Here is a 57,671-nt window from a genome sequence, read left to right as displayed (position 1 = left end):
CCCCGAGGAAGGACGAGTGCAGCGGGTCGTAATCGCCGCCGAGGGCCATCAGATGGATGCCCCGCTGGTCGGCGAGCAGGTTGATCGCCTCCAGGAAGTTGGTGACGACCGTCAGCGGGGTGATCTCACCGAGGCGCAGCCTGCGGGCTATCTCCAGGGTGGAGGTGGAGTCGTCCAGCATGATCGCCATGCCGGGCTCTATCGACCTCAGCGCCTGCTCGGCGACGGCGGCCTTCTCCGGCCGCATGGTCTTCAGCCGGTACTGCACGTTCGACTCGAACACACCCGACGGCTGGGCCGTCACCCCGCCCCTGAACTTCCTGACGAGGCCCTGCCGTTCGAGCTCGTCGAGGTCCCGGTGGATGGTCATCAGGCTCACCCCGAACCGCTCGGCGAGCTCCGCCGCGGTCGCCGAACCGTCGGCCAGGACCTGCTCGGCCATGGCGGACTGCCGGGCCGCGGGCCCCTGCTGGTGTGCGCTGCCACCGCTGCTGCTGCTGTTGCTGCTCATCGTGTCCCGATCAGTCGTCCTGGACCCTGCGGCCCGTCGGCCTCGAACAGCAGCAGGTTCTCAGGCCGGACCGTCAGCCGTACCGGATCGTCGGGCCGCAGTCCGGTCGTGTCGGCGCGCGGGGCGACCAGCGACACATGCTGCTCGCCGAGCCGGACGGTCACCTCGACGGACCGGCCGAGCACCTCGGTGACATAGACGGTGCCGGTCAGCTCGTGTCCCGGGCCGGTCAGGAACAGATCCCGGGGGCGCACGCCGACCAGGACGTCCGTGCCGGCCCGCGCCTGCGCGCGCACCGGCAGCTCCACCTTCCCGTCGGCCGAGCGGAAGCTGCCGTCCTCCGTCACCGTCCCCGGCAGCAGATTGATCCGCGGCCGCCCGAAGGCCCGGGCCACCTCGGTGTCGTACGGCTGGTACCAGATCTCCTCCCGCGTCCCCGTCTGCACGATCCGCCCGTTCCGGATCACCCCGATCCGGTCGCCGAGCGCCAGGGCCTCGACGGAGTCATGGGTGACGTAGAGGGTGGTCGTGTGCTGCACGGCGCCGATCGCCTTCAGCTCGGCGCGCATCTGCTGGCGCAGTTTCGCGTCGAGGTGGGAGAGCGGCTCGTCGAGGAGGAAGGCACGGGCGGGGCGGACCAGGACGCGGCCGAGCGCGACGCGCTGCCGCTGCCCGTTGGACAGCTGACCCACCGGGCGGTCCAACAGACCGCTGATACCGAGGAGTTCGGCGATGGCGCCGATACGGTCGCGGGCCTCGGCGGCGGGCAGGCGGTGGCGGGGTGAGCGCAGCGGGGAGGCGAGGTTGTCGTACGCCGAACGGTGCGGGTAGAGGGCGTAGCTCTCGAAGCACATCGCCACGCCCCGGTCGTAGGGCTCCACGCCCCGCATGTCCTTGCCGTCGAGCTCGACCGTGCCGGAGTCGGGGTGTTCGAGCCCGGCGACGGTTTTCAGGGTCGTCGTCTTGCCCGCACCGGACGGACCGAGCAGACAGAAGAACTCGCCCTCCCGGACGTCCAGTTCGAGCCCGTCCAGGGCTGTGATCCTCCCGTACGTCTTCCGGATCCCGCGCAGCCCGATCACGACTTCACCGCCCCGAACGACAGCCCCCGCACCAGATACCGCTGAATGGTGAGGGCCAGCAGCAGCGGTGGTACGACCGACACCAGCGCGGCCGCGGCCGTGAGGTTGTACTTGGGCCGGTCCCCGCCGAGGAAGGACAGCGCGCCGACGGTCACGGTCTGAGCCTCGTTGGAGGTGAGGATGAGAGGGAACACGAAGTTGTTCCAGGCGAAGATGAAGGCCAGCAGTGACACCGCCGCGATGCCCGGCTTGACCAGCGGCAGAGCGACCTTGAAGAAGGCCTGCTTGCGCGTGTAGCCGTCCAGCAGGGCCGCCTGCTCCAGCTCGGGGGTCAGATCGGCGAAGTAGGACCGCATGATCCACACGATGAGCGGCAGTGTGACGAGCTGCAGCACCCAGATCATGCCGACGTAGGTGTCGAACAGCCCGAGCTTCTGGTACAGCACGAACAGCGGGATGATCACGGTCAGTTCGGGCGCGAAGCGGAACGACAGCAGTGTGAACATCAGGTTCTCGGAGCCCTTGAACCGCCAGCGCGCCGACGCGTACGCCGCCGGAAGCCCGACGACGAGGGACAGCACGACCGCCCCCACCGACACGACCAGGCTGTTCACGAAGAACCGCACGAAGGGGATGCCCTCGCTGTCACCGAGCACGGTGCGGTAGCCGTCGAGGGTCGGGGTGAAGGAGAAGTAGGTGCTGAAGAGCTCGTTCGCGGGCTTCAGGGAGAGGATCACCATCCAGGCGACCGGGAAGAGCGCGAAGAGGAAGTAGAGGATGAGGGCGAGATCCGCCAGCCATCCGAGCAGGCGTTTTCTGACGGTCATTTCGCCTCGGCCGCCTTTCGCTGGATCTTGCCGAGATGGCGTACGAGCACCATCGCGGCCAGGTACACCACGGCCCACAGCACGATCGTGTAGCTGATCCCGAAGCTGTAGCGCTGGAAGCGGATCGCCTCCAGATAGGCGCGGATCTGCAGGACGACGGTCGAGTCGCCCGGCCCGCCCTCCGTCAGGGCGTAGATGATGTCGAACACCTTCAGCGAGTCCATGAACCGGAAGATCACCGCGACCAGGACGTACGGCCACAGCATGGGCAGCGTCAGCCGCCGGAAGGTGTACCACCAGCCCGCGCCGTCCACGGCCGCCGCCTCGAACGGGGAGGTGGGCAGCGACCGCAGACCGGCCAGGGCGAGGATCGCCACGAACGGGGTGTAGACCCAGACGTCCACGGCGATCGACGACAGCAGCGCCCCGGTCGGGGTGTCCGTCCACTGGACTCCCCCCAGCCCGAAGGGTTTCAGCAGGTGGTTCACCACCCCCACCGACGGCTGGAGCATCAGCTTCCACATGATCGCCGCGATCACCGGGGCGATCATCAGCGGCAGGATGAGGATCTTCTCCAGTACCCGCCCGACGAGCGAGCAGCGGTGCAGCAGCAGGGCGACGGCGACCCCGAGCACGGTCTCGACGGCAGCGGCCCCGACGGCGTACAACACCGTCACCCACGCGGAGTTCCAGAAGGCGTCCTGTGTGAAGACGGTCCGGTAGTTCTCGAACCGCACCATGTCCGGCTGCGGTTTGCTCGCCGAGAAGTCGAACAGCGTGTAGTAGAGCCCGAGCCCGAACGGGTAGAGGATCCCGCAGGTCAGCAGCAGCGCGGGGACGATCAGGAAGTACGGTCGCAGGGTGAGCCGCCAGCCCATCGCTGCTCAGCCCACCTTGGAGGCGAGGTCGCCCGCCAGCCCGTTCAGCACCGACTTCGCGTTCTGGCCGCCGTAGATCTCCTGGAGGGCCGCGGCCCAGCTGGTGGTCGCGTCGAAGAACTGTGCCTGCGGGGTGAACTGGATCTTCGTCTGGTCGACGACGGTCTCGAAGGTCTCGATGAAGCCGGGCAGGTGCTTCATCTTGTCCTTGTACGCCGCGTCCTGGCTGATCGACTTCCGCACGGGGTCGATGTGGTTGCCGGTGACGGCGGCCTTGCGCAGGTGCTCCTTGCCGGTCGCCCACTGCAGGAAGAGCCAACTGGCGCTCTTCTTCCTGCTCTTGGCGTTCATGCCGAGCGACCAGATCCACATGTTGGTGGCGAGGGAGCCGTTCGGGCCCTTCGGCCCGGGATGGAAGGCGATCTTCCCGGAGGCCGGACTGGCACCGGCGACGGCCTGGAAGTAGGCCGCGGTGTCGGCGTCGAAGAGCATGCCCGCCTTCTTCGCGCCGAGGTCGCTGGAGCACTGGTACCAGGTGTACGACGTCCACGACGGCGGCCCGCCCTGTTTGACCATGCCCGCCCAGTCCCGGGTGAAGGCGATGGCCTCCGGCGTGTTCATCGCGGGTTTCAACTTCCCGCCGTGCACGGTGAAGTCGTGCAGGCCGTTGCGGGCGTACATGGTCATGAAACCGGGGTGGATCGTGGCCCAGCTGCGGGAGCCTCGTACGGCGATTCCGTACATGCCGTCGTAGCCTGCCGCCGGGGCCTTCCGCTTGATGACGCCGGCGATCTCGCGCAACTCGTCGAAGGACTCGGCCGGTTTGAGGCCGAGCCTGCCGAACACCTCGGTGTTGTAGGCGACGACGTTCGTCTCCCAGCCCCACGGCAGTGCGTACTGCCCGCCCTGGCCGAGCGGAGCGCCTGCCTTCAGCGACCACTGGTCGGCCTGGAGGAGATTGGGGAAGAAGTCCGCCTGGTCCCATTCGGCGCCGGTGGCCGAGGAGTTGCGCATCCACGGTCCGAGGTCTTCGAGCCAGCCGGGCGGCCCGTACTGCCACACCATGTAGGCGCCGAGCATGAAGACGTCGTACGAGGCGCGTCCGCTGGACAGGTCCACGGTGAGCTTGTCGAAGTAGTTGTCCTCGGGGAAGACGTCGTACTCGACCCTGATGCCGGTCTTCGCGGTGAAGGACTTCAGGTCGGCGATCAGGGCGTCTGTGTACGGATGCTTGTTGAGCAGCGCCTTCACCGTCTGGTCCTTCTCCCGTTTCCAGTCGAAGGAGCCGGTGACGTCGTCCGCGGCCGAGCCGTCGCTCTTCTTGTCGTCGCTGCCGAAGCCGGCACCGCAGGCCGCGAGCAACGGGGTGGCGGCGGCCCCGGCGGTGAGGGCGAGGAAGCGTCGGCGGTCGTGCACGTGCGTGTCCATCCGTGACCTCCGGGTGGGGTTGGGCCCGGTGCGCTGTGTGGGTTAACACGTCGAGTCGACTCGCTAACAGAGGGTGTAACGGCGGAAGGTGGCCGTCAATCCCTCGCGCACGCGAAAATCTCAGTGCAGAGTGAGAAGTTCACATCCCGGGTCGAGATCCGTGGGAGGTCCGGATGGGATACGAGGGCGAGGCGTGGCTGGGGATCGACCTGGGCACGCAGAGCGTCCGGGTGCTGCTCGTCGCCGCCGACGGCACGGTCCTCGGTGCCGGTTCGGCCCCCTTGGCGGGGATGCGCGACGGGGTGCGGCACGAGCAGGATCCGGGGGAGTGGTGGACGGCGGTGTGCGCGGCTTGCCGGGGCGCCTTCAAGGACCTCAAGGACGGGCCGCCGTCCCGTATCGGCGGGCTCGCGGTGTGCGGGACATCCGGGACCGTGCTGCTGACGGATGCGGCGGGGCGGCCGGTGAGCCCCGCGCTGATGTACGACGACGGGCGTGCCTGGGCCGAGGCGGAGCGGCTGCGGGGGGCGGGGCTCATGGTGCAGAACACGTGGGGGCTGCCGAAGGCGCTGTGGCTCCTGCGCGCCCATGGGCAGGGCCGCATCACCCACCAGCCGGACCTCGTCGCCGCCGAACTCGTCGGCCGCCCCGTCCCCACCGACTCCAGCCATGCCCTCAAGACGGCCTACGACGTGGAGGGCGACGCCTGGCCGGACATCCCCGGGGCGCCCGCACTGCCCGAGGTCGTACGGCCCGGCACCCGGCTCGGCGAGGTCTGCCCGGCCGCCGCGGACGCCACCGGCATCCCGGTGGGTACCCCGGTGATCGCCGGGATGACCGACGGTTGCGCGGCGCAGATCGCGTCCGGGGCGCTGCGCCCGGGTTCCTGGAACTCGGTGCTCGGCACGACGCTGGTGCTGAAGGGGGCTTCCCGGACGCCCGTCCACGATCCCACCGGAGTGGTCTACAACCACCGTGCACCGGATGGGAGTTGGCTGCCCGGCGGGGCGTCCAGCGTGGGGGCGGGGGTGCTGACCGCCGCCTTCGCGGGCGCCGACCCGGCCGCGATGGACGCACGCGCGGCCGCCCATGAGCCCTCGGGTGCGGTGGCGTACCCCCTGGTGTCGCCCGGCGAGCGGTTCCCGTTCCTGGCGCCGCAGGCCTCCGCCCTGGTCCTGGGCGAACCCGAGGGGGAGGCCGACCTGTGGGCCGCGCTGCTGCAGGGCGTCGCCTTCGCCGAGCGCCTCTGCCTGGACTACCTGCACCACCTGGGCGCCCCGATGGACGGCCCGCTCACCTTCACCGGCGGCGCCGCCCGCAGCCCGTACTGGAACCGGCTCCGCGCCGACATCCTCGGCCGCCCCGCCCGCGTACCGGAGCAGACCGAACCGGCCCTCGGCATGGCCGCCCTGGCCGCCCACGGAACGGGCTCGGGCCCCCTGACGGACGTGGCCGACCGCATGGTCCGCATCCACACCGTCCTCGAACCCCGCCCCGACCGTACGGCCCTGTTCGCCGAGCCGTACGCCCGTCTGGTCGACGAACTGGCGGCACGGGGCTGGCTGCCGCCACCCGTGGCGGCACACGCGCACGAGCGCCTCGGCCGGGATACTGCGGGCTCATGAGCACGCGGCACGACCCGGCCCCGCCCCGGTCGGCTGCGATGTGCACGCGCAGCTTCCCGCCCCCGCACGGATGGACCGTTCCATGAGCACCACCCTCCTGCTGGCCCGCCACGGCCAGACCGTCTGGCACGCCGAGAACCGTTACGCGGGCGTGAGCGACGTCGCCCTCACCGAGACCGGCCGCGCCCAGGCCGAGGCCCTCGGCCGCTGGGCCGCCGCCCGTCCCGTCGACGCGATCTGGACGTCCACCGTCTCCCGCGCGATCGCCACCGCCGAACCCGCCTGCCGCGCCCTCGACCTCACCCCGCACCGTGAACCCGACCTGCGGGAATGCGACTTCGGGGGGGTGGAGGGCCGTACCCTTGCCGAGTTCGCGGCCGAGGACCCGAAGGCGGCGGAGGCCTTCCGCGCGGACCCGGTGGCGCATCCCTTCCCGGGCGCGGAGGATCCGCTCGCGGCGGCTGCCCGGGGTGCGGCGGCCCTGCGCCGTGTCGCCGCCGCCCACGACGGTCAGCGCGTCCTCGTCGTCGCCCACAACACGCTGCTCCGGCTGGTGCTGTGCTCCCTGCTGCACATCCCCCTGGCTGAATACCGCCGAGTCTTCCCGCAGTTGCGCAACACGGCGGTGAGTGAGATCCGTATCGACGGGGAGCACACGGCGCTGCTGTCGCTCAACGTGCCCTGCGCGTAGCCGCACACGGCAGGGCTCGACGTGAACGGCGGACCGCAGTCGGCGAGTTGTCACGTCTGAAGCCGCCCGCTCCGGGCTCCGCCCCTGCGGGATTCGCCCCCGCAACGGGGACCGGACCAGTAGGCCCGCCTGCGTGGTGCGAGTGCAACTGGCCGACTATGAACGGGAGTTCATCGGACCGTAACTGCCGATAGGCAAGTACGGCATGGGGTGAGCCGCTTTCCGGTCGTACATGTGATCTACAGTGATACATCTACGCCTTACGTCTCGGGGAGACTCATGAAGCGCAGATGGTCGCTCATCACAGCGATCACCGTACTGGCCGTCGCGCTGGCCTTTGTCGTCGTGCACCTGGTGCGCGCCCAGGGATCCGGGCAGCAGCAGGCCGGGGCGAAGCGGGCCGTCTCCGGTCCGGGCGCCGGGGCGCTGCGCGGCGTCGGGTGGTGGCCCCTGCACCGGTCCGGCACCGCGAAGGCGGGACAGCACGACGCCGTGACCCGTGGCGGCACGCAGTGGGCCGACGGTCCCACGGGCGGCGCCCTGCAGCTGGACGGCACCAGCGGATACGCCGAGACCGGCTCCCGGCTCGACACCCGGGGCAAGGACTACTCGGTCGCCGCACGGGTGCGGCTCACCGCCGACGACATGGACGCCTTCCACACCGCGGTGTCCGAGGACGGCGACGGGGCCAGCACGTTCTTCCTCCAGTACTCCGGGTCGGACCACAGCTTCGCGTTCAGCTTCTCCGGTGCCCGCACCCTCGCAGAGGCGGCCGGGAAGCCGCAGTCCGGCCGCTGGTACCACCTCACGGGCACCTACCGCCAGAGCGACCACCTGATGCGGCTCTACGTCGACGGTCGGCTGGCGGGAAGCAGGGTGGCCACCAGCGACGTGGAGCCCACCGGTGACGTGGTGATCGGACGCGCCAGGTTCAACGGGAAGCCGGCCGACTACTGGCAGGGCGACATCGCCGACGTGCACATCTACCAGCGGGAACTGACGTCCCGAGAGGTCCGGTCCCTGTCCTCCCGCGAGCCGCACTGACGGTGACACCGGGGCGGGTGCACCGCCGCAGGCCGGCGGACACGCCGCACGGCGCGCACGACAGACGACCGGAGAGGAACAGGCCTTTGCCGGCCAGCACTTCGAGCGGGGACCGGATACCCCGTCCCGCCCCGGTGGAACCCCGCCCCGACGACTTCCTCAGAGCCCTCTACCACTTCCACGGCACCGCACTGCTGCAGTTCGCCGCGCGGCGGCTGGAGGGTGACTGGCACCGCGCCGAGGACATCCTCCAGGAGGTCGCGATACGCGCCTGGCGGCACGCCGAGGAGATCGACCCGACCGATGACTCGGCGCGACCGTGGCTGTTCACCGTGTTGCGCAATCTCGTCATCGACGGCCACCGGGCCCGTCAGGCCCGGCCACCGGAGGACGGCGACCCGGAACTCGTCCACCTGCCGGTCTCCGACGAAGTGGACCACGTCCTCACCTCCCTGGTACTCGTCGAGGCGATGCGGGATCTGCGGCCGGCGCAGCGCGAGGTCCTGCTGCACGTGCACTACCTGGGGCGCAGCGTCAACCAGACGGCCGAGGTCCTCGGCGTTCCGCCGGGCACGGTCAAGTCGCGGACGTACTATGCCGCCCGCGCCCTGCGGGAGGCGCTGCACCGCCGCGGGCTGCACGTGGACGGCCTGGACCGCGAGGCCGGCTGAGACTCATGCGAAACGCCCCGCATGCCGGGTGATCTCCAGGCCGAGCGGTCCGGTGTCGAGCGAGCCGCCGGCCTCGGTCCGCCAGCGCCATCCCGCGGGTGCCGCGCCGACCACCAGCAGCGCGTCGCCGCGCCGCAGAGCGTTCAACGCCCCTTCCTGCTGCGGGAGCTGCGAGGCGTCCACGACGAACAGATGCGGCGCCTCGTCCTTGACGGCGGTCCGCCTGCTGCCGTCGATCACCCAGGTGACCTGGGTGACGTCGGCCGCATCGGACCCGGGCCGGCCCGGGGCCGCCTTGGCGAACGCCTCCTCCAGGGTGGCTGCGGTGTGCAGACGCGAGCTGCGCCGCCCGTCGCCGGTCACCAGCCCGTCGTCGGCCAGGGATCCCACCAGGGTGACCTCGGCGAGGGCGCCCACCGGGCCGGAGAGCGTCTCGACGACGAGGGACCGCACCAGGCTGCGCACCTCCTCGTCCGGGCCCGTCACGGAGATCGGCCCCGTCGCCCGGGAGAGGTCGACCAGCACCCGCTCGGGCCCGTCCAGCCCGATGGTCACCGTCAGCGCGTACGGCAGCGCCTGCTCGCCCTCCGGACCGGGGCGGTGCAGGTCGTCGGGCGAGGCCGTCCAGCGCTCGCCGTCCGCCTCGGCGGTCCAGGGCGCGGGGGCGGACTCGTCCGCACCGGCCAGCAGCAGTGCGAGCCGCTCGCCGGAGTAGACGACGGCGTACAGGTCCGGCAGCGACCGGCCGGAGCGCCGGCACTCGGCCGTCAGCCGGCGCAGGCCCGCGTCGACCACGTCCAGTGCCTGCCGTCCCACGACGGCGGCCGAGGCGGCGACGGGCTTCGGCGGGCGAGCCCGCCACTCGGTGACGACCAGCGCGGCCACCGCCCCGATCAGCGCCAGCCCCAGCACCACGGCCAGGACGTACCAGATCATCTTCTGACTCCTTGTCGGGACGCCCCGGCGACGGAGCCGGGACGGTCACAGGCGGGGGCGGCGGCGCGGCGAAGCCGCGGCATCGTGCACCCAAAGGCCACTACGGGGCCCGCCCGCGGATGGTTCACCGGCGTGTTCGTGAACCATCCTCGGGCCGGCCCCGTAGGCCATGTCAGTGGCCCGGGAGCCGACGAGCAGCACTCCCGTGGCCCCCGTTCACGCAGGCTGGAGGACGTTTCGTGTCGTTGATGTTGACCGTGGTGGAGGGGGACGGTGACGCGTTCGACGTCCACCTCGACGCCGACCCCGACACGCCCCTGAGCGCCGTCGCGGCGGCGCTGGCCGAGGCGGGCGGCGTCCACCGGCCCCCGGAGGGCCTCGGTCTGTACGCCGGCGACCGGCTGCTGCCGGCGGACCTGACGCTGCGGGACGCGCCGCTGCACCACGCGGCCGTCGTCGGCCTGGGCCGCCCGGCGGGCACCTCGTCGGCCGAACCGGACGGGCTGGTGGAGGTCCGTACGGTCGGTGGGACCGGGGCGGGCGCGGTGCGCCGGCTCGGCATCGGCGAGTACCGGATCGGGCTGGCGAACGACGGGACCGCCCAGGTGCTGGGCACCGTGCCGGACCGTCCGTTCGCCGTCCTGACGGTGGGCCCCGGGGGGCGCTGCCGGGTGGCACCCGACGAGTCCGCGGACGGCGGCCCCCTGCAACTGGACCGCGAGGACCTCGCCGAGCCCACCGCCTGGGCGGTCGGCGAACAGCTCCTCGTCGGCGGCAGCCTGTTCGAACTCGCCCTGCCGCAACGGCCGGACGCGGCCCTGCAGCCGTCGGAGGACGGCGCGGGCCAGGACTACAACAGGCCGCCGCGGCTGCGGCCGCCGGTGAACGCCACCCGCTTCGTCCTGCCCTCCCCGCCCGTGGCGCCCGCCGCCCGCCCGATGCCGTGGATCACCGCGGCCGCGCCGCTGGTGATGGCGGGGGCGGGCGCGCTGGTCTTCGGCCGCATGTCGATGCTGCTGTTCGGGCTGCTCTCCCCGGTCGCGATCCTCGGCAACTACCTGGTGAACCGGCGCAGCGGACGCCAGTCCCACTCGGATGCGGTCGCCGCCTACAAGGAGAAGAAGGCACGTATCGAGGGCGACGCGAAGCAGGCCCTGGCGGCCGAACGCACCGCCCGGCGCCGCGGTTTCCCGGACCCGGCCGAGGTCGTCCTGACCGCCGTCGGCCCCCGGCGCCGCCTGTGGGAACGCCGCACCACGGACGCCGACTTCCTGGAACTGCGCATCGGGACCGCAGACCTGCCCTCCGACGTGGTGCTCCAGGACCCGACCAAGGACGAACACCGCCGCCAGGACCCGTGGACCGCGTACGACGTCCCGGTGACCGTCGCGCTGCGCGAGCACGACGTGCTGGGCATCGCCGGCGAGGGCCCGGCCGCGCGCGCCGTGGCACGGTGGGCGGTCGCCCAGGCCGCCGTCCTGCACAGCCCCCGTGACCTCCAGATCCACCTGCTGACGGCCGGCGGTCCGGGCCGGGACGGCTGGTCCTGGCTGCGCTGGCTGCCGCACGTGCGCAAGAAGTCCGGCGACATCCCGGCCAGCATCGGCTACGGCACGGAGAGCTGCGCCCGGCGGGTCGCCGAACTGGCCGCGCTGATCGCCGAGCGCGCCGGAGGGGAGGACCGCCGCGGCCGGCCCGGCGGACCCGACGTTCTCGTCGTCCTCGACGGGGCCCGCAGGCTGCGTTCGCTGCCCGGCGTGGCGCAGATCCTGCGCGACGGACCGTCCGTCGGCGTCCGCGCGGTCTGCCTGGACGCCGAGGAGCGGCTGCTGCCCGAGGAGTGTCACGCCGTCGTCGTCGAGGAACCCGGCGGAACCGTGCGGTTGGGACGCTCCGGGAAGGGCACCATCGGCGGCATCCGGCCCGACGGCGTGTCGCTGGACTGGTGCCGTTCGCTGGCCCGGGCGATGGGCCCGCTGCGGGACCCGGGCGGGGCCGACGAGGAGGCCGCGGTGCTCCCCGGTGCCGCGCGGCTGCTCGACGTGCTCGCCCTCGACCCGCCGCAGGCCGCCGGTGTCCGGGCGCGCTGGGCGGCCGGGGGCCGCTCGACCCGGGCGGCCGTCGGCGTCTCCCTGGACGGCCCGTTCTTCCTGGACCTGCGGCGCGACGGCCCGCACGCGCTGGTCGCCGGTACCACCGGATCCGGCAAGTCCGAACTCCTTCAGACGCTGGTCGCCTCGCTGGCGGTGGCGAACCGTCCGGACGCGATGACGTTCGTCCTCGTCGACTACAAGGGCGGCTCGGCGTTCAAGGACTGCGTGGACCTGCCGCACACCGTCGGCATGGTCACCGACCTCGACGCCCACCTCGTCGAGCGGGCCCTGGTGTCGCTGACGGCGGAACTCACCCGGCGCGAGCACGTCCTCGCCGAGGCCGGTGCCAAGGACATCGAGGACTACGTCGAGCTGCTGGAGCGCAACCCGGCCGGCCGCACACCGATGCCCCGGCTGCTCATCGTCATCGACGAGTTCGCCTCGATGGTGCGTGATCTGCCGGACTTCGTGAAGGGCCTGGTCAACATCGCGCAGCGGGGCCGAAGCCTCGGCATCCACCTGATCCTGGCGACGCAGCGCCCCAGTGGTGTCGTCTCCTCGGAGATCCGCGCCAACACCAATCTGCGTATCGCGCTCCGGGTGACGGACGCCGGCGAGAGCCAGGACGTCCTCAACTCCCCCGAGGCCGCGTCGATCTCGCAGAGCACACCGGGCCGCGCCTACGTGCGCCTGGGCCAGAACTCCCTTGTGCCGTTCCAGTCCGGACGGGTCGGCGGCCGTCGGCCCGGCGCCGCCGCGAGCTCGCTGCCGGCCCCCTGGGCGGTGGTGGTCGGCTGGGAGCGGCTCGGCGAACCGCTCCCGCCGCGGCCCCGCGCCGCGGCCGCCCCCGCCGAGGTGGAGACCGACCTCACCGGACTCGTCACGGCGATCCGCGAGGCGGACCGGGAGATGGGCATCCCCGCGCAGCACAGCCCCTGGCTGCCGCCGCTGCCCGAGCAACTGGTCATCGGCGAACTGCCGCCGGCCCCGCCCTCGGACTACGACCTCGCGCCCGTCGCGTACGGCGTGGTGGACCTGCCCGCCCAACAGGCCCGGCGCCCCCTGGTGATCGACCCCGCCACGCTCGGGCACCTGCACATCATCGGCTCGCCCCGGCAGGGCAGGTCGCAGACGCTGCGCACCATCGCCGGCACCCTGGCCCACGCCCACGCCCCGGACCGGCTGCACATGTACGGCATCGACTGCGGCAACGGCGCCCTGCTGGCGATGGAGGGGCTGCCGCACTGCGGCGCCGTCACCCAGCGCACCCAGCCCGACCGGGTGGCCCGGCTGCTCGCCCGGCTGACGGCGGAGCTCGCCCGGCGCCAGGAGCTGCTCGCCGCCCACGGCAGTGCCGACCTGCCGGAGCTGCGCCGCAGCCTGCCGGAGGGCGAACGGCCGCCGCACATCGTGCTCTTCATCGACCGGTGGGAGGTCTTCGACAAGCAGCTCGGCGAGTACGACGCCGGGAACCTGCTGAATGCCGTGCTGACCCTGCTCCGGGACGGCGGGAGCGTCGGCATCCACCTGATAGTGACCGGCGACCGGGCGCTGTTCTCCAGCCGGGTCAACGGCTCCACCGAGGACAAGCTCGTGCTGAAGCTGAACGAGAAGTCCGAGTACGGCATGATCGGGATCACCCAGCGGAACGTGCCCGACGAGATCCCGCCGGGCCGCGCCTTCCGCGCCGCCGACAAGGCGGAGGTGCAGATCGCGCTCCTCACGGACGACCCGGGGGGCCAGGCGCAGGCCGTGGCGCTCCAGCGGATCGCCGAGCAGTGCCGCCGGCATGCGGACCACCTGCCGGCCGCCACCCGGCCGTTCCGCGTCGACACCCTCCCGGACCGGCTCACCTGGCAGGAGGCGGTCCGGTACGTGCCGCAGCCGCTGAAGTCCGCACGCTGGGCCCTGGCCGGTGTCGGCGGCGACGAACTCGCCGCGTTCGGACCGGACTTCGGCCTCACGCCGACCTTCCTCGTCGCCGGCCCCGCCCGCTCGGGCCGCAGCACCGTCCTGGCGACGCTGGCACTGTCGCTGCTGTCGGTCGGGATGCCCGTCGTCGTCGGTGCGCCCGCCAGGTCGCCGTTGCGCCGCCTCGCCGGACGGCCCGGGGTCCTCGCGGTGTTCGACGAGTCCGACCTCGACCCCATCGCGCTGGAAGAGGCACTGACGTCCTCGCCGAAGGGGGCGGTGGTGCTCCTGGACGACGGCGACCTGCTGCTGAAGACGAGGGCCGAGTCCGTCCTCACCCGGATCGCCAAGTCCGGTACCGAGACCCGCCAAGGCCTGGTGATCGCCGGTCAGACCGACCGGCTCTCCTCCGGGTTCTCCGGCTGGCACACCGAGGCCCGCCGCCACCGGTGCGGACTGCTGCTGAAGCCGCAGAACATGAGCGACGGCGAGCTCATCGGCGTCAAGGTGCCCCGCAGCCGCCTGGGCGCGACCCGCCCGGGCCGGGCGATCCTGCACCTGGGCGACGGCGTGCTGCGCACCGTCCAGGTCCCGGAGACGGTGCTCCCGAGGGCCGTGGACTGACCGGTCGTCCACACGGATCGAGGGCTCCCGCCGGTGACGCCGGCGGGAGCCCTCGATCCGTGGACGGTGCCGTGACTGCGGCTCACGGCCCGGAGCCCGGCGAACGGCCTCACGCGTCCACAGACCCGCCCGGCGCGTTCCCGGTGAACTCGATGGGCCCGTAGATGAGGCCGCCGATGCCGGTGAGGAGCCCCAGCCCGTTCAGGATGCCGTCCAGCGTCGACAGCGCCGGCCGGCCACCGACCACCACGGTGGGCGGGATGATGACACTGGCTCCCCCTCCGATGAGGTCGAGCTCGATCACCGGTGGCGCCGTGAAGACCTCCGACGGATACCACTTCTTGAAGAGGTTCTTGATCCACTGCCCCAGGCCGACCTTCCCCAGGGCGCCGATGCCCTTACCGGCGAAGACGGCGATCCCGCCCGCGGCGAGCCCCACCACTCCCAGGACGATGCCCACGATGTCCCAGTGCCCGGTATCGGCCCCCTTCGCGATGGTGAGGCCCAGCGAAGCGGCTCCGAAGATGACAGCGCCGATGGCGAGAGCGACGCCGATGGGGCCGGCGACGAACATGGCGATGACGCCGAGAACGGTTCCGATGATGGAGAAGACCTGGTTCAGGATGTCCCCGATCTTGTCCCAGAAGCTCTTCCCCTTGACCGCCTCGCCCTCGGCCTCCTCCAGCTCGCGCTTGGCCACCCCCGCGTCGGACGTGCGGAGTTCCTGCGCGTCGAGGGCCAGCAGCCGGGCGGCCTCCAGATCCGCCTGAGCCGACTCGACGGACTGCGCGGCGGACTGGTCCGCCTGCTGCGCATCGGCCAGGGCACGCCGGGCGTTGCTCCGGGCCGCCTCGTCGTCGGGGGGCGGGGCCTGCGCGTTGTCGAGGCTCTTCAGGTGGGCGCTCGCCGCGGACGCCACCGCGATGGCCGAGTCCAGCCGTTGTTTCGCCTCGCGGCCCCTTTCCAGCGCCCGGTCCGCCTGGTCCTGGCTGTCCCTCAGGCGGAGGGCGTACTTCGCGACCGCGTCGGCGGCCGCCTCGTAGGACGACTGGAGCTTGCCCACCTGTGTGGGCAGTTCCTTGAGCTGCGTCCGCAGCGCCTCCATGGACTTGCCCTCGCCGAGCTCGTCGGAGTCCAGCCGGGCGACGACGGAGTGGGCGGACTGGGCGTCGTTGGAGATGGACCGGTATTCCGAGGCGAGTTTCTCAAGAATCTCCGGGTCGCCGGGTGTCGGGTCCGACGAGAAGCCGAACACCGATTCCCAGTCGGCCTGCGGTGGCCGTGCCATGTCCCGCCCTCACTTCTCGTTCTCGGCGCCGGCGACGGCGACGGCGTCCTGGGGAGGGTCCTCGGGGTCGTGGAACCGGAAGGTCCCGGCGACGGCGTCGAACACCTCGAAGAACTTCTCCGCCAAGCTGATGTTGGGCGTCGTACTGGCGAGGATCATCAGGTCCCGGCTCGACGGCACGGGGATCACCACCTGGTGCACGGCGGTGCGGATCGTGGCCTGCCCGAAGTAGTCGAAGTCCTCGAGCGAGGTCATCCGCCCCACGCTGCCCACCTCGGGCAGTTCCATGATCTCCACGCGGTTCAGGTCGGTACCCCGTCCGACCGAGGTCCGGCTGTTCTGCATGCCCGCGGCGAGCATCATCTGCGGCAGGTCGGTCGGCTCGCCCTCGGGGATCCGGGTCCGCAGCACCATCGCCGTGGCGTTCAGCGTGCTGCCGTCCGCGAGGAACCCGAGCAGGTAGCCGACCTGCAGGGCGCCCTGGGCGTAGGCTTCGCGCGCGCTCTTGCGGGTCTCCCGGATCAGGGCGTCCACCCGCTCGCGCTCGACCTCCACGCCCTTCGCCTGCTCCTCGATGCGGCGCCGGATCGCCACATCCCTGGTGTTCGGGTCCAGGTCGAGGTGCGACCAACTGGACGGGTAACTCAGCGTGTAGCGCGCCGGAGCGCCCGACGGCCGCTCATCGGAAGGCAGCAGCCGCGGCCGCCCGTCCCCGTCCTGTACCTCAAGCGGGTTCATCCATAGCCTTTGCAGCTTCGTTGTCCGTGTCGGTGAAGTTGTCGACGATGCCCTGCGCGGCCTTCTTGAACGTGTCCACGTTCTCCTGGACCCGTTCGTGGCCGGCCGACCATGCGTGGTCGAAGCCGTTGACGGCCGAGATCAGATGGGAGTCGCCCACATCGTCGTCCGAACCGACATTGCTCAACTTCGCGGTCTTGCTGATCCGTTCGCGGATGTCCTGCAGCGCGGCCATGGTGTCGGCGAGTTCGTCCACCGGTATGTGAATGCGCGACATGGCGCCCCTTTCTCTCCCCGCACAGGCCGGGTTCCGTGGCACCGGAACGCCACGGAACCCGGCCGTGACCGAGAAGTCAGCCGATGGCGCCGGACGTCTGGTCGTCGGTGTCGACGAACGCGTCGGCAACCTGCTTGATGAACTCGCTGACGCCCTGAAGGCCCTCGATCGCCTTCTCGGTGCCGTTCTTGTACTCCTCCCAGAACGGACGGAACTTGCTCTCGGAGCCCGGCGTCGCGTAGGCCGCCTCGACCATCTCGTCCATCTTGGTGTTGGCCTCGTGGAGGCTCTGCTGCATCAGTTCCTTCTGGTGCTGCAGCCAGGTCGACGCCTCCCGCATCTCGTCCGGGCTGATCTTGATGTTGCCGCCGGCCATGTCGGTTCCTTCTCTCGTTCCGGATCGCCGCGGCCGCTCGGCCGCTCACACCCGGCTCTACGGGGCACCTGCCGGGGCGGTTCATGCCTGTTGCGGAACGGTGACGAAAGCGGCAGGCCGCGGGCCCCGGGCGACTGTTGTCAAGCGGGCCTTCCCGGCCATGCCGACAGAGGCGGCCGGCATGGCCGGGAAGACCCGAGGCATGACAAAAGGAAGGCCCTGGCGAGTCACGTCCTCGCGAGGGCCTTCCTCTTCATCCGCCTGCCCCGTGAAAGGTGAGAAGACGATCACGAGCAGGACGCTTCATGTATGCCTTACGGCGCCAGCAGCAAGACATCCGCGCGGGACCTGGCCGCCTCGTAACGCCGCGCCACGTCCTGCCAGTTGACCACCCGCCACATGGCCTCGACGAAGTCCACCTTCTGGTTGCGGTACTGGAGGTAGAAGGCGTGCTCCCAGGCGTCGAAGACGAGAATCGGCACCGAGCCCTGGCCGACATTGCCCTGGTGGTCGTAGACCTGCTCGACGACGAGCCGACCGCTCAGCGGCTCGTACGCGAGGACTCCCCAGCCCGAGCCCTGCGTGGTCGCGGCGGCCTTCGACAGCTGCGTCCGGAAGCCCGCGAACGACCCGAAGGACTCGGCGATCGCGTCCGCGAGTTCACCCACGCCGTCCGCCGCCAGCGGCTCACCTCCGCCGTCACCCGTCATGTTCTGCCAGTAGATGCTGTGCAGGATGTGCCCGGACAGATGGAAGGCCAGGTTCTTCTCCAGCCCGTTGACCGCCGCCCACGACTCCTTGTCCCGCGCCTCCGCGAGCTGCTCCAGCGTGTCGTTGGCGCCCTTCACATATGCGGCATGGTGCTTGTCGTGGTGCAGCTCGATGATCTCGGGACTGATCACGGGCGCGAGTGCGGAGTAGTCGTACGGCAGGTCAGGAAGCGTGTAGACGGGCATGGGGGTCCCCCTCCGGAACTCTTATTGCAAGTGACTTGCAACTACACGCTAACAACAAGAAGCCCCCGTGTGTACACGGGGGCTTCTTCGCGATGCGGCGGCCGTCGTCAGCGCCTGGCCCGCTGCCAGGCGTATCCCACCGCCGCCAGCACGGCCGTCATCCCGCCGGTGTAGTAGAGCTGCACCCGGGTGCCGGGCTCCCGGGCCATCAGGACGAAGATCGCCACCATGCCCGCCAGCGCCACCCAGGTCAGCCACGGGAACGCCCACATCCGTACGACCAGCTTCTCGGGCGCCTCCCGGTTCAGCCGGGCACGCAACCGCAGCTGGCTGACCGCGATGAAGGCCCAGACGACCAGGATCACCGCGCCGATCATGTTCAGCAGCCAGGGGAAGACGTCGTCCGGGCGCCAGTAGCTCAGGACCACGCATACGAAGCCGAACACCGACGACGCCAGTACGGCGATCCGCGGGACCCCGCCCGACACCCGGCCCAGCGCCTTCGGCCCCTGCCCCCGCTCCACCAGCGAGTACGCGATGCGCGAGGAGCCGTAGATGTTGGCGTTCATGGCGGAGAGCAGGGCGACCAGGACGACCACGTTCATGAGCTGCCCGGCGCCCGGGATGCCGAGGTGGTCGAGGGCGGCGACGTACGGGCCCTTCTCGACGACCTCCTTCGAGTCCCAGGGGACGAGCGTCACGATGACCGCCATCGAGCCGATGTAGAAGAGCGCGATGCGCCACATCGCCGTACGGACGGCGCTCGCCACGCCCCGCACCGGGTCCTGCGACTCGGCCGCCGCGATGGTGACGGTCTCCAGGCCGCCGTAGGCGAAGATCGAGGCGAGCACGCCGACGATCAGGCCCTCGCTGCCGTTGGGCAGGAACTCGGTCAGGTTCGCCGTACCCGGGGAGTCCGTGCCGGGGAGCACGCCCGCGATGGCGAGTACGCCCAGCACCAGGAACAGGCTGATCGCCCCGACCTTCAGGGCCGCGAACCAGAACTCGAACTCGCCGAAGTTCTTCACGGCGGCCAGGTTCGCGACACAGAACACGACCATGAACAGGGCCACCCAGCCCCACTCGGGTGTGTGCGGCAGCCAGCCCGTCACGATCTTCGCGGCACCGATGCCCTCCAGGCCGACGGCCGTGCACAGGAGCACCCAGAAGGACCAGCCGGCGGTGAAGCCCGCCCATGGCCCGATCGCCCGTTCCGCATGCGCCGAGAACGAACCCGACGACGGATACGCGGCCGACATCTCGCCCAGCATCCGCATCACCAGCATCACGAGGAGGCCGGAGAGCGTGTAGGCGACGACGATGGAAGGTCCGGCGGCGGCGATACCCGCGCCGGAGCCTACGAACAGACCGGCGCCGATGACCCCGCCGAGGGCGATCATCGACAGGTGGCGCTGCTTGAGGCCGTGGGACAGGGTGGCGTCGGCGTCCGCCTGCGGCGGCGACTCGACCTCGGTGGTGCTGCTGGGCATGGGCGCGGCTCGTCCAGTCCATGAGATGGGCAAAAACGCCCACAGTCTGGGCAGCCTCTCCGGTCAGGAGGAGAGGCTGCCCATTATCCGGACACTACCGCTACATGGTGTGACTATGCGGCTACGGATGCCACGGATGTGTAGTGCGAGGCGTCGCCCTCGATCGAGTAGCTCTCCTTGCCCTCGATGCCGACCGGGACGTCACCGGCGACGGTCACGCGGTGCAGGCGGCGCGGCAGGCCGTCGTAGTTGTCGACGGCGTAGTGCTGCGTGATGCGGTTGTCGAACAGGACGAGCTGGTTCTCCGACCAGCGGTGGCGCAGGATGTTCTCCGGCCGGGTGACATAGGCCTGGAGCAGGTCGAGGATCTTGCGCGACTCGCCCGGCGACAGGCCGACGACGCGCTGTGCGAACCCGCCGATGAACAGCCCGCGCTCACCGGTCAGCGGGTGCACGCGCACCACGGGGTGGACGGTGCGGTACTTGATCGACGTGAACTGGGCGCGCTGGGCGGCCTGCTGCTCGTCGAGCTCCTCCTCCGGTACGGCGTAGTCGTAGTCGTTGGTGTGCTCCGCCCACAGAGTGTCCGCCAACTGGCGCAGCGACTCGGGGAGTTGGCGGTAGGCGGCCGCCGAGTCGGCGATCAGGGTCTCTCCGCCGTACGGCGGGATCGTGATGCTGCGCAGGGTGCTGGCCTGCGGCGGGTTGAGGACGAAGGTGACGTCCGTGTGCCAGTGGTTGGCGGCGCGGCCGCGCTCACTGTCGACGGGCAGGACGTTCGGGACGCCGTCCACGGAGGAGACCGTCGGGTGGGCGGTGGTGACGTCACCGAAGTGGCGGACGAAAGCCTGCTGTCCGGCGTCGTCGAGGTTCACGTCGTCGAAGACGAGCGCCTTGTGGGCATTGAGGGCCTCGCGGATCGCGGCGGCCGTCTCCTCGTCGAGCGGCTTGGAGATGTCGACGCCGGAGATGCGGGCGCCGATGTGGGCGGTCACCTTCTGGATTTCGATGCCTGGCACTGGTGGTCGGTCCTTTCAGACGAGGGCGGGTTCCTGAGGGGCGTACTGGTTGGCGGGGCGGGGGAGGCCGTAGCGCTCCCGGAGGGTCTGGCGGGGGCCGTACTCGTTCCGGAGCAGACCGCGGGCGCGGAGGATCGGGACGACCTGGTCGACGAAGGTCTCGAGCCCGGAGGGCAGCACGGCGGGCATGATGTTGAACCCGTCGGCGGCGCCCTGCGTGAACCACGTCTCGATCGCGTCGGCGACCTGCTCGGGCGTGCCGGCGAAGGTGAGGTGGCCGCGTCCGCCGCCGAGCCGGCCGATCAGCTGCCGGACGGTGAGGCGCTCGCGCCGGGCGAGTTCGACGACGAGCGTGTAGCGGCTCTTGGCACCCTCGATCGCGTCCTCCGGCGGCAGGTCGGACGGCAGCCGGGCGTCCAGCTCCAGTGCCCCCTGCGGGAGTTGGAGAAGCCGCTCCAGCCGGTCCACGCCGTGCGTGTACACGATGTGGTCCTCCAGGACCTGCTCGTTCGCCCGCGCCTCGGCCTCCGTCGACCCGATGACCGGCACGATCCCGGGCAGCACCTTGATGTGCCCGGGATCCCGGCCGGCCGCCGCCGTACGGGACTTGAGGTCGGCGTAGAAGGCCTGGGCGTCGGCCAGGGTCTGCTGCGCGGTGAACACCGCCTCCGCGTACCGCGCCGCGAACGCCTTCCCGTCCTCGCTCGAACCCGCCTGCACGAGGAGCGGGTAACCCTGCGGCGAACGGGGCACATTGAGCGCGCCCTCGACGCTGAAGTACGTCCCCTGGTGCCGAGGCGGATGGATCTTCGTGTCGTCGCCCCAGACGCCGGCCGCCTTGTCGCCGACGACGGCGTCGTCCTCCCAGCTGTCCCAGAGCTTCAGCGCCACGTCGAGGAACTCGGCGGCGCGGGCGTACCGGTCCGCGTGGGCGGGCTCGTGCTCCAGACCGAAGTTGCGCGCGGCCTCGGCACCCGCCGTGGTGACGATGTTCCAGCCCGCCCGGCCGCCGCTGATGATGTCCAGGGAGGCGAACTTGCGGGCCAGGTTGTAGGGGGAGTTGTACGAGGTGGAGGCGGTGGCGATCAGCCCGATGTGCTCGGTGGCCGTCGCCAGCGCGGTCAGCAGGGTCAGCGGCTCCAGGGCGCCCGCGGGACGCTGGGCGAGACTGCCCCACAACTGCGGCCCGTCGGCGAGAAAGAGCGAGTCGAAGGTGCCGCGTTCGGCGATCCGGGCGAGCCGCACATAGTGGCCCAGCTCGACGTGCGCGTACGGATCGCTTTCGGGAAGCCGCCAGGAGGCTTCGTGATGGCCGGTGTTCATGAGGAAGGCGTTGAGGTGGAGCTGGCGGGGCATGGTTGTCCTTTGGGAGGGCTTGTCGGAGGCGGACTTGTGGGCTGCCGGTCGCGGCATTTCAGCCCGTCCGGCGTCTGAGGACGAGGCCCCTTAAGGGCCGAAAGCGGGGGTTCGGGGGCGGCAGCCCCCGAGGCCGGTCACTCCAGGCCTTCGGTCACCCCCAACGCCGCCAGCAACCGTTCCCGGTACTCGCCGCGCGCAGCCGCACCCCGCTCGATGGCCAGATCGAGAGCGACGCCCCCGGCGTCGAGCACAAGCACCCGCTCGGCGAGCACGATCGCCTCGTCCACGTCATGCGTGACGAGCAGCACCGACGGCTGATGCCGCCGCCACAGCTCTTGCAGCAGCGCGTGCATCTTGATGCGCGTCAGTGCGTCCAGTGCCCCGAACGGCTCATCGGCCAGCAGCAGTTCGGGCTCACGGACCAGCGACCGCGCCAGCGCCGCCCGCTGGGCCTCCCCGCCGGAAAGCTCGCTCGGCCAGGCCCGCTCCCGGCCGGCGAGGCCCACCTCGGCGAGGGCCGCGCGGCCCTTCTGCTCGGCGTCCTTGCCGTCCAGGCCGAGGAGTACGTTGTCCAGGACCCGCCGCCAGGGCAGCAGCCGGGAGTCCTGGAAGACCACGGACACCTTCTCCGGTGCAGTGAGCTGCCCGCTGCCGACGACCTTGTGGTCCAGCCCCGCGATCGCCCGCAGCAGCGTGCTCTTGCCGGAGCCGCTGTGCCCGAGCAGCGCCGTGAACTGCCCCGCCGGGAGGTCGAGGTCAATGCCGTCGAGGACGGTACGCCCCTCGAACGACCGTGTAAGGCCCCGGAGTTGGACGGCGGGCCGGGTCAGCTGCTCAGTGTGCGGCGCCATGACAGCACCCTCCGTTCGATGAGACGGACCGCGCTGTCGGAGACCAGGCCGAAGATCCCGTAGACGAGCAGTCCCACGAGGATGACGTCGGACTGGCCGTAGTTCTGGGCCTGGAACATCATGTAGCCGAGTCCGCTGGTGGCGTTGATCTGCTCAAGAACCACCAGGCCCAGCCAGGAGCCGGTCACCCCGAGCCGGAGTCCCACGAAGAACCCGGGCAGGGCGCCGGGGACGACGATCTGGCGGATGAACCGGAAGCGGGAGAGCCCCTGCACCTCGGCGAGTTCGACATAGCGGCTGTCGATGCCGGACAGCGCGGAGTGCGTGTTCAGATAGATCGGGACGTAGACGACGATCGCGATGATCGCGATCTTGAACGTCTCGCCGATGCCCAGCCAGAGGATGAACAGCGGGATCAGGCCGAGCGTCGGGATCGCCCGGTTGAGGTTCACGGTCCCGTCGATCAGCGCCTCGCCGACCCGGCTGAGGCCGGCGGCCAGCGCCAGGACGACCCCGGCCGCGAGGCCGATCGCGAAGCCGTACGCGGCCCGTTCGAGGGAGGTCAGGATGTCCGTGGGCAGCGTCCCGGCGCTCCACAGGCGGCCGGCGGTCCGCAGCACCGTCCAGGGCGCGGGGATCGCGCCCGGGTCGAGCTGTCCGGCGGCCGAGGCGGCGGCCCACAGGGCGAGGAGGAGGGCGGGGCCGATCAGCCTGGAGGCGGGCAGGCGCCTGCCGGGGGAGAGGCCGCGGCGGCGGCGCCGTACCGGATGGGCCTGTTCCCTAGCCTGCACCGGGGGTGCGGCGGTCGTGGTGGTGGTCACGGCGGTCACCTCCGGTACTCCGCCGGCACGGCCTTGGCGGCGATGGACTCGAAGCGGTGGTCGAAGAGCGAGGAGACGTCGAACTTCTTCACGAAGCCGCCCTCCGCCAGCAGATCGGCGGTCTCCTGCTCCCACTTGATCGCTTCGCCCCAACTCGGCGGGAACAACGGCTTGTTGGCGAGCTTGCTGATGCCGCGGGCCTGCGCGAGGGTCAGGTTCTGCGTCTTGACGTAGAACTCCTCGTTCCAGGCGTCGGGGTTCTCGTACGTCCAGACCTGGCCCTTGGCCCAGTACGGGATGTACGCGGCGACCGCGGCGGCCTTCGCGGGGTCGTTGAGCACGGAGGTCGGTGCCCACAGCAGGTTGAGGAGGTCGACGACGTCCGTGGTGATGGCGTGGGCGCCCTTGGACTCGTACTGCCCCAGATAGGCGGGCGCCTGCTGGTTGGGGAGCGGTGCGATGTCCACCTGGCCGGACTGCAGGGCGGTCAGGAACTGGTTGCTGGTCAGCGGGACGAGGTCGACCTCGTCGTACTTGAGTCCCGCCTTCTTCAGCGCCCGCAGGAGTACGACACCTTGGGCCTGGCCCTGCGAGAAGGCGAGTTTCCTGCCCTTGAAGTCGGCGACCGACCGGATGTCGCTGCCGGGCTTGGTGGCGAAGAGGTAATTCGGCTTGCGGGTGATGTTGATTGCGACGATCTTCGCGTCGAAGCCCTGGTAGTGCGCCTGGATCGGCGGGATTCCCGCGTTGTTGGCGACGTCCAGGGATTTGGCGCGGAAAGCGTTGATCACGTCCGGACCGGCGCCGATGTTCAACCAGCTCGACACCTTGAACGGCAGGCCGCCCAACTTGGCCAACCTGAACTGGAGTTGCTCCGTGTTCTGATACGAGGCGATCTTCAGGCTCGTACCGGCCGGGACCCTGTCGGCGAGCGGCGCGGTCGAGACGCCTTTGCTGTCGGCGGATGCACTGCCGCCCGCGCAGCCGCTCAGACCGGCGACACCGGCTGCGGCACCGAGCACTGAGGTGAGAAAGAGCCGTCGGTCGACACCCGGCACGGCAGAGGAATGCATGGCAGGACTCCGTGAGGTTCAGAGGGGAGGAGCGCAGGAAAAGAGGGGAGCGCGGAGGGGAAGAGCGCAGACGGAATTCCGGCAGGAGAACGCCAGGGGGAGGGAATTCGCGCGGTATTTACGCAGGAGGAAATGAGCGCTTCACACGCGGCAACGTGTCAGCAACAAAGGGTGCGACAGCTCACGATCGGGCTCATGAGTACGATGTTCCTGGCCGGTGGCGAGCCCTGTCAATATTCCGCGATTCTGAATTAAATAGCCTCAGGTCGAGCGGCCAGCGGATCCCGGTAGAGCACGTCGAGGGCCACCGAACCGCCCGCCACCGCGAGCACCGAATCCGGAAAACTCGTCGGTACGACGGCAGCCGCCCGCTCGTCGCCGACCCCTTCGCGCAACGCGTTCAGGCAGTCCTCCCGGTGAATGATCCCGACCTCCGTCACGACCACCGTCTCCGGATTCAGCACATCCAGCAGCAGCCGCGCCGCCCGCCCGATGGCGCCCGCCCGCTCCACCAGCAGCCGTACGGCCTCCGGATCGTCCGCGGCGGCCGCCGCGACCACGTGCATCGGATTCACACCGTCGGTGACGCCCGCCTCCCGCGCCCGCCGGCACAGCGTCCGCTCGCTCAACTCGGCCTGCAGGCAGCCGGTCCGCCCGCAGGCGCAGGGCTCCGTGCCGCCCGGCACCGGCAGATGCGCGATGGCGCCGGCCTGGGAGCGGGGCCCGTGGTGCACCTCGTCGTGGGTGGCGAAGGCCGCGTCGACGACGTTGCCGACGAACAGATGCAGCATGCTTCCGCCGCCCCGCGCCCGCCCGAACAGCCGCTCCGCGTTGACCAGCGCCCGCGCGTGGCCGTCCACATGAACCGGCAGCCCGGTGCGCGCGCCGAGCACCTCCCGCACCGCAACGTCCCGCCAGCCGAGCAGCGCGTGCTCCACGACGGTCCCGGACTCCCGGTCCACCCAGCCGCCGACGGCCACGCCGACACCGAGAGCTCGGCAACGGGGGTTGCCGGCCAGCAGCGCCCCGAGCTCCTCGGCGGCCCGGGCCAGCACCCACCCGGGATCGGTGCGCTCGTGCTTCAGCTCGCGCCGCGCCACCACCCGGCCGCGCAGATCGAGCAGCGCGACCGTGGTGTACGGCACCGCCACATGCACCCCGCCGACCACGAACCGGGAGTCGTCCAGGTCGACGGGGACGTGCGGGCGGCCCACCCCGTTCGACCGCCGGGGCACGGCGGACTCGCGGATCAGGCCCAGTTCGGTGAATCGGGCGCAGTAGTCCGTCACCGACGCCGGCGAAAGACCGGTCAGCCGGGCGATGGTGCTGCGGGCCACCGGGCCGTGCTCCAGAACGGACCGCAGCACGACGCTCGCGCTGGTCCGGCGGCGGGTGGAAGTGGAAGGGGACGCAAGGGTGGATGCCAGGGCAGAGGGCATGGGAGACCGTCCTCGGGAACGGGGCCGACACGTCTCGGAGGTCGAGGCGCGCCGCGGCCCGCCTCACACCGGACGGCGACAGGTGGCAGCACCCTGGCGTCGCAGGTCGACATAGCGACGCGACGTGAAGTTCCGGGCCTGGGCAACCATGGCTCGAAGGGTAGGCCAGAGAAGGTGAATCCGGCCAGACCACTAGGATTCATTTGGTGAGACCCTACAGGCCTGCCCGCCTCCTGCCAGGTGAGCACGGCCTCCCTGCCTCAGTGACCGGTATCACGCGAAACCCCGTGTAACCAGCACTGTTTGTCCGGAGCCCACCAAGCCCGCGTTCCAGCCTTTGTCGACCGCTGACGGTGATCGGCTCCAGGCCGCTGGGATAGCGTCACCGTGTCCCAGCATGTCCCCGTCACCCGCGGAGTCCCCAATGAGCACCGCCGCCGTCACCGCCCGCCCCCGCGAGGTCCTCGCCGACCTGCTCCCCGCGTCCCGCGTCCGGGACGTGGCACTCGTGCTCGGCGGCGCCGCGCTCACCGGCCTCGCGGCTCAGATCTCCGTCCCCGTCCCGGGCTCCCCGGTGCCGGTGACCGGCCAGACCTTCGCCGCGCTGCTGGTCGGCACGACGCTCGGCGCGAGCCGCGGCCTGGCCTCGCTCGTGCTGTACGCGCTGGCCGGACTCGCCGGTGTGCCGTGGTTCGCGGGCGGCAGCTCCGGTGTCTCCGTCTCCTTCGGCTACATCCTCGGCATGCTCCTCGCCTCCACCGTGGTGGGCGCCCTGGCCCGCCGCGGCGCCGACCGCTCCGTGCTGCGCATGGCGGGCACGATGCTGCTCGGCGAGGCGATCATCTACGCCGTCGGCGTCCCGTACCTGGCCTATGCCGCCGACATGTCCGCGTCCGCCGCGATCGCGGCCGGCCTCACGCCGTTCCTGATCGGCGACGCCCTCAAGGCCGCCCTGGCGATGGGCGTCATGCCCACCGCCTGGAAGCTCGTCAACAAGCGCTGAGGCTGTAGTTCCTGCGGAAGAGGTTCGCCGGGTCGTACGACGCCTTCAGCCCGGCGAGCCTCTTCAGCATTCCGGCGTCGTACAGCCCGTCCGTCCGGTCCCCGGCACCGAAGGCGAAGTTGAGCGCACGCCCGATCGTGACCGGGGTGAGCACCGCGAACGCCGGATCCAGCACCGCGCGCGCCGCGTCCCGCCCAGGTGGTTGATCTGCAGAACGCACATCGGACCGCCCGCATCCGGCCCGGTGGCGGCGAGCACGTCACCGGCCCTCACCGCGTCCAACTCGCTCAGCACCGCACTGTCCTCGTAGTACGCATGCGGGAAGTCCGGGTCGCTGTGGATCGTGTGGTTCTCGGCATACGGCATCTCCCGCAGGGAGTCGGCGAGCGCGGGCCCCGACTCCCGCAGCGGAGCGACGAGTTCATCACCGTCGGCCCCGGTGTATGCGAAACGCATCGTGCCCGCATAACCTGACATGTGCCGTCAGGTTATGCGGGCGGAGTGGCGACCGGTGTGCGCGAGGGTGCTCAGCCGCGCAGCCGCTGCTGGGCCGGGCGCCGGGAGGACCACCACAGCCCCGCCGCACCGGCCACGATCAGCGACGCGCCCGCCGCGCCCAGCGGCAGGACATCGCGCCCGACACCGGTCTTGGGCAGCTCACTGCTGCCGCCCGGGGCCACCGGCTTGTTGTCGGTGCCGAGGAGCAGCGGGGTGGCCGGGGCGTTCGGCGACGGGTTGGACGTACCGAACGGAACCGGTCCCTGCTGCCAGTACGTCTTCTTCCCGTCACCGGACTGCACGGGCAGGCAGATCTTGCCGGTCTTGCGCAGGTCGTAGGTGGCGTCGACGGCGAACGACTTCGACTTGCCGGCCGCGAGATTGTCGATCGGGCAGGAGAAACCGCTGTTCGAGCCGGCCGGAAGATCCTTTCCGTCAATCTGGGAGCAGCCTTGAACGCTCTTGACCGTGAGGCCGTCGAAACCGACGACCAGAAGCTGGATCTTTCCGCTGTCCTTGGTCCCCTCGTTCTTGACGGTGGCGGTGATTGCCGTTTTTTGCGAGCCATTGTCGACCGAGATCCTGGAGGGCAGGAGCGTGGTCAGCTTTACACCTGCCGGTGCCTCGTCGACGGCCTTTCCCCCCTTGCTGCTGCCGGGCCCCTGGTCGTCCGCGCTGGCGGTGCAGGAAAGGATCATCACCGCCGAAAAAGATGCCGCGACCAGCGATCCCGCGATGGTCGTCGTGCGACGAGAACTCATGTTCACATCCCCCTTGGCTGCGCCTGAATTCGCAGTACTTGAAGAGCTACCACAAGATTTCTCCGCACTATGCTGGTACGCCATGAAGTGTGACCATTGTGTTTCAGTCGGGGCGCGATCGAGGTAATTGAGGTAGTTCAGAGATTTTCGGTGGCTGAGGGGGTGCAGCGGATTGCCGGGGAATGCGAGAAGCGGCGGAGTTCCAGGGTTGCTGGTGACGGGGCGCTATCGGTTGGTCGAAAGCATCGGCCAGGGGGGAATGGGGCGGGTGTGGCGAGCCGCCGACGAGATGCTCGACCGCCCGGTCGCCGTCAAGGAGATGCGCATAGACGGCCTGGACGCGGAGGACACCCGCACCCGCCGCGAACGCACACTGCGGGAGGCCAGGGCCACCGCCCGGATCGACCATCCCAACGTCGTGCGGGTCTACGACGTCGTCGACGAGGGCGAACGCCTGTGGATCGTCATGGAGCTGGTCGTCGGCCGCTCCCTCGAACGGATCATGGTGGAGGAGGGGCCGCTGGGGCCGGGCGAGACGGCGCGGATCGGCCTCGGGCTGGTGGCGGCGCTGCGTCAGGTGCATGCACGCGGTGTCCTGCACCGGGACATCAAACCGGGGAACGTCCTGGTGGAGGGCAGCGGCCGGCGCATCGTCCTCACCGACTTCGGCATCGCCGCGATCCAGGACGCCAAGGCGCTCACCATGGTCGGCATGCTCGTCGGCTCCCCCGACTACATGGCCCCCGAACGCATCTCCGGCCGCCCCCAGGGCCCGCCGTCGGACGTGTGGTCACTGGGCGCGACACTCTGCGCGGCCCTGGGCGGCCGCTCCCCCTTCTCCCGCGACACGACCCTGGCCACACTGCACGCGGTCCTCTACGAGGAGCCCGCACTCCCTGCCGCAGCAGGCCCCCTGCGCGATGTCCTGGCAGCCCTGCTGGAGAAGGACCCCTCGGTCCGCCCGTCCCTGCCCGACCTGGAGGAGGCCCTACGCCCGGTCGCGTACCCGGCGCCTACGCCGACTCTCCCCGTTGGCGATGGCGCAGCGGAGGAGGATGGGCTCGGTGCGGGGACGGTGTCCGGCCGGCCGACGCAAGTGCCGTCCGAGTCCCAGGAGCCACCCGGGACCGAACCGGCCGAGGGCGCCGACCCGAATTCGTCCGGTGCTACTGCGGCCGAAGGAACGGCGCGTGCCGAAGCCGAGCCGGAGCCCGAGCAGCCCGGCGCGGCCGACGCCCCCGGAGGCCTGGACACCCCCGCCGCCTCGACCGAGGGGCCCACCCCGGCCTACCTGGACACCCGCCTGGTACGCGCCGCACGCGACCCCAGGCAACCCGCGCCCGCCCCCGTCGAGGACGCGATACCCCAAGAACTGCCGGACACCCACGACCTCCGCCGGGACCGCCCCCCGGCCCCGACCACCATCCCCGAGGCCCCGCACCACCACACGGCAGCACAACGACCTCCCGCCACACCCGCGACAAAGGCATCCCCGTCTCCGCAAGCGCCCCCCACACCTCCCGCGCCCTCGGTACCGGTGCAGCTCCCCAACGCCTCCACCGAAGTCCCCTCCGAACTGCGCTCGGAGGTCCGTTCCGAGACCCCGTCCGCCAACTCCGCACCCCCGGTTGCCAATTCGTCGCCCCCGGCACCCCAGCGATCCGGTGTCTCCCTCATCCGCCCCCACAAGGTCACCGAGCCGCCCGCGCAGCACAACGGCTCCGGCCCCGGAGCAGTCGCGCACCCGGGCCCCCAGGGGCCGCCCCCGGACGCCTACCCGAACACCCGGCAGAGCCGCCCCGCCCTGGGCCCCCACCCCCTCCGCGCCCCCGAAGGTGAACTCCTCACCGGCCCCGCCGTCCCCCACCGCAGCCCTCGCCGTCCCGTACTCGTGGCTGCCGTCGGTCTGGTGGCGGCCGGTGCCGTGGTCGCCGTACTCCTTCTGACGAACTCCGGCTCGCCCGGCGGGAACCATGCAGGCTCCTCGACATCACCGACGACGTCCGCCACCACACCCGCCGGCAGCCCGTCGCCCACGGTGGAGGGCACGTCCAGGCCGCAGAGCCTGCCCCCGGGCGCGCACCGGGAGGCCGGCGGGTTCGCGTGGGCGCCGCCGCAGGGCTGGCGGCGGGACCTGAAGACGGGGGCGGAGGTGCACTACACGTCCCCCGACGGCACACAGGAGCTGGTGGCCAAGTCGTCCCTCGCCCGCGGCGACCTGATGGAGACCTGGCAGAAGTCGGAGCAGGACGCCCACCAGGGCCAGGACTACCGGAAGATCCGCCTGGAGAAGACGACGTTCCGCGGCAACCCGGCCGTGGTCTGGGAGTACACCTTCACCCTGAAGGGCACCCCTTGGCACGCCCGGCTACTGGGCTTCGACCAGGACGGGAAGTCGTACCAGATCAACACCTGGTACCAGCCGGAGACCGAGACCCATGCCCTCAGGACCTACGACAGGGTCAAGGACAGCTTCACGGTGCTGTGAAGCCGAGTGGCGAGCACGCCAAGGGGCCCGCGGCGTTCACAGCGCCGCAGGCCCCTCAGCCGCACACAACACCACCGGGGTCAGCCGGTCTTGACCTTGCCCTGGTCCTGCACCGCCGCCGAGGACGCGCCCGCGACAACCGCCCGGCCGCCCCCACGCACCTTCTCCTTCACCACGGCTACGACCAGCACGACCGCCGCGACAAGCAGCGACAGCAGCACGGTCTCGCGCCCGTCGTGCTCCGTGTCCGTGAGCATGTAACCGAGCACGAACACGATCAGCGCGGCCGTCGCCCAGGTCAGATACGGGTACAGCCACATCTTCACGACCAGCTTCTCCGGCGCCTCGGCCTGGATGATCTTCCGCATCCGCAGCTGCGAGAAGCAGATGACCAGCCACACGAACAGGGCCACCGCACCACTGGAGTTGACCAGGAAGAGGAAGACCGAGTCCGGGAACTTGTAGTTGAAGAACACGGCGACGAACCCGAAGACGACGGACGCGAGGATCGCGGCCATCGGAACGCCCCGCGAGGTCGTCCTCGCGAACGCCTTCGGCGCGTCCCCCCGCTCACCGAGCGAGAAGGCCATCCGGGAGGCCGTGTACAGACCCGAGTTGAGACAGGACAGCACCGACGTCAGCACGATGAAGTTCATGATCTGACCGGCGTGCGCGATACCCAGGGAGTCGAGGGCCGCGACGTAGGAGCCCTGCTTCTTGATCGACGGGTCGTTCCACGGCAGCAGCGTCACGACGACGAAGATCGAGCCCAGGTAGAAGACCGCGATACGCCAGATGATGCTGTTGGTCGACTTGGTGACGGCCCGCTGCGGGTCCTCCGACTCACCCGCCGCCAGCGTCGCGATCTCACTGCCCATGAAGGAGAAGACGACCAGCAGTACGCCGGTGAGGATCGCGCCGGGCCCGTGGGGCAGGAAGCCGCCGTGGCCGGTGAGGTTGCTCAGGCCGGCCTTGTCGCTGTCGACGCCCGGCAGCACACCGAAGACCGCGAGCCCGCCGACCACGATGAACGCACCGATCGCGACGACCTTGATCCCGGCGAACCAGAACTCGAACTCGCCGTAGGAACCGACCGACACGAGGTTGGTGGCGGTCAGCACCGCCATCACGATGAGGGCCCAGCCCCACTGCGGAACGGCCGGCATCCACCCCGCGAGGATCTTGGCCCCGGCGGTGGCCTCCACCGCGAGCACCACGACCCAGAAGAACCAGTAGAGCCAGCCGATGGAGAAGCCGGCCCAGCGGCCGAGGGCCCGGTCCGCGTGCGCAGAGAACGAGCCGGAGGTCGGGTTGGCGGCGGACATCTCGCCGAGCATGCGCATCACAAGGACGACGAGCGTGCCGACGAGGGCGTACGACAGGAGGATGCCCGGTCCCGCGGTGGCGATACCGGAGCTGGAGCCGACGAAGAGGCCGGCGCCGATGACGCCACCGATGGCGATCATCGACAGATGGCGGTTCTTGAGGCCGGCCTGGAGACCAGTCATGGGGGAATTCCTTTGCGCCGGGTGAGCGGTCCCGTACGGGTCGCGTACGAGTTGGTCCAGTGAAACGGAGGCAAAGGAATTCGTGAACCTTTGAATCCAGATCGTTACTTGAGGTTTACTTGAGGTTCCTTGGTCGGGGCCGCTGTGCTGGACCCCCTTCTCTCCCGGCCGAGACCCGAGGCTGCCGCCCGGAAACAGCCATGTCACACTCGGAACCATGCGCGTGTATCTCGGCTCCGACCATGCGGGCTTCGAACTCAAGAACCACCTCGTCGAGTGGCTCAAGGCGGCAGGCCACGACCCCGTCGACTGCGGCCCCCACATCTACGACGCCCAGGACGACTACCCGCCCTTCTGCCTCCGCGCCGCGGAGCGGACGGCCGCGGACCCCGACTCCCTCGGCATCGTGATCGGCGGCTCCGGCAACGGCGAGCAGATCGCCGCGAACAAGGTCAAGGGCGTCCGCGCGGCCCTCGCCTGGAGCGAGGAGACGGCCTCCCTCGGCCGCCAGCACAACAACGCCAACGTCGTGGCGGTGGGCGCACGCATGCACACGCAGGAGGAGGCGACAAAGTTCGTCGAGACCTTCCTGGGCACCCCGTTCTCCGAGGACGAGCGCCACATCCGCCGCATCGACATGCTCGCGGCCTACGAGACAACCGGCGACCTGCCGCCCATCCCGCCCCACCACCCGCAGCAGTAATTCTCAGCCCGTCCGGCCCCCGAGCTTTTCAGCCCGTCCGGCGTTTGAGGACGAGGCCGTTCAGGCCGACAGGGGGTCCAGGGGGCAGAGCCCCCTGGGTGGGACCGAAGGGGCGGCAGCCCCTGGGGATGGGAACGGGTAAGGGCGGCGGGGGCGAGCTACATCCATCAGCGGCTCCGCCGCGGGCCCCCACCCGCCCCCACCCACGGAGGAACAGGAGCCACCGTGCCAGAGGGGCACACAATCCACCGCCTGGCCAAGGACTACGCCAAAAAATTCCTCGGCACCCACCCCCACGTCACCAGCCCCCAGGGCAAATTCTCCGACGCCGCAGAACTCCTCAACACCGCCGAACTCACCCACACCGAAGCCCACGGCAAACACCTCTTCCTCGGCTTCCGCGACACCGACTGGGTCCACATCCACCTCGGCCTCTTCGGCAAGGTCACCTTTGGCGACGCACCGGCACCCCCGCCCACGGACACCGTCCGCCTCCGCCTCGCGAACACCACCTCGTACGTCGACCTGCGCGGCCCCACGACCTGCGCCCTGATCACGGACACCGAGAAGCAGGCGATACACGACCGCCTCGGCCCCGATCCCCTGCGCGACGACGCCGACCCGCAGACGGCGTACCGACGAATCACCCGCAGCCGTACGACGATCGCCGCCCTCCTCATGGACCAGAAGGTGATCGCAGGCGTCGGCAACGTCTACCGCGCCGAGGTCCTCTTCCGTCACGGCATCGACCCCTACCGCGCCGGCAAGGACGTCACCCCGGCCGAGTGGGACGCGATCTGGTCCGACCTGGTCGAGCTGATGCACGAGGGCGTCCGCCACAACCGCATCGACACCGTCCGCCCGGAACACACCCCGGAGGCGATGGGCCGCCCGCCACGCGTCGACGACCACGGCGGCGAGGTGTACGTCTACCGCCGGGCCACCCTGCCCTGCCACATCTGCGCCGGCGAGATCCGCACCGCCGACCTCGCCGCCCGCAACCTCTTCTGGTGCCCCACCTGCCAACAGCGCTGATGCGCCGCTAGAACCCGTGCGGCAGCCAGGGCGCCACCATCGAGCCCAACGCGAGCGACGCCTCCGTCAGCGCGCCCTGGCGCAGCTCACGCACCCGGCCGGCCGCCGCCAGCGACGCCAGCGGGACACCGCCGAGGTACGCCGAGCCCAACTCCCGTACGGACAGGGCGAGATCGGCTGCGTCCGCCGTACGCTCGCACGACGCGCCCTTCGGGTCGCCGGTCAGCCGCCAACGGCCCTCGTTCCAGGGGCAGAAGGCGTCCTCGACCTCCAGCACCACGTCCACCGGCGCCTGATACGTGCGCGCCTGAAGTGCGGCGCCGACGTCCACCAGCCGTACGTGCAGCGAGTCCCGGACCAGCAGCGAGCAGCGGCGGACGTCGGACACCATGTGCTGCCAGGGCTCGTCGACCGGCCGCCCGCGCGCGCTCACCTTCGACGTCAGGTCGATGTCGAAGAGGAACCGCCACAGCGCGGCGTGCGCCGCCGGGTCCAGCGCGTCCACGTCCTGCGCCTGCACCCGGCCCTTGGGCCCGGCCGGCTCCCAGTCCCGATTGATCCGGAAGCGTGCGTACCCGACGACCTCGCCGTCCCGCTCCGCGAGCACGCACTGCAGCGGCGAGGCGCCGTCCCGCTCGCTCTCCGGGTCGAGCACCCACAGCCGCTCCCAGCCCGGAACGCGCGCCACCATCCCGGGCCGCCGCGCGACCAGTTGGGCGTACACCGCCTCACACGCGTCGAGTACGTCGGCCGGCTCGGCGTACCGCAGCCGTACGTCATCGGTGCCGGGCGGCACGGACAGCCGTACACGCGTCGTGTCGATCTCGGCGTTGACGTGGTACGTCCCGATGCCGTACCCGAACCGTCCGTAGATCGCGGGTTCGGACGCCGTCAGGACGGCCAGCGGCTCGCCCCACGACCGTACGTCGTCCAACTGGCGCCGCATCATGGACGTCAGCACCCCGCGCCGCCGGTGCGTCGCGGCCACGGACACCATGGTCACGCCCGCCGCGGGCACCGCGGCCCCGCCGGGCACGGTCAGCCGGAAGGAGAACGCGCCCGCCGTGCCCACACACGCCTCACCGTCCCATGCGCCGATGGAACGGTCCGTCTCGGTGAGCTCACGCCACAGCGCCCGCTCCTCGGCCGACTCCGGAACCCCGCCGAAGGCGCGGATCAGGTTGTCGTACCACTCGTCCCAGTCTTCCCGGCGCAGTACGCGCAAGTCAGTCCCCATGAACCATGCCTACCAGGGCATTGCGGGACGAGCGAGGGAATTTCGCCTTGGCGGACCCGCAATGGCTTTCTGTGAAGTTCACTGTGAAGTTGAACCTCGGACGGGGGACAAGTGGGACCTCCCGTGCCAAGCAGCTGGTCCGATGGATAGGGTCCCGAACTAATGGCAGCAGGACGAGAGCGGCGCGCAGCAGCCGAGACGTTCACGGCCCGGTTGAAGATGCAGTGGCACCGGGTCCGTGTCGGCCTGCGCAGAAGCGCCGTGGACTACTTCCGCGGGGACGGCTCGGACTGGGTCGCGCTCGCAGGTCTGCTCCTCACCGTCCCGCTGATCGCCGCCGTCACGCTCGCCAACTCCGTGTGGTGCTCCCCGGCCGTACTGGTCCTCCCGATCGTCGCCGGTGGCCTGCTGCTGCGCCCCGCCAGCCTGCTCGGTCTGTACGCGGCCGCGGCCACGGCGCTGATCGTGGAGTCGGTGAAACTGGGGCCCTACACGGAGGGCCCTTCCCGTGTCACCCCCGGCGTCGTGCTGGTGGTGGCCGCCTGCGGGTTCTTCGGTCTGCTCATCGCCCAGTTCCGCAGCCGGGTCGGCGTGCCCTGGCGGCGCGGCGGCACCATGCTCTTCGACCTGCGCGAACGCATCCGGGTGCAGAGCAAGCTGCCGACGCTGCCGATGGGCTGGCACCGCGAGATGGCGCTGCGCCCGGCGGGCGGCCAGTCGTTCTCGGGCGACTTCGTGGTCGCCGCCCGCACCAACGGCGGCCGCACGATGGAGGTCGTCCTGACTGACGTCTCCGGGAAGGGCATGGACGCGGGCTCGCGCGCCCTGCTGCTGTCCGGGGCGTTCGGCGGCCTCCTCGGCTCCCTGCCCCCGCACGCGTTCCTCCCGGCGGCCAACGGCTATCTGCTCCGCCAGGACTGGGACGAGGGTTTCGCGACCTCGATCCACCTGGTCCTGGACCTCGACTCCGGCGACTACGAGCTCTACTCCGCGGGCCATCCGCCGGGCCTCCAGCTCAGCGCGGGCAGCGGCCGCTGGGAGGAGAAGGCGGCCGAGGGCCCGCTCCTGGGTGTGTACGACGGCGCACAGTTCGACCCCGTGAAGGGCTCGCTCCGCCCCGGTGACGTGTTGATGCTGTTCACAGACGGCCTGGTGGAGACCTCCGACCGGGACATCGTCGAGGGCATCGACCGCCTCACGGGCGAGGCCGACCGCTATGTCGCCGGCGGCTTCCACGGCGCCGCCTGGCACCTCATCGAGGCGGTCGCGAAAGACGTGAACGACGACCGCGCACTACTGCTGATCTGCCGGGAGGGCCCGACAGTGACCTCCCCGCCGCCGACGCCGGGCTGAGCCGATGACCGAAACCCCTCGCAACCCGATGACCCTCGCCGAAGTCGAGGCCACCGCCCGCGCCGCCCACGAGGGCCAGACGGACAAGTCGGGACGCCCGTACGCCGAGCACCTCCAAGCCGTCGCCGAGGGCGTACGCGCACGTGGCGGCGACGAGCAACAGATAGCGGCGGCCTGGCTCCACGACGCCGTAGAGGACGACGCACTGTCCGAACAGTGGCTGGAAGAGGCCGCCCTGAGCCCCCGCACGAAGAACATCGTCCTGGCGGTCACCAAGCGCCCGGGGGAGTCCCCGCAGGCGTACGCAGCCCGAATCCTCGCCACCCCGGGCGCACTCCTGGTCAAGGAGGCAGACCTGGCCCACAACGCAGACCCAACCCGCCTCGGCCGCCTGGCAGACGAGCCCACCCGGAAACGCCTGACCGAGAAGTACGCACGCATGCGCGCACTTCTCGGCCTGGCCCAGCAGTAGCGGCTGTCAAGGGGCGCGGGGCCCCGCCGCGGCAGCGGCTGATGTCACAGCCGATATGCGGCTCCGCCGCGTGGGCGCGACCAGCCACAACGAACCTGCAGACGCCGACGGCATGTCGCGGCAACGGCTCAGGCGTTGGCCATTTCGCGCTTCCTTGCAGTGTCCCGCTCCCGAGCGACCTCCACCGCGTCCCGCCGGAAGGCCCACCTCATCTCAGGCTCCATCACGAACCTGAACACCCGCCGCACCGGCGGAGTGCACAGCAGCGTGACGGCGCCGGCGAAGCCCACCGTCACCAAAATCTCCCCCAGCGGCCGGTGCAACCACTTCGGCTCGAACCAGCCGTAGAAGTCGCCCGCCTTCACCAGGAACCCGTGCAGCAGATAGCCGTACAGCGTGCCCGCGCCGAGCGCCGTGAACCACATCTTCCGGCGCGGCACCCAGGCGAAGAAGCAGGCGGTCAGCAGCAGCGAGCAGCCGAACAGGGCGAGCACCATGACCGGCCCGCTCCACCACGGCGCGGCCATCTCCTGGGCGGCGTCCCGGTGGTAGAACCACGCGGTGTTCATCCGCGGCACCGCCCACCAGCCGACGGCCAGCGCGGTACCGAAGACCGGCACCGCCAGGATCCGCATCTTCCGCGTGCGCACCATCTGGAAGTGCTCGGGCTTCATGCACAGGCCCAGCACGAAGTACGGCAGGAACTGCAGGACGCGCTGGAGGTCGAGGTCGTTGCCGATCTCCGGCGAGACCGACCCGAACATCGCGATGCCGAGCGCGACGGGCAGCGGTCGGCGCAGGGTCTTCCACAGCGGGGTCGTCAGACGCCAGATGAACAGCGCGATCAGGAACCAGGTGAGGTACCAGGGGTCGAGCAGACTGACCGTCATGCTCGGGTCGTGGTCGCCGTAGCGCTTGAAGAGGCTGTACGCGGTCTCGAAGACGATGTACGGCACGAGCACGCCGGTGACCAGTCGTCTGAGGCGGTCGGGGCGCATGTCGAAACTGCGTGAGAAGTAGCCGGAGATGATGATGAAGGCCGGCATGTGGAAGCAGTACACGACCGTGTACACGCCCTCCAGGATGCGGCTGTCACCCTTCAGCGGCTCCCAGGAGTGACCCATCGCCACCAGCACGATCGCCAGGTACTTCGCGTTGTCGAAGAACGAGTCGCGCTGTCTGCCGGGTTTGGGGGGAGTGTTCTGCTGTTTCTGCGGTGAGCGCGGACTCGGCACTCCCGACGCCGGCGACTGTGCCGGAGGGAGCGGCGCTCTGTTCTGGCCGTGCGGTTGCAACGAGTTCGTCACAGACCCTCCCCCCAGAAACTGGGGGAGACGATCCCTGACCTCGCTGCGCGTGCGGGGGACGAGGCAGCGTGAAACATCTGAGGCACCCTAGCGTCGTCTGTGGGTTTTCGTAAAACTCCCCACGTGGTTCCTGCCAATTGGCTTCGAGTACCCGAGATTAAGGGAAGTTGACAATGCCATGGAGGTGACGGTCAACACACTATTACATGTCCTGGTTGTCACGACTCATCCTGACTAAACGGGGCATATGACCAGGGGGCGACTCCAGTGGAATGTCTGCTTCATTGGCCTTTCGGGGGGCTGGCGTTGACGGCTTCGCTGTGCCCGTGACAACAATTCGAATTACCTGCGAACGCGCTGTGTGGACATGGAAACGATCTCGCTGAATTCCCTGTGCGGGTGGACCGTCGAATTGCTGTGCGGCAGACGGTCGTTGGGGCTCTCGGACGGGCCGCGCCCGCATGGCCGAGGCAAAGGTCCGGCACAGGTGTGACCGACGATGCCTCACCTGCCGCATACGCGGGCCCCGTTGGTGGCACGATGGTTCTGGCGGGGGTGCGCGGGGCTGGCACCCCCGGGCCGGGAGAGCGGACCGACCTAGGGTGTGATCAGTTGTGGCCATTTCACTGTCAGTGGTGCTGCTGTTGGCGATCATCCTGGTGGTGTTGATCAGGGGAGGCTCGATCAAGGCCGGCCCGGCGATCGTCGCGGTGCTCTTCGGCTTCTTCCTCGCGTCGACCGGCATGGCCCCGTCGATCAACCGGTTCCTGAACTCGATAGCGGAGACCATCAACTCGATCAGCTTCTGATCCGGGCAGATGCTCCGTCCGTAGAGGACGTGGACGCCGCCGCGCCGCGCCCTTGGACGATCACGCTCTGCGTACCCGACGTATCGGGCGGGAACCCCGGCACCCCGTCCGGTCGAGCACACCAAAACCGGCCCGGCATCGCATGATCGTGCCGATCGCGGGTAGCCGACAGGCTGGAGTGTGGACTCGTACAAGGGTGTGGGGCCATGACCGAGATCCCCGCCGAACTCTTCGAGGCAGTGGCGAGGGAAGCTCTGCGGGACCTTGGCAGAGCGCCCGATCGCCTGGCCCTGGAGGTGCTGTCGGGCTGCGATGTGCTGATCCCGGCAGTCAGCGGCATCCGCTACACACGCGACCGCAGCGAGTTCGTGCGGTTCGTCCTGCCGGTCATCGAAAGCGTGAATGACGCCCCCGCGGTCATGGTCTTCACCTCGGAGGAGCGCCTGCTCAGGGCCTTCCCCCAGGTGCCCTGCTACCGGCCGGTCACCCTGCGGCAGCTGGCCGCGCACTGGCCGACCGACGAAGTGGTGCTGGTCATCGATGCCGGCGACGAGGACTCGCTGACCCTGTCGGCACACGAAGCGCGGTGGCTGCTCGCCCGCTGTCTCGCCTGAAAACGAGCCTGACCTGCAGGCGAACCTCGTCCGAAACGATCAGGGCCGGGAGGAGGAAGATCCTCCGGCCCGGCCCTGATGCGTAGAGAGCGGGCGACGGGAATCGAACCCGCGTAGCTAGTTTGGAAGACTAGGGCTCTACCATTGAGCTACGCCCGCACAGCATGCGCCGCAGGTCAGATGACCGCGGCACAGAAGGCATCGTAGCGGGTCGGGCCCCCTCGGTGCACACCCGGTAAATGCGGCAGCCGCACTGGCTGCGGGCATGTACCCTACGTGTCGCACCTGACGGGGTGTGGCGCAGCTTGGTAGCGCGTCCGCTTTGGGAGCGGAAGGCCGTGGGTTCAAATCCCGCCACCCCGACCACCGACCGGTCAACACCGGTCACCCCGGGCGATCACCTGGCATGATCGCCTTTGGGGCGTTCGGCCGCTGCGGTTACTATGCAAGCTGCGCGCCCGTGTGTCTCATCCACAGGAATCCACTGAACCGTCACTGGAGATCCTTCGGACGTCCTCCGGGCGGCGAAATCCGCCGGACCAGTCTGGCTCCGGCAGAGACCAAGAAGTCAGCCCCCAAGGAGACCGAACCGTGAAGAGCGCCGTGGAGACCCTGAACCCGACCCGGGTTCGGCTCAGCATCGAGGTGCCCTTCGAGGAGCTCAAGGACAGCCTCGACGCGGCGTACAAGAAGATCAACCAGCAGGTCACGGTGAAGGGCTTCCGGAAGGGCAAGATCCCGGCGCGCGTCATCGACCAGCGGTTCGGCCGCGGTGCGGTCCTGGAGGAGGCGGTCAACGACGCGCTTCCGAAGTTCTACACCGAGGCGGTCAACGAGGCCGACCTGAACGTCCTCGGCCAGCCCGAGGTCGACATCACGGAGCTGAAGGACGGCGAGACGCTGAACTTCACCGCCGAGGTCGACGTCCGTCCCGCCCTCGAGATCCCGGACTACTCCGGCATCGAGGTCGAGGTCGACGCCGTCGAGGTCACCGACGAGGACGTCGAGAAGTCGGTCGAGCAGCTCCGCGAGCGCTTCGCCTCGACCTCCCCGGTCGAGCGCGCCGCCGAGGACGGCGACGTCGTCACCATCGACCTGGAGGCCAAGGTCGAGGGCGAGATCCTGGAGGACGGCGTCGCCAGCGGCGTCTCCTACACGATCGGTTCCGGCGAGCTCCTCGACGGCATCGACGACGCCGTGAAGGGCCTGGAGGCCGGTGGCGAGGCCACCTTCACCTCCGAGCTCAAGGGCGGCTCCGCGGCCGGCAAGGAGGCCGAGGTCACCGTCAAGGTCACCCAGGTCGCCGCCCGCGAACTGCCCGAGCTGGACGACGAGTTCGCGCAGCTCGCCTCCGAGTTCGACACCCTCGACGAGCTCAAGGCGGACAGCCGCAAGCGCCTCGAGAACATGAAGCAGTACGACCAGGCCACGCAGGCCCAGGAGCGCGTCCTGGAGAAGCTGCTCGAGCTGGTCGAGGTCCCGGTCCCCGAGAAGCTGCTCGAGGACGAGATCAACACCCGTAAGCACAACCTCGAGCACCACCAGCTCGGCCAGATGGGCCTCGACCTCGAGAAGTACCTCGAGATCCAGGGCAAGACGGTCGAGGAGTTCGACGCCGAGACCAAGGAAGCCGCGGTCAAGGGCATCAAGACCCAGTTCGTCCTCGACGAGCTGGTCAAGCAGGAGAAGCTCAACGTCAACCAGGAGGAGCTCACCGAGCACCTCATGCGGCGCGCGGCCTCCTCCGGCATGTCCCCCGACCAGTTCGCCCAGGCCGTCGTCGAGGGCGGCCAGGTTCCGCTTCTGGTCGGCGAGGTCGCCCGCGGCAAGGCCCTCGCGGTCGTCGTCGAGGCCGCCACGGTCAAGGACACCAACGGCGAGGTCATCGACCTGGACGACGAGGACGAGGTCGAGACGGCCGCCGAGGTCGCCGCCGAGGCCACGGAGGCCGACGCCACCGAGGCCGACGAGGAGAAGACCGAGGGCTGACGCCCACGGCGCTCCGAGACGTCGTAGGAAGGCCCCGGGGACGTATCCCCGGGGCCTTCCTGGCATACGGCGGCAGACGCGCCCCAAAGGGGCGCGGGGCTGTATCGGTATGCGGCTCCGCCGCGTGGGCGCGAGCAGCCACGTCGGACCTGCACCAGGCAGCGGACCGGTCGACCCACGGCTACGCCCCCGGCGAACACCCCCCTTCGCGGGATTCCCCGAAGGGACCCGCGCGTTAGGGTCCATGAATACGGGGCCGGAGAACTCGGTGAAACCGCCGGCGGCCCCCCGCAGGGAAACGTGAGACGGCCCGGCGCCGTCGTAAGACGAGCAGGTGGATACGTGACGAATCTGATGCCCTCCGCCGCCGGCGAGCCTTCCATCGGTGGTGGCCTCGGCGACCAGGTCTACAACCGGCTGCTCAACGAGCGGATCATCTTCCTCGGCCAGCCGGTCGACGACGACATCGCGAACAAGATCACCGCACAGTTGCTGCTCCTTGCCGCTGCGGACCCCGACAAGGACATCAACCTCTACATCAACAGCCCCGGCGGCTCGATCACGGCCGGCATGGCGATCTACGACACCATGCAGTTCATCAAGAACGACGTGATGACGATCGCGATGGGCCTCGCCGCCTCGATGGGCCAGTTCCTGCTCAGCGCGGGCACCCCGGGCAAGCGGTTCGCCCTTCCGAACGCCGAGATCCTGATCCACCAGCCCTCCGCCGGCCTGGCCGGTTCGGCCTCCGACATCAAGATCCACGCCGAGCGGCTGCTGCACACCAAGAAGCGCATGGCCGAGCTCACGGCCCAGCACACCGGCCAGACCGTTGAGCAGATCACCCGTGACTCGGACCGCGACCGCTGGTTCGACCCCGAGGAGGCCAAGGCGTACGGCCTCATCGACGACGTCATCACCACGGCCGCCAACATGCCGGGCGGCGGCGGTACCGGGGCCTGAGCCCCACCGCGGGGCCCGTACGGCCCCGCACAGCCCCCAGCCGACCGCCTCAGCTCCTAGGAGACAGACAGTGAACGACTTCCCCGGCAGCGGCCTGTACGACCGCTCACGCGCCGAGTACACGGGCCCCACGGCGGAGTCCCGTTACGTCATCCCGCGCTTCGTCGAGCGCACCTCGCAGGGCATCCGCGAGTACGACCCGTACGCGAAGCTCTTCGAGGAGCGCGTGATCTTCCTGGGCGTCCAGATCGACGACGCCTCGGCCAACGACGTCATGGCGCAGCTGCTGTGCCTGGAGTCGATGGACCCCGACCGGGACATCTCGGTCTACATCAACAGCCCCGGCGGCTCCTTCACCGCGTTGACTGCGATCTACGACACGATGCAGTTCGTGAAGCCGGACATCCAGACGGTCTGCATGGGCCAGGCGGCCTCCGCCGCGGCCATCCTGCTGGCCGCCGGTACGCCCGGCAAGCGCATGGCGCTGCCGAACGCCCGTGTGCTGATCCACCAGCCCTACAGCGAGACGGGCCGCGGCCAGGTCTCCGACCTGGAGATCGCCGCGAACGAGATCCTGCGGATGCGCGCGCAGCTGGAGGAGATGCTCGCCAAGCACTCCACCACGCCGATCGAGAAGATCCGCGAGGACATCGAGCGCGACAAGATCCTCACGGCCGAGGAGGCGCTCTCGTACGGCCTGATCGACCAGATCATCTCCACCCGGAAGATGAACAACGCGGCCGTCCGCTAGTCGGAGGCTGTATCGTCTGCCGCCCCTTGGCACGGTAAGTGTGCTTTGACACGCTGCACGTCAAAGTGAACCGAGCCAAGGGGGGCCCGAACGGGGGGCCCGGCAAGGTACCGTCGGATTAAGGCAGCACCAGGAGCCGCTGGATCTAGGCGTCTCCCAGGCGAAGGGGAAGCACACCGTGGCACGCATCGGTGACGGCGGCGATCTGCTCAAGTGCTCGTTCTGCGGCAAGAGCCAGAAGCAGGTCAAGAAGCTCATCGCAGGGCCTGGTGTGTACATCTGCGACGAGTGCATCGACCTCTGCAACGAGATCATCGAGGAAGAACTCGCGGAGACGAGCGAGGTGCGCTGGGAGGAACTTCCCAAGCCGCGCGAGATCTACGAGTTCCTCGAGGGCTACGTCGTCGGCCAGGAGCCGGCGAAGAAGGCCCTCTCGGTGGCGGTCTACAACCACTACAAGCGGGTCCAGGCCGGCGAGAACGGCGGCGCCAACGGACGCGACGACGCGATCGAGTTGGCGAAGTCCAACATCCTGCTGCTCGGCCCCACGGGCTCGGGCAAGACCCTGCTGGCCCAGACCCTGGCCCGCATGCTGAACGTGCCGTTCGCCATCGCCGACGCCACGGCGCTGACGGAGGCGGGGTATGTGGGCGAAGACGTCGAGAACATCCTCCTGAAACTGATCCAGGCGGCCGACTACGACGTCAAGAAGGCCGAGACCGGGATCATCTACATCGACGAGATCGACAAGGTCGCGAGGAAGAGCGAAAACCCTTCCATCACCCGCGACGTGTCGGGCGAGGGCGTCCAGCAGGCCCTGCTGAAGATCCTTGAGGGCACGACCGCTTCCGTGCCCCCGCAGGGCGGGCGGAAGCACCCCCACCAGGAGTTCATCCAGATCGACACGACGAACGTGCTGTTCATCGTGGGCGGCGCCTTCGCGGGCCTGGAAAAGATCATCGAGTCGCGTGCAGGGGCCAAGGGCATCGGCTTCGGCGCGACGATCCGCTCGAAGCGCGAGCTGGAGGCCAAGGACCAGTTCGAGGACGTCATGCCGGAGGACCTGGTGAAATTCGGGATGATCCCGGAGTTCATCGGCCGCCTCCCCGTCATCACCTCGGTCCACAACCTGGACCGCGAGGCCCTGCTCCAGATCCTGGTCGAGCCGCGCAACGCGTTGGTGAAGCAGTACCAACGTCTCTTCGAACTCGACGGTGTGGAACTGGACTTCGAGCGCGAGGCCCTGGAGGCCATCGCCGACCAGGCCATCCTCCGCCAGACGGGCGCGCGAGGGCTGCGCGCCATCATGGAGGAAGTCCTCATGTCCGTGATGTACGAGGTCCCGTCCCGCAAGGACGTGGCCCGCGTGGTCGTCACGGCGGACGTCGTCCACTCGAACGTGAACCCGACGCTGATTCCGCGGGATGCGCGGAATGGGCGGGGGCCGGGGGAGCAGAAGACGGCGTAACCGCCGCACCGCAGGCGGCGAAGGGGCCCCGGTCGACCGACCGGGGCCCCTTCGCGTGGTCGAGGCGTTCGGCGTCAGGCCTTGACGCGCACGTCGTTGCGGACCTTGGCGGTCAGCGCCGCCGCGTCGTCCATCGAGGTGGTCTTGCCCGAGGCCAGGGCGGCCATGTCGTACGAGAGCACGTACGTGAGGGTGCTGTGGTCGCCCCAGATGCAGAACGGCATCTTCATGGTCTGGCCGGACGTCGAGGTCTCGATCACCTGGCACTTCATGATGCCGTTGGCGAAGCCGGCGGGCTTGAACTCCTGGGGGCTGCCCACGAGTTTGCCCTCGGAGGAGCTGGAGCCCTTCGTGGACTCCGTCTTCATCTGGGCGAACATGGCGTCGACGGTCTTCTCGGGGTCGTCGATGGTGCCGTACACGCCCGCGAACATCAGGCTCTTCGCACTGAGGCCCGATCCCGCGGTATAGGCCGCGCTGACGTCCTTGGCGTTGTGAACACCCCATGCCTCGGCGTCCTTGATGTCCTTGTCGGACATCCCGCCGGCCGCGGAGTCGCTGCCCTTCTTGAACTGCCCGGAGACGATCGTCGCCGGCGTCGTCAGCTTGTACGTCCCGTCGTTCGCGATGCTGCTTCCGCCGCCGGAACCGCCACTGCCGCCCCCGCTGGTCACGAACCACACCCCGACACCGATGGCCGCCACGACCGCCACCGCGCCGATGATCAGGCCCGCCTTCTTGCCGCCGCCACCGCTGGGCACCGGCGGCTGCGGGACGGTGTAGGGCTGCTGGCCGTACGGGGCCTGGCCGTAGGGCGGCTGCTGCTGCGGGTAGCCGTAACCGGGCTGGGGCTGGGGCTGGGTGGGGGGAGCCTGCTGGGGGTAGCCGTAGCCCGGCTGGGGCGGAGGGGCCTGCTGGGGGTAGCCGTAGCCGGGCTGCTGCGGGGCCTGCGGCGGCTGCTGGCCGTAGGGGCCCGGCTGGCCGTACGGTCCGGGCTGCTGGGGCTGCCCGCCGTACGGGCCCGGCTGGTTGTGACTCATTACTGGGTTCCCCTCCAGATGCTTATGTGGCCCTGACATCCTGGCGCAGACACAGTGGCCGCATTGCATCGGGGCCCCGACCGTGACAGAACAAACACGTTTCGGGACACCCCCGCGGCACCCCTAAACTGACCCCGTGACCGAGAACGCTCAGCAGCAGCCACCAGCGCCCAGCACCGAACTGCCGACCCAGTACGCGCCGGCCGATGTAGAGGGGCCGCTGTACGAGCGTTGGGTGGACAAGGGGTACTTCGCCGCTGACGCGAAGAGCGACAAGCCCGCGTACACCATCGTCATCCCGCCGCCGAACGTCACGGGCTCGCTCCACCTGGGCCACGCCTTCCAGCACACGCTCATGGACGCCCTCACCCGCCGCAAGCGCATGCAGGGGTACGAGTCGCTCTGGCTGCCCGGCATGGACCATGCCGGTATCGCCACGCAGAACAAGGTCGAGCAGCAGCTCGCCGAGGAGGGCAAGTCCCGGCACGACCTCGGCCGTGAGGCGTTCGTCGAGCGCGTCTGGCAGTGGAAGGAGGAGTACGGCGGCAAGATCCTCGGCCAGATGCGGCGCCTCGGCGACGGCGTCGACTGGGACCGCGAGCGGTTCACCATGGACGAGGGGCTGTCCAAGGCCGTCCTCACCATCTTCAAGAAGCTGTACGAGGACGAGCTGATCTACCGCGCCGAGCGGATCATCAACTGGTGCCCGCGCTGTCTGACGGCCATCTCGGACATCGAGGTCGAGTACCAGGAGGACGACGGCGAGCTCGTCTCCATCAAGTATGGCGAGGGGGAGGAGACGCTGGTCGTCGCCACCACCCGCGCCGAGACGATGCTGGGTGACACGGCCGTCGCCGTCCACCCCGACGACGAGCGCTACCGGCACCTCATCGGCAAGCGCATCAAGCTGCCGCTCACCGACCGCTCCATCCCCGTCGTCGCGGACACCCACGTCGACCCGGAGTTCGGCACCGGCGCCGTCAAGGTCACCCCGGCCCACGACCCGAACGACTTCGCGATCGGCCAGCGTCACGGCCTGGAGTCGATCACGGTCATGGACGAGCGGGCTGTCATCACCGCGCACGGCCCCTTCCAGGGCCTGGACCGCTTCGAGGCGCGCAGCGCCATCGTCGCCGCGCTGCGCTCGCAGGGCCGGATCGTCGCCGAGAAGCGCCCGTACGTCCACTCCGTCGGCCACTGCTCGCGCTGCAAGACCACCATCGAGCCCCGTCTGTCGATGCAGTGGTGGGTCAAGGTCGGCCCGCTCGCGAAGGCGGCCGGTGACGCGGTCCGTGACGGCCGCGTCAAGATCCACCCCGAGGACATGTCGAAGCGGTACTTCGACTGGGTCGACAACATGCACGACTGGTGCATCTCACGCCAGTTGTGGTGGGGCCACCGCATCCCGGTCTGGTACGGCCCCGAGGGCGAGGTCGTCTGCGTCGGGCCCGACGAGGAGCCGCCGACGGGCGAGGGCTGGAAGCAGGACACGGACGTCCTCGACACCTGGTTCTCGTCCGGCCTGTGGCCGTTCTCCACCTTGGGCTGGCCCGAACAGACCGAGGACCTGCGGAAGTTCTACCCGACCGACGTCCTGCTGACCGGCCACGACATCATCTTCTTCTGGGTCGCCCGGATGATGATGTTCGGCCTGTACGCGATGGACGGCGAAGTCCCGTTCCACACCATCGCGTTGACCGGACTGGTCCGTGACGAGCGCGGCAAGAAGATGTCGAAGTCCTTCGGCAACGTCGTCGACCCGCTCGACTGGATGGACAAGTACGGCTCCGACGCCGTCCGCTTCACCCTGGCCCGCGGCGCCAACCCCGGTACCGATGTCCCGATCGGCGAGGAGTGGGTCCAGGCATCCCGGAACTTCGCCAACAAGATCTGGAACGCGACCCGCTTCGCGCTGATGAACGGCGCGACGGTGGAAGGCCCGCTTCCCGAGGCGTCGAGGATGTCCGCCACCGACCGCTGGATTCTCTCCCGTCTCAACAAGACGGTCGCCCAAGTCGACGCGCTCTACGAGGACTACCAGTTCGCGAAGCTCTCGGACGCGCTGTTCCACTTCGCGTGGGACGAGGTCTTCGACTGGTACGTCGAGCTGTCCAAGACGACCTTCATCGCGGGCGGCGAGGCGGCCGAGGTCAGCAAGCGGGTCCTCGGTGAAGTTCTCGACGTCACCCTCAAGCTCCTCCACCCGGTCGTCCCCTTCGTCACCGACACCCTCTGGACCACCCTCACCGGTGGCGAGTCGGTCGTCATCGCCGAGTGGCCGAAGGACAGCGGCTTCCGTGACGCGGCGGCGGAGCGGGAGATCGAGACCCTCCAGTCCGTCATCACCGAGGTCCGTCGCTTCCGTGCCGACCAGGGGCTGCAGCCGGGCCAGCGCGTCCCGGCCCGTCTGACCCTGGACGGCACGGCGCTGGCTCCGCACGAGGCGGCCATCCGCCAGCTGCTGCGTCTGCAGCCCGAGGGCGACTCCTTCACGGCCACGGCGACCCTGCCGGTCGGCGGCGCCGAGGTCGCCCTCGACCTCTCCGGCACGATCGACGTCGCGGCGGAGCGCAAGCGCCTCGCGAAGGACCTCGCGGCCGCGGAGAAGGAGAAGGCCCAGGCCACGGCGAAGCTCGGCAACGAGGCGTTTCTGGCGAAGGCCCCGGACAACGTGGTGGACAAGATCCGCGGCCGTCTGGCCAAGGCGGAGGAGGACATCGCCCGGATCCAGGCCCAGCTGGACAGGCTGCCGGAAGCGTGAGCCGTCTTGCGTAGCCGAAGGCCCCGGTGCTGAGAAGCGCCGGGGCCTTCGCGTGCCTTCAGGGGCGCGGGGCTGTGTCGATATGCGGCTACCGCGGCGTGGGCGCGACCAGCCCCCACCGACCCGCGCTCGCCCACCGGGACCAGCCACCCCCTTCCGTAGGCGCCGCTTTAGACTGACCCCGTGAGTGACAGCGACCCCTTCGACGACATCGTCGCCGCCGAGACCGACCGCGACCCCGACCTCGCGGTCATCGAGGCCGGCAGCCGCACCCTGCGCACCCAGGGCGGCCCGCCGGAGGCAGACGTCCCCGCGCGCCCGGAGGACCCCGAGGTCGACAAGGCCCTGCGCGAGGTCGAGGCAGAGCTCGCCACGCGCTGGGGCGAGACCAAGCTCGAGCCCTCGGTCAGCCGTATCGCCGCGCTGATGGACGTCCTGGGTGAGCCGCAGCGCTCGTACCCCTCGATCCACATCACCGGCACCAACGGCAAGACCTCCACCGCCCGCATGATCGAGGCCCTCCTCGGCGCCTTCGAACTGCGCACCGGCCGATACACCTCCCCGCACGTCCAGTCGATCACCGAGCGCATCAGCCTCGACGGCGCCCCCATCTCCGCCGAGCGGTTCATCGAGACGTACGAAGACATCAAGCCGTACGTCGAGATGGTCGACGGGCAGCAGGAGTACCGGCTGTCCTTCTTCGAGGTGCTGACGGGCATGGCGTACGCGGCCTTCGCGGACGCGCCCGTCGACGTCGCCGTGGTGGAAGTGGGGATGGGCGGTTCCTGGGACGCCACCAACGTCATCGACGGGGACGTCGCCGTGGTCACCCCCATCGACCTCGACCACACCGACCGCCTGGGTGAGACGCCCGCCGCGATCGCCACGGAGAAGGCCGGCATCGTCAAGCAGGACGCGACGGTCATCCTGGCCCAACAGCCGGTGGACGCGGCCCAGGTGCTGCTGAAGAAGGCCGTCGAGGTCGACGCCACCGTGGCCCGTGAGGGGCTGGAGTTCGGGGTCGTGTCACGTCAGGTCGCCGTCGGCGGACAGCTGCTCACCCTGCGCGGGCTGGGCGGCGAGTACGACGAGGTGTACCTCCCCCTCCACGGCCCCTACCAGGCACACAACGCCGCCGTCGCGCTGGCCGCCGTGGAGGCGTTCTTCGGAGTCGGCTCCGAGCGGCCCGAACCCCTCGCCATCGACACCGTCCGCAAGGCCTTTGCGGCCGTCTCCTCGCCGGGGCGGCTCGAAGTCGTACGGCGGTCTCCGACCGTGGTCCTGGACGCGGCCCACAACCCGGCCGGCGCCCGCGCCACCGCCGAGGCCGTCGGCGAGGCCTTCGACTTCAGCCGGCTCATCGGTGTCGTCGGGGCGAGTGGCGACAAGAACGTACGAGGACTGCTGGAGGCCTTCGAGCCGATCTTCGCCGAGGTCGTCGTCACGCAGAACTCCAGCCACCGCGCGATGGACGCCGACGAGCTCGCCGCGATCGCCGTGGAGGTGTTCGGCGACGACCGCGTCCAGGTCGAGCCGCGGCTGCCGGACGCCCTGGAGGCCGCGATCACGCTGGCCGAGGAGGAGGGCGAGTTCGCAGGCGGTGGCGTGCTCGTGACCGGTTCCGTCATCACGGTCGGCGAGGCCCGGCTGCTGCTGGGGAGGGGCTGACAACTCGTGCGTACTCTCTGTGCTTCGACCCTGATCGGCGAGTTCTTCGTGATCGGCTTCGCCGGACTCGTCGCCATGAAGGACCCCGATCTGGCCACGTCGACGGTGTGGACGGTCAGCGGTATCGCGATGTTCCTGTGCGTGGCGCTGTGCGGTGTCGTGACGCGTCCGGGCGGGATCGCCTTCGGCTGGGCCCTCCAGGCCGCCCTCGTCGCCTCCGGTTTCGTCGTTCCGACGATGTTCTTCCTGGGTGCGGTCTTCGCGGCCCTGTGGTGGGCCTCGGTGCACTACGGAAGAAAGATCGACGAGGCGAAGGCGCGGTTCGCGGCGGCACAGTCCGGCTCGACAGGCTCCTCCACAGCTGACGCTGTGTGACAAGGGCCCGGACACGCCCTGTAATCTTCGAACACCCCCGCACGATTCTTGATCTTCCATAGGAGCCCGCAGTGACCCAGCGCACCCTCGTCCTGCTCAAGCCCGACGCGGTCCGCCGTGGCCTGACCGGCGAGATCATCAGCCGTATCGAGCGCAAGGCCGGCTGGCAGATCACCGCGCTGGAGCTGCGCACCCTGGACCAGGAGACCCTGGAGCAGCACTACGGCGAGCACAAGGGCAAGCCCTTCTACGAGCCGCTGGTGGAGTTCATGGCCTCCGGTCCGGTCGTCGCGCTGATCGTCGAGGGTGAGCGGGTCATCGAGGGGCTGCGCGCCCTGGCCGGTCCGACCGACCCGATCGCCGCCGCCCCCGGTTCCATCCGCGGCGACTACGGCGTGATCGTCCGCGAGAACCTGATCCACGCCTCCGACTCCGAGGAGTCCGCCGAGCGCGAGGTGAAGATCTTTTTCCCCGGCCGCGGTTGAGCGACGAACCTATGAATTTTTGAGTGACCGTCAGGTCGCTCGCCCTTCTGACCTGGGGCGGCCGAGAGTTTCCGGCCGTCCTCTGGCATATGCGTGCCGATCGGGGGAACGAGTGCCCCCGATGGGCCGTCTCCACAAGCGAGGCGACACTTCATCTGCTGACAATGGCGAAGACCCTCGCGCAGTGTTCGTGCAGGCGCGTCTACGATGGAAGCCTTCACGTCACAGCACCCACTTCGCCGACCTGAAATGCCCTCAAAAGCTCCCAGGAAGGCCAGACGAATCCTGATGGGGAACTCAATGTCGTTCATCGGCCGTGACATGGCTGTCGACCTCGGGACCGCCAACACGCTGGTGTACGTCAGGGGTCGCGGGATCGTACTCAACGAGCCGTCCGTCGTCGCGATCAACACGAACACCGGTGGAATTCTGGCAGTCGGTGCCGAGGCCAAGAAGATGATCGGGCGGACCCCCGGCAACATCGTTGCCGTGCGCCCGCTGAAGGACGGTGTCATCGCCGACTTCGAGATCACCGAGCGGATGCTCCGCTACTTCATCCTGAAGATCCACAAGCGGCGGTATCTGGCGCGTCCGCGTGTCGTCGTCTGCGTGCCCTCCGGCATCACGGGCGTCGAGCGCCGCGCCGTCATCGAGGCGTCGTCCCAGGCCGGTGCCCGTCAGGTGCACATCATCGAGGAGCCGATGGCGGCGGCCATCGGCTCCGGTCTGCCTGTCCACGAGGCCACGGGCAACATGGTGGTGGACATCGGCGGCGGCACCACGGAGGTCGCGGTCATCTCGCTCGGCGGCATCGTCACCGCCCAGTCCATCCGCGTCGCGGGCGACGAACTGGACAACGCGATCATCCAGCACATCAAGAAGGAGTACTCGCTCCTTCTCGGTGAGCGGACGGCCGAGCAGATCAAGATCACGATCGGTTCGGCGTACGACCTCGACGACGACCAGCACACCGAGATCCGCGGCCGGGACCTCGTCTCCGGACTGCCCAAGACCGTCGTCATCTCCGCCGCCGAAGTGCGCAAGGCGATCGAGGAGCCGGTCAACGCCATCGTCGACGCCGTCAAGACGACCCTCGACAAGTGCCCGCCGGAGCTGTCCGGCGACATCATGGACCGGGGCATCGTGCTGACCGGTGGCGGGGCGCTGTTGAAAGGCCTCGACGAGCGGCTGCGCCGGGAGACCGGGATGCCCATCCACATCGCCGAGGACCCCCTGGACAGCGTGGCGCTCGGCTCGGGCAAGTGCGTCGAGGAGTTCGAGGCGCTCCAGCAGGTGCTGGACGCCCAGCCGCGCAGATGACATAACTCTTCGATTCCGCCGTACGGGACGATCTCCTCTCGTACGGCGGATCGTTGATATAGAGGCAGTTGATATAGAGGCATAAGCTCGCCCATAAGCCTCTGCACGCTGGAACTGCCCATCTGAACTGAACACCTGAACCTCTGCACATTCCTATGAGGAAGGCACGGCCGCCGCACGTGAGGGACACACGAGAGAGCCGGCTGCTCCTGGTGCTGCTGATCGCCATCGCGTTCGCGCTGATCACGGTGGACATCCGCGGCGGTGAGGATTCACCGGTCGACGGTGCGCGCCAGGTCGCGGCCACCGTGTTCGGCCCGATCGAGGACGGCATGTCGTCGGCGGTCAACCCGGTCGGAAACGCGATCTCCGCGGTCCGTGACTCGGGCACCCGGCACGACCGGCTCGCCCGTCTGGAGACGGAGAACGCGGCCCTCAAGGCGAAACTCGGCAGCGACGACCGCAACCGCAGCCGCCTCAAACAGCTCGACAAGATGCTGAAGGTCTCCGCCGAGGGCCAGTACGGCATCAAGGGCGCCCAGGTCATCGCCATAGGGGCGGCCCAGGGCTTCTCCTGGACGATCACCATCGACGTCGGCGCGGCCGACGGCATCAAGCGGGACATGACCGTGCTGAACGGCGACGGCCTGGTCGGACGGGTCACCAACGTCGGCCCCGACGCCTCGACCGTCCTGCTCGCCAACGACCCGGACTTCACCGTCGGCACCCGCATGGAGGGCAGCGACGAGCTCGGCTTCGCCACCGGGCAGGGCGACCGCCCGCTCCGGGTGGAACTGCTCAACTCCAAGGCGGACGTGAAGAAGGGCGACCGGCTGGTCACCTTCGGCTCCGAGGCCGACAAGCCCTTCGTGCCGGGCGTCCCGGTCGGCGTGGTCTCCCGCGTCGACCCGTCCGGCGGCAACCTGACCCGCACCCTCTACGTCACGCCGTACGTCAGCTTCTCCAAGCTCGACATCGTCGGCGTCGTCGTGGAGACCCCGAAGAAGGACCCACGCGACACGGTGCTCCCCGACAAACCCCAGCCGACGCCCACACCGACGGTCACCGTCACGGTGACCCCGTCCCCGAGCGCGTCCCTCGACGGCCAGACCCAGCAGCAGTAGGAGCTGAATCCCCATGCGCGTCAACCGGATCCTGCTCTCCTCGGCCCTGGTCGTCGTAGCCCTGGTGGTCCAGGTGAGCGTCCTCGCCCGGCTCCATCTGCCGGGCGCCGTCCCCGACTTGCTGCTGCTCACCGTGCTGGGCCTGGCGCTGGTCTACGGTCATGTCGGCGGCGCCCTTGTCGGCTTCGGCGCGGGCCTGCTCGCCGACCTGGCCCCGCCCGCCGACCACGCCGCCGGCCGCTACGCCCTGGTGCTGTGCGTCATCGGCTACCTCGCCGGGCTGGTCAGACCGGACAACGGGCGGCTGAAGTCGGCCACCGGCCCCATGCTCGTCGTGGTCGCCGCCGCCATCGGCTCGACCCTGCTGTACGCCGGTGTCGGCGCCCTCGTCGGCGACACCGCCGCCCGGCATGTGGGCCTCGTCAGCTTGATGTTCTCGGCCGCCCTGTACGACCTGCTGCTCGCCCCCTTCGTGGTGCCCGGGATCATGGCCCTGGCCCGGCGCGCGGACAACGACCCGCTCGCCGAGGCCAACTCCCCGTCGAAGAAGGCCACCGACATCACCTCCGGCTGGATCTCCGCCGGGACGGGCCTCAAGCTCGGCGGTCAGCGCGGTGGCCTCGGCAGCCTGAAGACCAAGGCCCGTACCCGCACCGCCCGCGTGGGCCGCATCAAGGGGGTCAAGCGGCTGTGAGCAGGCGGGAGTTGGCGGCGGGCGGCATTCACAGCTCCGTCGTATATGACACGTACACACACTGAGAGGGGGAGGCAGCCGCAGTGACCAACATTCCCGAGACCGGACGGACCCCAAGGGTCCAGATCCGGCTCGTCGTCATCCAGATCCTCGTCCTCTCCCTGCTCGGCACCCTCGGCGGTCGGCTGTGGTACCTGCAGATCCGCGAGGGCAGCGAGTACGCCAAGGAGGCGTCCGGCAACCACGTCCAGCAGGTCGTCGATCCCGCCGTACGCGGCTCGATCCTGGACGCGCGCGGTGTGGCGCTCGCCGACAACGAGACCCGCCTCGTGGTCTCCGCCTCCCGCACCGACCTGCTGAAGATGAAGGACGACGGCAAGGCGGTCCTCACCAAGCTGGCCGGGGTCCTGGGCATGAAGCCCAAGGAGGTCATGCAGCGGGTCCGGCTGTGCGACGCCAAGACGCCCCAGCCCTGCTGGAACGGCTCGCCCTTCCAGCCGATCCCCATCACCGACGAGGCCACGCCCCGCCAGGCCATGCAGATCCGCGAGCGCTCCGAGGACTTCCCCGGCATCACCGCCGAGCCCGAGGCACTGCGCCGCTACCCGGGCCCCGGCAAGTCCAACACCGCACAGGTCCTCGGCTATCTCTCGCCCGTCACCGACGACGAGATCCAGAAGGCCAAGGACACCGACTCGCCCTATCTCCGCTCCGACCAGGTCGGCCGCTCGGGCCTTGAGCGCCAGTACGACAAGGAACTGCGCGGCAAGGCCGGCGTCACCCGCTACGAGGTCGACAACCTCGGCCGCGTCATCGGCAAGGCCAAGTCCGACCCCGCCCAGGCCGGTTCGAGCCTCGTCACCAGCATCGACTCCCGCGTCCAGCGGGTCGCCGAGTACGAGCTGCACAACGCGATGAAGATCGCCCGCGGCCAGTACGACAAGGTCACCGGTGAGAAGTACAAGGCCGACTCGGGTGCCGTCGTCGTGATGGAGGCCAAGACCGGCCGTATCGTCGCCATGGCGTCCGCACCGACCTACGACCCGAACGTCTGGATCGGCGGCATCTCCGCCAAGGACTACAAGCAGCTCACCGGCAAGGACTCCGACTACCCGCTGCTCAATCGGGCCATACAGGGTCAGTCCGCGCCGGGTTCGACCTTCAAGGTGGTCTCCACGGCCGCCGCGGTCCAGGCCGGCTACGCCTGGGACGGCGGCTACCCCTGCACCAGCTCGTACTCGGTGGGCGGCCAGGTCTTCAAGAACTTCGAGGGCGAGAGCTTCGGCCCCATCTCGCTGGGCCGGGCCCTGGAAGTCTCCTGCGACACCGTCTTCTACGGTCTCGCCGACCGCGAGTGGAAGAAGGACGGCGGCATCAACCCCAAGAAGGGTGAGCCCAAGGACTACTTCTACAAGACCGCCCACCAGTTCGGCCTCGGCAAGGAGACCGGCATCGACCTGCCGAACGAGGTCACCGGCCGCGTCCCCGACCGCCAGTGGAAGCAGGACTACTGGAAGGCCAACAAGGACGCCTGGTGCAAGAGCGGCAAAAAGGGCGGCACCTACGTCCAGAGGATCGAGTACGAGGGTTGCCTCGAGGGCTACAAGATGCGCGAGGGCGACTCGATCAACTACTCCATCGGCCAGGGTGACACCCTCCTCACCCCGATCCAGGAGGCCATGATCTACGGGGCCCTCGCCAACGGCGGCACCGAGCACGTCCCGACCATCGGCAAGGCGATCATCAGCGCCGACGGCAAGACCGTCAATGAGATCCAGCCCAAGGTCCTGCGCAAGCTCCCGATCAGCGAGGCCACCCACAAGGGCATCGACAAGGCCCTCGCCGGCGTCATCACCGCCGGTACCGCCGCCTGGAAGTTCAAGGGCTGGCCGCAGGACAAGATCACGCTGCACGCCAAGACCGGTACCGCGGAGGTCTACGGCAAGCAGACCACCTCGTGGCTCGCCACGTACTCCAAGGACTACTCGGTCGTCATGACGATCGCCCAGGCCGGTACGGGTTCCGGCGCCTCCGGTGAGGCCGTCCGCAGCATCTACAGCGCCCTCTACGGCGTCCAGCCCGACGGCTCGATCGACAACAAGAAGGCACTGCTGCCCAGCCCGCAGAAGGGCCTGCCCAAGGTCAAGACGGACGGCACGATCGCCTCGCCGAAGGTGCCCAAGGACCCGGCCAAGGAACTCCACGCCAACGACAACGCCAGCCCCTCCCCGGGCGCGAGCCAGCCCGCCGCGACCACGGCCTCGCCCACATCGACCAACCGGACCACCCGCAGGCGGCCGCGCAGGCGGGGAAGCCGGAGGATGCTCACATGACCGGTGCAGGCAGCTTCTCCGTCCCCGGGTACGGCCCCCGGCGCGCGGGCTGGACCCGCATCTTCGCCCGCGACTCGGTGGCCCGCCGGCTGGACTGGCCGATGCTGCTGGCGGCCCTCGCGCTCTCGGCGATCGGCTCGGTGCTCGTCTTCTCGGCGACCCGCAACCGCACCGAGATCAACCAGGGCGACCAGTACTACTTCCTCATCCGGCACATCATGAACACCGGCATCGGGTTCGCCCTGATGGCCGGCACGGTCTGGCTCGGCCACCGCACCCTGCGCACCGCCGTCCCGATCCTGTACGGCGCCTCGGTGTTCCTGATCCTGCTGGTGCTCACCCCGCTCGGCGCCACCATCAACGGCAGCCGCAACTGGATCGTCTTCGGCGGCGGCTTCTCCCTGCAGCCCGCCGAGTTCGTGAAGGTCACGATCATCCTGGGCATGGCGATGATGCTCGCCGCCCGGGTGGACGCGGGCGACAGACCGTACCCCGACCACCGCACGGTCCTGCAGTCCCTGGGCCTGGCCTCCGTACCCATCCTGATCGTGCTGCTCATGCCCGACCTCGGCACGGTCCTGGTCCTGGTGACCATCATCCTGGGCGTGCTGCTCGCCTCCGGCGCCTCCAACCGCTGGGTCTTCGGCCTGATCACGGCCGGCGTCGTCGGCTGCATCGCCATCTGGCAGCTGCACATCCTGGACGAGTACCAGATCAACCGCTTCGCGGCCTTCGCCAACCCCAGCCTCGACCCGGCGGGCGTCGGCTACAACACCAACCAGGCGCGCATCGCGATCGGTTCGGGCGGTCTGACCGGCGCCGGCCTCTTCCACGGCTCGCAGACCACCGGCCAGTTCGTGCCCGAGCAGCAGACGGACTTCGTCTTCACTGTCGCGGGCGAGGA

49 protein-coding genes, 2 tRNA genes and 1 pseudogene (2 of these 52 cut by a window edge) are annotated in these 57,671 nt (G+C 69.7%); 27 read left to right on the top strand and 25 right to left on the bottom strand.

Annotation, left to right across the window (positions count from 1 at the left end; genetic code table 11):
• The 5 genes in view from IH68_RS0114810 to IH68_RS0114790 are tightly spaced (at most 6 nt apart) and all read right to left on the bottom strand, a layout consistent with a single transcriptional unit that may run on beyond the window.
• On the bottom strand, window positions 1–511 hold the 5' portion of the coding sequence (locus tag IH68_RS0114810; protein ID WP_030934460.1) for a DeoR/GlpR family DNA-binding transcription regulator. Its footprint begins 332 nt before the window's first position; the window shows 511 of its 843 coding nt (coding positions 1–511); its start codon is at window positions 509–511; its stop codon lies off the left edge, out of view.
• Window positions 508–1,593: an ABC transporter ATP-binding protein gene (locus IH68_RS0114805; protein ID WP_030934457.1), complete on the bottom strand. Its 1,086-nt coding sequence runs from the start codon at window positions 1,591–1,593 to the stop codon at window positions 508–510. Before IH68_RS0114805 ends, IH68_RS0114810 begins: the two co-directional genes overlap by 4 nt.
• Window positions 1,590–2,420 (bottom strand): carbohydrate ABC transporter permease, encoded by an 831-nt coding sequence (locus tag IH68_RS0114800; RefSeq protein WP_030934454.1) that lies wholly within the window; start codon window positions 2,418–2,420, stop codon window positions 1,590–1,592. The genes IH68_RS0114805 and IH68_RS0114800 overlap by 4 nt, the downstream gene beginning before the upstream one ends.
• Complete coding sequence (locus IH68_RS0114795) at window positions 2,417–3,298, bottom strand: carbohydrate ABC transporter permease (protein ID WP_030934451.1); 882 nt, start codon at window positions 3,296–3,298, stop codon at window positions 2,417–2,419. The genes IH68_RS0114800 and IH68_RS0114795 overlap by 4 nt, the downstream gene beginning before the upstream one ends.
• A 6-nt stretch (window positions 3,299–3,304) precedes the next feature.
• Window positions 3,305–4,726 carry an ABC transporter substrate-binding protein gene (locus IH68_RS0114790; RefSeq protein WP_030934447.1) on the bottom strand — a complete coding sequence of 474 codons (1,422 nt, stop codon included), beginning with the start codon at window positions 4,724–4,726 and terminating at the stop codon, window positions 3,305–3,307.
• A 173-nt stretch (window positions 4,727–4,899) separates the two neighbouring features.
• On the opposite strand from IH68_RS0114790, the gene IH68_RS0114785 reads away from it, so the two are divergent.
• From IH68_RS0114785 to IH68_RS0114770, 4 genes are all read left to right on the top strand, one after another.
• Entirely contained in the window at window positions 4,900–6,351 is a 1,452-nt protein-coding gene (locus IH68_RS0114785; RefSeq protein WP_030934444.1) for an FGGY-family carbohydrate kinase, read from the top strand.
• Window positions 6,352–6,433: 82 nt separating this feature from the next.
• Window positions 6,434–7,042: a histidine phosphatase family protein gene (locus tag IH68_RS0114780; RefSeq protein WP_030934441.1), complete on the top strand. Its 609-nt coding sequence runs from the start codon at window positions 6,434–6,436 to the stop codon at window positions 7,040–7,042.
• A 279-nt stretch (window positions 7,043–7,321) separates the two neighbouring features.
• The gene (locus tag IH68_RS0114775) at window positions 7,322–8,086 is read left to right on the top strand and encodes a LamG domain-containing protein (RefSeq protein WP_030934438.1); all 765 of its coding nucleotides are present in this window, start codon (window positions 7,322–7,324) and stop codon (window positions 8,084–8,086) included.
• A gap of 86 nt (window positions 8,087–8,172) precedes the next feature.
• Window positions 8,173–8,757: a sigma-70 family RNA polymerase sigma factor gene (locus tag IH68_RS0114770; RefSeq protein WP_030934435.1), complete on the top strand. Its 585-nt coding sequence runs from the start codon at window positions 8,173–8,175 to the stop codon at window positions 8,755–8,757.
• A gap of 3 nt (window positions 8,758–8,760) precedes the next feature.
• Here the strand turns inward: IH68_RS0114770 and IH68_RS0114765 are convergent, their stop codons facing one another.
• Entirely contained in the window at window positions 8,761–9,693 is a 933-nt protein-coding gene (locus IH68_RS0114765) for a hypothetical protein (RefSeq protein ID WP_030934432.1), read from the bottom strand.
• 248 nt (window positions 9,694–9,941) lie between these two features.
• On the opposite strand from IH68_RS0114765, the gene IH68_RS0114760 reads away from it, so the two are divergent.
• Complete coding sequence (locus IH68_RS0114760; RefSeq protein WP_107057461.1) at window positions 9,942–14,321, top strand: FtsK/SpoIIIE domain-containing protein; 4,380 nt, start codon at window positions 9,942–9,944, stop codon at window positions 14,319–14,321.
• Between the two features lie 109 nt (window positions 14,322–14,430).
• On the opposite strand, the gene IH68_RS0114755 is transcribed toward IH68_RS0114760, so the two are convergent.
• From IH68_RS0114755 to IH68_RS0114700, 12 genes are all read right to left on the bottom strand, one after another.
• Entirely contained in the window at window positions 14,431–15,609 is a 1,179-nt protein-coding gene (locus tag IH68_RS0114755; RefSeq protein ID WP_030934426.1) for a putative T7SS-secreted protein, read from the bottom strand.
• A gap of 9 nt (window positions 15,610–15,618) precedes the next feature.
• Window positions 15,619–16,347 (bottom strand): hypothetical protein, encoded by a 729-nt coding sequence (locus IH68_RS0114750; RefSeq protein ID WP_051833425.1) that lies wholly within the window; start codon window positions 16,345–16,347, stop codon window positions 15,619–15,621.
• Window positions 16,334–16,624: a hypothetical protein gene (locus IH68_RS0114745; RefSeq protein ID WP_030934421.1), complete on the bottom strand. Its 291-nt coding sequence runs from the start codon at window positions 16,622–16,624 to the stop codon at window positions 16,334–16,336. Before IH68_RS0114745 ends, IH68_RS0114750 begins: the two co-directional genes overlap by 14 nt.
• A gap of 76 nt (window positions 16,625–16,700) precedes the next feature.
• Window positions 16,701–17,000, bottom strand: coding sequence for a WXG100 family type VII secretion target (locus IH68_RS0114740; protein ID WP_030934419.1), 300 nt, complete (start codon window positions 16,998–17,000; stop codon window positions 16,701–16,703).
• Window positions 17,001–17,314: 314 nt separating this feature from the next.
• The gene (locus IH68_RS0114735; protein WP_030934417.1) at window positions 17,315–17,956 is read right to left on the bottom strand and encodes a superoxide dismutase; all 642 of its coding nucleotides are present in this window, start codon (window positions 17,954–17,956) and stop codon (window positions 17,315–17,317) included.
• 107 nt (window positions 17,957–18,063) lie between these two features.
• Window positions 18,064–19,446, bottom strand: a complete 1,383-nt coding sequence (locus IH68_RS0114730) for an amino acid permease (RefSeq protein ID WP_030934415.1) — start codon at window positions 19,444–19,446, stop codon at window positions 18,064–18,066.
• A 113-nt stretch (window positions 19,447–19,559) separates the two neighbouring features.
• Complete coding sequence (locus IH68_RS0114725; protein WP_030934412.1) at window positions 19,560–20,465, bottom strand: TauD/TfdA dioxygenase family protein; 906 nt, start codon at window positions 20,463–20,465, stop codon at window positions 19,560–19,562.
• A 15-nt stretch (window positions 20,466–20,480) separates the two neighbouring features.
• The gene (locus IH68_RS0114720) at window positions 20,481–21,821 is read right to left on the bottom strand and encodes an LLM class flavin-dependent oxidoreductase (protein WP_030934409.1); all 1,341 of its coding nucleotides are present in this window, start codon (window positions 21,819–21,821) and stop codon (window positions 20,481–20,483) included.
• A 137-nt stretch (window positions 21,822–21,958) separates the two neighbouring features.
• Window positions 21,959–22,675 carry an ABC transporter ATP-binding protein gene (locus tag IH68_RS0114715; RefSeq protein ID WP_030934406.1) on the bottom strand — a complete coding sequence of 239 codons (717 nt, stop codon included), beginning with the start codon at window positions 22,673–22,675 and terminating at the stop codon, window positions 21,959–21,961.
• Window positions 22,651–23,505 (bottom strand): ABC transporter permease, encoded by an 855-nt coding sequence (locus IH68_RS0114710; RefSeq protein ID WP_030934403.1) that lies wholly within the window; start codon window positions 23,503–23,505, stop codon window positions 22,651–22,653. The genes IH68_RS0114715 and IH68_RS0114710 overlap by 25 nt, the downstream gene beginning before the upstream one ends.
• Window positions 23,502–24,569, bottom strand: coding sequence for an ABC transporter substrate-binding protein (locus tag IH68_RS0114705; protein ID WP_030934400.1), 1,068 nt, complete (start codon window positions 24,567–24,569; stop codon window positions 23,502–23,504). The genes IH68_RS0114710 and IH68_RS0114705 overlap by 4 nt, the downstream gene beginning before the upstream one ends.
• Before the next feature lie 251 nt (window positions 24,570–24,820).
• The gene (locus tag IH68_RS0114700; protein WP_030934397.1) at window positions 24,821–26,008 is read right to left on the bottom strand and encodes an ROK family protein; all 1,188 of its coding nucleotides are present in this window, start codon (window positions 26,006–26,008) and stop codon (window positions 24,821–24,823) included.
• A gap of 424 nt (window positions 26,009–26,432) precedes the next feature.
• On the opposite strand from IH68_RS0114700, the gene IH68_RS0114695 reads away from it, so the two are divergent.
• On the top strand, window positions 26,433–27,011 hold the full coding sequence (locus IH68_RS0114695; RefSeq protein WP_030934394.1) for a biotin transporter BioY: 579 nt from the start codon (window positions 26,433–26,435) through the stop codon (window positions 27,009–27,011).
• Here the strand turns inward: IH68_RS0114695 and IH68_RS53065 are convergent.
• Window positions 26,998–27,491 (bottom strand): annotated as a pseudogene (locus IH68_RS53065) (BBE domain-containing protein); the annotation flags it as partial. The gene IH68_RS0114695 and the pseudogene IH68_RS53065 sit on opposite strands and share 14 nt — an antisense overlap.
• Window positions 27,492–27,538: 47 nt before the next feature.
• The gene (locus IH68_RS0114685) at window positions 27,539–28,270 is read right to left on the bottom strand and encodes an LPXTG cell wall anchor domain-containing protein (protein ID WP_030934388.1); all 732 of its coding nucleotides are present in this window, start codon (window positions 28,268–28,270) and stop codon (window positions 27,539–27,541) included.
• A 232-nt stretch (window positions 28,271–28,502) separates the two neighbouring features.
• Here IH68_RS0114685 and IH68_RS0114680 point away from each other — a divergent pair, with 232 nt between their 5' ends.
• Window positions 28,503–30,758 (top strand): serine/threonine-protein kinase, encoded by a 2,256-nt coding sequence (locus tag IH68_RS0114680; protein WP_267883731.1) that lies wholly within the window; start codon window positions 28,503–28,505, stop codon window positions 30,756–30,758.
• A gap of 80 nt (window positions 30,759–30,838) precedes the next feature.
• Here IH68_RS0114680 and IH68_RS0114675 read toward each other — a convergent pair whose 3' ends face one another.
• The gene (locus IH68_RS0114675) at window positions 30,839–32,266 is read right to left on the bottom strand and encodes an amino acid permease (RefSeq protein ID WP_037884824.1); all 1,428 of its coding nucleotides are present in this window, start codon (window positions 32,264–32,266) and stop codon (window positions 30,839–30,841) included.
• A 217-nt stretch (window positions 32,267–32,483) separates the two neighbouring features.
• Between IH68_RS0114675 and IH68_RS0114670 the strand changes: the two genes are divergently transcribed.
• The gene (locus IH68_RS0114670; protein ID WP_030934377.1) at window positions 32,484–32,969 is read left to right on the top strand and encodes a ribose-5-phosphate isomerase; all 486 of its coding nucleotides are present in this window, start codon (window positions 32,484–32,486) and stop codon (window positions 32,967–32,969) included.
• A gap of 225 nt (window positions 32,970–33,194) precedes the next feature.
• On the top strand, window positions 33,195–34,004 hold the full coding sequence (locus IH68_RS0114665) for an Fpg/Nei family DNA glycosylase (RefSeq protein ID WP_030934374.1): 810 nt from the start codon (window positions 33,195–33,197) through the stop codon (window positions 34,002–34,004).
• 7 nt (window positions 34,005–34,011) lie between these two features.
• Here the strand turns inward: IH68_RS0114665 and IH68_RS0114660 are convergent, their stop codons facing one another.
• Window positions 34,012–35,241, bottom strand: a complete 1,230-nt coding sequence (locus tag IH68_RS0114660) for a GNAT family N-acetyltransferase (protein ID WP_030934371.1) — start codon at window positions 35,239–35,241, stop codon at window positions 34,012–34,014.
• A gap of 162 nt (window positions 35,242–35,403) precedes the next feature.
• Between IH68_RS0114660 and IH68_RS0114655 the strand changes: the two genes are divergently transcribed.
• Together IH68_RS0114655 and IH68_RS0114650 are read left to right on the top strand one after the other, a co-directional pair.
• Window positions 35,404–36,594, top strand: a complete 1,191-nt coding sequence (locus IH68_RS0114655; RefSeq protein ID WP_030934368.1) for a PP2C family protein-serine/threonine phosphatase — start codon at window positions 35,404–35,406, stop codon at window positions 36,592–36,594.
• A gap of 4 nt (window positions 36,595–36,598) precedes the next feature.
• The gene (locus IH68_RS0114650; RefSeq protein WP_030934365.1) at window positions 36,599–37,066 is read left to right on the top strand and encodes an HD domain-containing protein; all 468 of its coding nucleotides are present in this window, start codon (window positions 36,599–36,601) and stop codon (window positions 37,064–37,066) included.
• Window positions 37,067–37,194: 128 nt separating this feature from the next.
• Here the strand turns inward: IH68_RS0114650 and IH68_RS0114645 are convergent, their stop codons facing one another.
• On the bottom strand, window positions 37,195–38,373 hold the full coding sequence (locus IH68_RS0114645) for an acyltransferase family protein (RefSeq protein WP_037884823.1): 1,179 nt from the start codon (window positions 38,371–38,373) through the stop codon (window positions 37,195–37,197).
• A gap of 614 nt (window positions 38,374–38,987) precedes the next feature.
• On the opposite strand from IH68_RS0114645, the gene IH68_RS0114640 reads away from it, so the two are divergent.
• Both IH68_RS0114640 and IH68_RS0114635 read left to right on the top strand, forming a co-directional pair.
• The gene (locus IH68_RS0114640; protein ID WP_016435177.1) at window positions 38,988–39,182 is read left to right on the top strand and encodes a hypothetical protein; all 195 of its coding nucleotides are present in this window, start codon (window positions 38,988–38,990) and stop codon (window positions 39,180–39,182) included.
• A gap of 206 nt (window positions 39,183–39,388) precedes the next feature.
• Window positions 39,389–39,796 carry an SseB family protein gene (locus IH68_RS0114635; protein ID WP_030934354.1) on the top strand — a complete coding sequence of 136 codons (408 nt, stop codon included), beginning with the start codon at window positions 39,389–39,391 and terminating at the stop codon, window positions 39,794–39,796.
• 88 nt (window positions 39,797–39,884) lie between these two features.
• Here the strand turns inward: IH68_RS0114635 and IH68_RS0114630 are convergent.
• Window positions 39,885–39,955 (bottom strand) — tRNA-Gly (locus tag IH68_RS0114630).
• Window positions 39,956–40,085: 130 nt separating this feature from the next.
• On the opposite strand from IH68_RS0114630, the gene IH68_RS0114625 reads away from it, so the two are divergent.
• The 5 genes from IH68_RS0114625 to clpX all read left to right on the top strand — a co-directional run bounded on the left by IH68_RS0114625 (window position 40,086) and on the right by clpX (window position 44,967).
• Window positions 40,086–40,162, top strand: a tRNA-Pro gene (locus IH68_RS0114625).
• Between the two features lie 225 nt (window positions 40,163–40,387).
• On the top strand, window positions 40,388–41,785 hold the full coding sequence (gene tig, locus IH68_RS0114620; protein WP_030934351.1) for a trigger factor: 1,398 nt from the start codon (window positions 40,388–40,390) through the stop codon (window positions 41,783–41,785).
• A 354-nt stretch (window positions 41,786–42,139) separates the two neighbouring features.
• On the top strand, window positions 42,140–42,748 hold the full coding sequence (locus tag IH68_RS0114615) for an ATP-dependent Clp protease proteolytic subunit (RefSeq protein WP_030934347.1): 609 nt from the start codon (window positions 42,140–42,142) through the stop codon (window positions 42,746–42,748).
• 70 nt (window positions 42,749–42,818) lie between these two features.
• Complete coding sequence (locus IH68_RS0114610) at window positions 42,819–43,499, top strand: ATP-dependent Clp protease proteolytic subunit (protein WP_030934342.1); 681 nt, start codon at window positions 42,819–42,821, stop codon at window positions 43,497–43,499.
• A 178-nt stretch (window positions 43,500–43,677) separates the two neighbouring features.
• Window positions 43,678–44,967, top strand: coding sequence for an ATP-dependent Clp protease ATP-binding subunit ClpX (gene clpX / locus IH68_RS0114605; protein WP_030934339.1), 1,290 nt, complete (start codon window positions 43,678–43,680; stop codon window positions 44,965–44,967).
• Window positions 44,968–45,041: 74 nt separating this feature from the next.
• On the opposite strand, the gene IH68_RS0114600 is transcribed toward clpX, so the two are convergent.
• On the bottom strand, window positions 45,042–46,007 hold the full coding sequence (locus tag IH68_RS0114600; RefSeq protein ID WP_030934335.1) for a hypothetical protein: 966 nt from the start codon (window positions 46,005–46,007) through the stop codon (window positions 45,042–45,044).
• A 136-nt stretch (window positions 46,008–46,143) separates the two neighbouring features.
• On the opposite strand from IH68_RS0114600, the gene IH68_RS0114595 reads away from it, so the two are divergent.
• The 9 genes from IH68_RS0114595 to rodA all read left to right on the top strand — a co-directional run.
• Complete coding sequence (locus IH68_RS0114595; RefSeq protein WP_030934332.1) at window positions 46,144–48,768, top strand: valine--tRNA ligase; 2,625 nt, start codon at window positions 46,144–46,146, stop codon at window positions 48,766–48,768.
• 183 nt (window positions 48,769–48,951) lie between these two features.
• Window positions 48,952–50,436 carry a bifunctional tetrahydrofolate synthase/dihydrofolate synthase gene (gene folC / locus IH68_RS0114590; protein WP_030934328.1) on the top strand — a complete coding sequence of 495 codons (1,485 nt, stop codon included), beginning with the start codon at window positions 48,952–48,954 and terminating at the stop codon, window positions 50,434–50,436.
• Window positions 50,437–50,442: 6 nt separating this feature from the next.
• Complete coding sequence (locus IH68_RS0114585; RefSeq protein ID WP_030934325.1) at window positions 50,443–50,811, top strand: DUF4233 domain-containing protein; 369 nt, start codon at window positions 50,443–50,445, stop codon at window positions 50,809–50,811.
• Window positions 50,812–50,882: 71 nt separating this feature from the next.
• On the top strand, window positions 50,883–51,296 hold the full coding sequence (ndk, locus tag IH68_RS0114580; RefSeq protein WP_030934323.1) for a nucleoside-diphosphate kinase: 414 nt from the start codon (window positions 50,883–50,885) through the stop codon (window positions 51,294–51,296).
• A gap of 300 nt (window positions 51,297–51,596) precedes the next feature.
• Window positions 51,597–52,616: a rod shape-determining protein gene (locus IH68_RS0114575; protein WP_030934321.1), complete on the top strand. Its 1,020-nt coding sequence runs from the start codon at window positions 51,597–51,599 to the stop codon at window positions 52,614–52,616.
• Between the two features lie 179 nt (window positions 52,617–52,795).
• Window positions 52,796–53,740, top strand: coding sequence for a rod shape-determining protein MreC (gene mreC / locus IH68_RS0114570; RefSeq protein WP_030934319.1), 945 nt, complete (start codon window positions 52,796–52,798; stop codon window positions 53,738–53,740).
• 13 nt (window positions 53,741–53,753) lie between these two features.
• Window positions 53,754–54,434, top strand: coding sequence for a rod shape-determining protein MreD (gene mreD, locus IH68_RS0114565; protein ID WP_030934316.1), 681 nt, complete (start codon window positions 53,754–53,756; stop codon window positions 54,432–54,434).
• 83 nt (window positions 54,435–54,517) lie between these two features.
• Window positions 54,518–56,767: a penicillin-binding protein 2 gene (gene mrdA, locus IH68_RS0114560; protein ID WP_030934314.1), complete on the top strand. Its 2,250-nt coding sequence runs from the start codon at window positions 54,518–54,520 to the stop codon at window positions 56,765–56,767.
• Window positions 56,764–57,671: the 5' portion of a rod shape-determining protein RodA gene (rodA, locus tag IH68_RS0114555; RefSeq protein ID WP_030934312.1), read on the top strand. It continues 292 nt past the right edge of the window; the window shows 908 of its 1,200 coding nt (coding positions 1–908); the start codon lies at window positions 56,764–56,766; its stop codon lies off the right edge, out of view. Before mrdA ends, rodA begins: the two co-directional genes overlap by 4 nt.

The organism is Streptomyces sp. NRRL S-646 (assembly GCF_000720765.1).
GTDB lineage: Bacteria > Actinomycetota > Actinomycetes > Streptomycetales > Streptomycetaceae > Streptomyces.
This window is presented reverse-complemented; position numbering and strand designations above follow the sequence as displayed.

Bases quoted from the DNA above. Each gene is read 5' to 3' on its own strand.
- IH68_RS0114800 (WP_030934454.1), bottom strand. From the start codon at position 2,420: ATGACCGTCAGAAAACGCCTGCTCGGATGGCTGGCGGATCTCGCCCTC.
- IH68_RS0114795 (WP_030934451.1), bottom strand. From the start codon at position 3,298: ATGGGCTGGCGGCTCACCCTGCGACCGTACTTCCTGATCGTCCCCGCG.
- IH68_RS0114790 (WP_030934447.1), bottom strand. From the start codon at position 4,726: ATGGACACGCACGTGCACGACCGCCGACGCTTCCTCGCCCTCACCGCC.
- IH68_RS0114785 (WP_030934444.1), top strand. From the start codon at position 4,900: ATGGGATACGAGGGCGAGGCGTGGCTGGGGATCGACCTGGGCACGCAG.
- IH68_RS0114780 (WP_030934441.1), top strand. From the start codon at position 6,434: ATGAGCACCACCCTCCTGCTGGCCCGCCACGGCCAGACCGTCTGGCAC.
- IH68_RS0114775 (WP_030934438.1), top strand. From the start codon at position 7,322: ATGAAGCGCAGATGGTCGCTCATCACAGCGATCACCGTACTGGCCGTC.
- IH68_RS0114765 (WP_030934432.1), bottom strand. From the start codon at position 9,693: ATGATCTGGTACGTCCTGGCCGTGGTGCTGGGGCTGGCGCTGATCGGG.
- IH68_RS0114760 (WP_107057461.1), top strand. From the start codon at position 9,942: ATGTTGACCGTGGTGGAGGGGGACGGTGACGCGTTCGACGTCCACCTC.
- IH68_RS0114755 (WP_030934426.1), bottom strand. From the start codon at position 15,609: ATGGCACGGCCACCGCAGGCCGACTGGGAATCGGTGTTCGGCTTCTCG.
- IH68_RS0114750 (WP_051833425.1), bottom strand. From the start codon at position 16,347: ATGAACCCGCTTGAGGTACAGGACGGGGACGGGCGGCCGCGGCTGCTG.
- IH68_RS0114745 (WP_030934421.1), bottom strand. From the start codon at position 16,624: ATGTCGCGCATTCACATACCGGTGGACGAACTCGCCGACACCATGGCC.
- IH68_RS0114740 (WP_030934419.1), bottom strand. From the start codon at position 17,000: ATGGCCGGCGGCAACATCAAGATCAGCCCGGACGAGATGCGGGAGGCG.
- IH68_RS0114735 (WP_030934417.1), bottom strand. From the start codon at position 17,956: ATGCCCGTCTACACGCTTCCTGACCTGCCGTACGACTACTCCGCACTC.
- IH68_RS0114730 (WP_030934415.1), bottom strand. From the start codon at position 19,446: ATGCCCAGCAGCACCACCGAGGTCGAGTCGCCGCCGCAGGCGGACGCC.
- IH68_RS0114720 (WP_030934409.1), bottom strand. From the start codon at position 21,821: ATGCCCCGCCAGCTCCACCTCAACGCCTTCCTCATGAACACCGGCCAT.
- IH68_RS0114715 (WP_030934406.1), bottom strand. From the start codon at position 22,675: ATGGCGCCGCACACTGAGCAGCTGACCCGGCCCGCCGTCCAACTCCGG.
- IH68_RS0114705 (WP_030934400.1), bottom strand. From the start codon at position 24,569: ATGCATTCCTCTGCCGTGCCGGGTGTCGACCGACGGCTCTTTCTCACC.
- IH68_RS0114700 (WP_030934397.1), bottom strand. From the start codon at position 26,008: ATGCCCTCTGCCCTGGCATCCACCCTTGCGTCCCCTTCCACTTCCACC.
- IH68_RS0114695 (WP_030934394.1), top strand. From the start codon at position 26,433: ATGAGCACCGCCGCCGTCACCGCCCGCCCCCGCGAGGTCCTCGCCGAC.
- IH68_RS0114685 (WP_030934388.1), bottom strand. From the start codon at position 28,270: ATGAGTTCTCGTCGCACGACGACCATCGCGGGATCGCTGGTCGCGGCA.
- IH68_RS0114675 (WP_037884824.1), bottom strand. From the start codon at position 32,266: ATGACTGGTCTCCAGGCCGGCCTCAAGAACCGCCATCTGTCGATGATC.
- IH68_RS0114670 (WP_030934377.1), top strand. From the start codon at position 32,484: ATGCGCGTGTATCTCGGCTCCGACCATGCGGGCTTCGAACTCAAGAAC.
- IH68_RS0114660 (WP_030934371.1), bottom strand. From the start codon at position 35,241: ATGGGGACTGACTTGCGCGTACTGCGCCGGGAAGACTGGGACGAGTGG.
- IH68_RS0114655 (WP_030934368.1), top strand. From the start codon at position 35,404: ATGGCAGCAGGACGAGAGCGGCGCGCAGCAGCCGAGACGTTCACGGCC.
- IH68_RS0114650 (WP_030934365.1), top strand. From the start codon at position 36,599: ATGACCGAAACCCCTCGCAACCCGATGACCCTCGCCGAAGTCGAGGCC.
- IH68_RS0114635 (WP_030934354.1), top strand. From the start codon at position 39,389: ATGACCGAGATCCCCGCCGAACTCTTCGAGGCAGTGGCGAGGGAAGCT.
- IH68_RS0114615 (WP_030934347.1), top strand. From the start codon at position 42,140: ATGCCCTCCGCCGCCGGCGAGCCTTCCATCGGTGGTGGCCTCGGCGAC.
- IH68_RS0114600 (WP_030934335.1), bottom strand. From the start codon at position 46,007: ATGAGTCACAACCAGCCGGGCCCGTACGGCGGGCAGCCCCAGCAGCCC.
- IH68_RS0114575 (WP_030934321.1), top strand. From the start codon at position 51,597: ATGTCGTTCATCGGCCGTGACATGGCTGTCGACCTCGGGACCGCCAAC.
- mreD (WP_030934316.1), top strand. From the start codon at position 53,754: ATGCGCGTCAACCGGATCCTGCTCTCCTCGGCCCTGGTCGTCGTAGCC.